We start from the raw sequence: 57,671 nt of genomic DNA, 5'->3' as shown, positions 1-57,671 counted from the left end.
GTGTAACCTTGGTCCGTAATGTACTGGTCAAACTGCTTAATCAATTCCTCCGGCATCGATACGCCGAACCGGGTTAAAACGTCTTTTTCCACCGGGATTCACCTCATCTCACATCACGCTTACCGCTATATTGTAACACAACTGTCCGACAAGATGAATTCCGGGGACTTTTCCCCCACCCATTCAAAGACCCTCAAGTCTCGAACCGGAGAAGGGTCCATTTTTAGGGTTGCTCTACTTCGTATTGCAAGTCGTTCAGCTCTTCCAATAGCTGCTGTTTCTCCGTTTCCGTGAGAATGGAGTGGGCATTGATTTCATCCATCAGAGCCTTAAGCTCGGCCTCATTGTTCGGGTGTATCGTAAATCTGACGAGATCCACAACAAAGCCTCCTTTCAAGTCTAAATTTTCTGTAAAAAAAGCATATCCGCTTTTCCCGTATTTTATTCCTTTCTTGCTGTCACCACCATTTTCAGGCCGTTCTTAGGTCGAAGTGTCACAAGGGGTTCCGGCCGCACCTCGTGGTGATCGGGCGCTAACCGCAGCTTGTAACGGCTCCCGATGGTTGCAAGAAGCAGCGTAGCTTCCATCAGAGCGAAATGATTGCCGATGCACACCCTTGGACCGCCGCCAAACGGAAAATAGCCAAACTGAGGAATTTGCTTGAGCAAGTCCCCTTCAAACCGCTCTGGAAGAAACCGGTCTGCCTCCTCATAATATTTGGGGTTCCGGTGCATGACGAATTGGCTCATCATCAAGGTGTCGCCCGGCTTGTAAAGGCGTCCGCCAATCTCAACCTCCTTGACCACTTGACGGTTCACGGCCCAGACGGCAGGGTACACCCTCATGGACTCCCAGACGATCTGCCGGGTGTACTTCAATTGGTCTATATCGTCATGTGTCGGCCTGCGGCCGCCCAGCACACGATCCAGCTCTTCATGAAACTTCTGCTCCGCTTCCGGATTCTGAGAAAGCAAATACCAGGTCCAGGACAGCGTGTTTGCCGTCGTTTCATGTCCAGCCAGAAAGATCGTCATCACCTCATCGCGAACCTGCTTATCACTCATCCCCGTTCCCGTTTCTTCGTCCCTGGCCTCCAACAGCATGGACAGCAAATCTTCTCTGTTGGCATCAGGCTTTTTGCGCCGCTCTTCAATAATACCGAGGATGACACGGTCCAGCGTTTGGGCCGACCGCTTAAACTCCACATTACTCTTGGTCGGAATGGATTCCGGAATATCCAAAAACGACGAGGCCTTATGGCTGACATATTTCATCCCGACTTCAATCGCACGGCCGATTTCGTTTATACCGCTTGTAATACCTGTTCCAAACATCGTATGGGTGATGATATCGAGCGTCAGCTGCATCATGTCCTCCGTTACGATGCGCGTCTCGCCGGGCCGCCAGGTCTGCAGCATGTGTTCCGTATAGTCCACCATCGCTTCCGCATACTGGCCGATCCGATCCTTGCGAAAGGAAGGCTGCAGCAGCCTTCGCTGCCGCATATGCTTTTCGCCTTCGCTCGTGAGAATCCCTTCGCCCACAACCGCTTTGGCCGTTTGCAAGCCCTTCGCCTTATGAAATGCGTGCTGCTTGGTAAGCAAAATGTCCTTGATCTGCTCCGGGTCACTGATCAAATAGACATGACGGGACGGCCCAAAGCGAATATACACTACATCTCCGTATTCGCGCTGCACTTTCGTAAGAAAACCCAAAGGGTCTTTTCGAAACGCAAACAAATTACCCGAAAAGGGCAGCCCCTTAGGACCCGGTATAGGATTCATCGTCGTTGACATTTTCGTACTCCTTCCACTTTTTTCTCAATAGTATCTATTTTCCGCTCCAATCATATACCAGACTCTGTAAAATAAAAAGACCGACATGCGCCCTATGACAATGCACAATCGGTCCTATAGTTACATCTTGGTTATATCTTAGTCACTGCAGGAGGAGCTGGTTACCGTTCCTTGCTCAACCGTAATCGTTTCTGAAATCGTATCTCGAATCACTGTCATTACAAGCTGAAGCAGATAGTTGATATCCTCCTGAGACTGCTTGAACTCACTTACGATCGGAATCGCGTCAAGCTCATTTTGCAGTTCCTCGATTTCCTTCTCGATTTTGTCCACCATTTTCTGATTCTGGAAAGTCTCGAAAGCTACGATTTCCTTCTGCTTTTTCTTAATGGCGCTGATCAGTGACTGGATATGATCGTTATTGGCGATCTGCTTCTCAGCCTTTTGAAAAAACTGAACCTCGTTGGAAGTAGACAAAAGTGCCGCAAGCTCCTTCGCTTTGGCCATAATATCCTCACGGACGATTAGATCCTTGTTGTGGTACAATTCCATGCCGCAATTCGTATATTTTTGCTCCGCCATATGCGTCACACGCCCCTAATCTTTAACTTAATGAACTATCGCTTCCTGCACCCATTCGCCTTTGATATAGAACGTCGGGGTTTCTGTAATTTTCACTTGCACAAACTTTCCGATCAACTCCTTCGGCCCTTCAAAATGCACCAGCTTGTTCGTACGCGTGCGGCCGGCCAATACGTTCGGATTGTTTTTGCTCTCGCCCTCAACCAACACTTCAAGCGTTTGGCCCTTCAGCTTCTCGTTGCTGGCCTTACTGAATTCATTAAGGACATTGTTGAGGCGGTATAATCGTTCTTTTTTCACTTGAAGAGGAACATTATCTTCCATATCCGCAGCGGGCGTGCCTTCCCGGGGAGAATAAATGAACGTAAACGCGCTGTCAAAGCCAACTTCACGCACAAGCGAAACGGTTTCCTCGAATTGCTCCTCGGTTTCGCCGGGAAAACCCACGATAATATCTGTCGTCAAGACGACATCGGGGATTGCTTTCTTGATTTTGCTCACCAGCTCCAAATAACGCTCACGCGTGTACTTGCGGCTCATTCGCTTTAAAATTTCGTTGCTTCCCGATTGCACCGGAAGGTGGATATGCTCCATCAGGTTGCCTTTCTTAGCCAGCACCTCGATCAGGTGATCGTCAAAATCGCGCGGATGCGAGGTAGTGAAGCGGACCCGCGGGATATCTATTTTACGGATATCGTCCATCAAATCCCCAAAACGGTAATTGGAATCTTCAAAATCCTTCCCGTATGCATTTACATTCTGGCCGAGCAGCATAATCTCCTTAAAGCCCTGCCGCGCCAAATCGCGTACCTCTGCAATAACATCTTCCGGACGGCGGCTTCGTTCCTTTCCGCGCGTATACGGCACGATACAGTAAGTACAGAACTTGTCGCAGCCGTACATAATGTTGACCCATGCTTTGATTCCTTCGCGCTTCTTAGGCAGGTTCTCGATGATGTCGCCTTCCTTGGACCATACCTCAACAACCATCTCTTTGCTGAACATCGCTTCTTTCACCAGAACAGGCAGGCGATGGATGTTGTGCGTACCGAAAATCAGATCAACGAACGGATGCTTCTTGAGAATGCGGTTCACCACCGCCTCTTCTTGAGACATACAGCCGCAAACGCCGAGCAGCAGCGACGGTTTCTCCGTCTTCAGGTGCTTCAAGTGGCCGAGCTCGCCGAATACCTTATCTTCCGCGTTCTCCCGAACGGCGCATGTATTCAGCAGAATAATATCCGCTTGCCGGCGGTCCTCGGTCGCTCGATAGCCCATCTGCTCAAGCAAGCCCTTGATCGTCTCCGTATCATGCTCGTTCATTTGACAGCCGTACGTTTGAATCAGATAATACTTGTCCTTCCCGAGCTCACGCAGCTCTTCGGGGATGTTGAAATCGTAATGAACCTCAATGTCTTCTTTCCCTCTTTTTTTGGCGTCTGTGAGAGAAGGAGGCTGAAAATATATCGAATAATCTTTCTCGGATTTTTGTTTTGTCGTCGTCATTCCTCGAATTCCTCCTGAACTGCAATTTGCCGCGAAGATCATACCCTTTATTATATCATTAATACGGCATGCATTTCAAAAGAATCCTCCGCATCCTACGACAATATAAAACCGATATCCCCGGTCTTCACGCCCGCGGCGTTGGCTTCATCGGTATCAATGTGCATATCAAGCGCAAATTGATCTGAAACACGGGCGATAACCTGCTCGAATGTAACCGCGCGTTCCCCCTCAATCCGAACGGTCAGCTTCTGTTTATCCGTAATGCCCCACTTGGCCGCATCGTCTGTATGAAAATGAATATGTCTTGCCGCTACAATAACCCCCTCCTCCAGTTCGACCTCCCCGGCAGGGCCAATAACTCTGATCCCCGGCGTTCCCTCAATATGCCCCGATTCTCTTACAGGCGGGTCGATCCCCAGTGTAAAGGCATCGGTTCGGGATATTTCCAGCTGCGATCGACTGCGCGCCGGACCAAGAATGCGGACCTTATCTATTTGCCCTTTGGGGGTAACGACAGTAACCGTTTCTTTTGCCGCAAACTGTCCGGGCTGCGACAGCTCTTTCAGCACTTGAAGTTCATAATCCGGACCGAACAGCAGCTTAATATGCTCCTTCGATAAATGAATATGTCTTGCGGACACACCGATAGGCACCTGCTTCATACCCTACACTCCTTTTTCTTCCGCCTGCACTTCTCTTCACATTATACCCAACCCAAGCGAAAAAAGCATACGGCCAGCGCCGTATGCTTTAATAAAGTTCGGAAAATTATTTAAATTCAGCCACCAATTTTTCAAAATCTTGTTCGCTGATCTTCAAGTCTTGCTTAGCAAGTCCTTCTGGCTTAAAGCCGGCGACCAAATTCTCATAGCTCTTTTTGGTTTTATCTTGATAGATCAAACCGGTAACCAGGCTGTTGGTTTCCATGATCTTGGTCATTGCTGCAATACGATTGGACGGATCGTAATCCGGCGTCTCCTCCAGATCAACGATATGCTCTTTGAACCACTCATAGGTATTCACTTTATTGAATGTAACACATGGGCTGAATACGTTGATAAAGGAGAAGCCTTCATGTTTAATTCCTTCTTCGATCAACGTAGTCAACTGCTTCAAGTTACTCGAGAACGATTGACCTACGAACGTTGCGCCTGCAGCCAGAGCCACTTCCAGCGGGGACAGTGCGGATTCGATCGAACCTGAAGGGGTCGATTTCGTCTTGAAGCCCTCAGCGCTGCGCGGAGAAGTCTGACCTTTGGTCAAGCCGTAAATTTGGTTGTCCATGACAATGTAGGTAATGTTAATGTTACGGCGGATCGCATGAACCGTATGACCCATACCGATGGCAAAACCGTCGCCGTCGCCGCCTGCCGCGATAACGGTCAATTCGCGGTTAGCCATTTTCAAGCCTTGTGCGATAGGAAGCGAACGTCCGTGAACACCATGGAACCCATAAGCATTAATGTAACCGGAAATCCGGCCGGAGCAGCCGATCCCTGAGACAACGGCAAGCTGTTCCGGTTCCAGACCGACATTGGCAGCCGCTCTTTGAATCGCCGCCTGTACGGAGAAGTCACCACAGCCCGGGCACCAGTTCGGTTTGATATTGTTGCGGAAATCTTTTAACGTTGCCATACAAGGTTCAACTCCTGACAGTATTTTGTGATTTCAGCCGGCAAGAATGGGTTACCGTCATATTTCAGCATGCTCTTGATTTTATCGGCATAGCCTACGTTAAGTTTGATCAGAGAAGCCAGTTGGGCCGTTGCGTTGTTCTCAATGACAATAACGTTTTTCGCTTTTTCAATATAAGGCTTCAGTTCCTCAGCCGGGAACGGATGAAGCAGGCGAACCGTGATGTGGTTCGAGGTGATGCCTCTGCCGTTCAAACGGCCTCTGGCTTCGTCGATCGTTCCGCCGGTGGATCCCATACCGATGATCAGGAGATCCGGATTTTCATGCTGAGCATCCACTTTGATCGGATCGGTTACTTTCACATGCTTCAACTTAGCCATCCGTTTGTCCATCATCTTTTTGCGGTTTACCGGGCTTTCGGACGGACGGCCGTCTTCAGCATGCTCTACCCCTGTCACGTGGTGAATGCCATACTTTTGACCAGGCAGCGAACGAGGGGAAATGCCGTTCTCAGTGAAAGCATAGCGCTTGAACATTTGATGCTCTGCAAGCTGCGGCAGATCGCCTGTTTGCAATTCTCCGCGGTTAATTTGAATTCTATTGTAGTCGAGCAGTTCGCTCGTTTGTTTGCCCAGCGACAATTGAAGGTCTGTAAGCAAAATGACAGGACATTGATAAATTTCAGCCAGGTTAAACGCCTCAATCGTATCGTAGAAGCATTCTTCAATGGTAGAAGGAGACAATACGATTTTCGGAATTTCACCATGTGTCCCGTGAATCATGGCCAACACGTCGGATTGCTCTTGTTTGGTAGGAAGTCCCGTACTCGGACCGCCGCGCTGCGTATCGACGATAACGACAGGCGTTTCCGTCATACCGGCAAGACCGATCGCTTCCATCATCAGAGACAAGCCGGGGCCAGCCGATGCCGTTAATGCGCGAACCCCGCCGTAATTGGCTCCAATCGCCATCGTACAGGCCGCAATTTCATCCTCGGTTTGAATGACCGTACCGCCAAATTTCGGCAGCGTCTTGATCAGATATTCCATGATCTCGGAAGCCGGGGTGATCGGATAAGCAGGCATGAATCGGCAGCCTGCGGCTACTGCGCCTAGACCAATAGCATCGTTACCGATCATGAACAGCTTCGTTTTGCCATCTGCAGGCTCCAATTGAAACTCCGGAAGAGGACCGCCCGTAAGTTCAAGCACAAATTCCGCCGCTTTACGAACCGCTTCTACGTTCTTTTCAACAACAGCCGCGCCCTTGCGTCCGAACTCTTCTTCCACCGCTTTATTAAATACTTCGAGAGGCAAACCGAGCAGTGCCCAGGATGCGCCCGAAGCAGCCATATTCTTAAACAAGGAAGTGCCCAATTCTTCAGCGATTGCCGTAATCGGAACCGGGAACAATCTGGCTTTCACGCCTTCAGGAACTACCGGATTTACTTTTGCATCGGCAATAATGACGCCGTTCTCACGCAGCTCGTGCGCATTCAAATCAATCGTCTCTTGGTCAAAAGCTACGAGTATGTCCAAATCGTCAGAAATGGCTCGAATCGGTTTTGTACTGATTCTGATTTTGTTGTTTGTGTGCCCGCCCTTAATCCGCGAGGAAAAATGACGGTAGCCGTACAAGTAGTACCCAAGTCTGGTCAATGCCGTGGAAAAAATTTTATCGGTACTTTCCACGCCTTCCCCCTGTTGTCCTCCGACCTTCCAAGATAATTGGCTAATCACCGTTGTCCACTCCTTTTAAATTCGCTGACGCTGCAGCTTGACACTAAAACGCTTGTGAAGCGAGATAAAAAATTTTTCTCACCTGTCAAACAAATTTTATGCCGTAAAGCATTAAAAAGCAAGGGTTTAGAGCATTTTTTAAAGATAGTTATTTTAGATTAAATCCATATCAATTTGAGAATGTATTAGTTGTCTTATATCTATAAAAAAGATGTTAAATTTCAGTGAATGGGAAGGTGTTGACTCAAAAATGTGTGCCAGTTCTTATAAAAGAATCCTTCTATTTGCTCTTTTGTGAACTTTTTGTAAAGCGCTTCAGCCAAACGGTCATATTGGCCAGTATGCTCCAGGCCCGGAATGTGACGGTCTATCCCGTCAAAATCCGAACCCAGCACAAGCTGGCGTTCACCGCCTAACGCACAAATATATTCCATATGCCTTACGACATCGTCAACGCTTGCCTTCCCGCTGCTTTCCACGAACCATGGTACAAATGTCACTCCGATCCGCCCGTCCACACGAATCAAAGCTCTGATCTGCTCATCGTCCAGATTTCTGGGATGTCCGCACAACCTCTTGACGTTGGAGTGCGTGGCTACGAACGGCTTGGCGGAAGCTGCCGCCAAATCCCAAAATGCCGCTTCCGACAAGTGGGACACATCCAATAGGATGCCCAGATCATTGCAATCTTTAATAAAGCTTTTTCCTTTGCGGGTAAACCCGCCTTGCCGGGGTTCCAGCACCCCGTCCGCCGCCCAATTCGCATAATTCCATGTCACTCCGATCATGCGAACCCCCAGGTGATAAAGAGTACGCGTATAAAGGGGGTTTCCGTAAAGGGCATCGGCACCTTCCAATGTCAGCAGCGCTCCGGGAACACGGCCGTTCATGACCAATTCCAGATCCCCGCGGGTTTTGACGGCCTGTATAAGACCGCTGCGAACGATCTTTTGATAAAAAATATTTATATACTCCAAATAATGGTCAAAATGAGGCTGAGTTATACGTTCAGGCAAATAAATTGCAAAACATTGCAGCTTTACATTGGAATGAAGCATTCTGGAATAGGTAACATCCATCGGCGAGGTATGAACGTCGTAAAAGTCGATTTCCGGATCCAAGTACATTTTTAACAGCACATCGCAGTGCCCGTCGATCACCTTCATCAGCTTTTCCTCCCTGGCTCAACATAGAATAAACTCCTGCACGGAGTCCGTTCAAAAGATGCCCAACCCTTTACAGACTCCGCCTTCTAGACAAAAAACACCTGTCTACAACGTAAACAGGTGTTCTGGCGCAACCGTATATGCACTTTTTATTTTACCTTGGTTCTACAATCAATTTAATGGCCGTCCGATCTTCCCCGTCAATTACAATATCTGTAAACGCTGGTATGCAGATCAAGTCAACCCCGCTGGGAGCCACAAATCCTCGAGCTATGGCTACGGCTTTGATCGCTTGGTTCAGAGCGCCCGCCCCGATGGCCTGGAGCTCAGCAGCCCCGCGTTCACGCAGCACTCCGGCGAGTGCGCCGGCAACGGAATTTGGGTTGGATTTTGCTGAAACTTTTAATACTTCCATGAAAAGTACCTCCTCGGGAATGATGATTGCTTCCAGTACTATTCATATTCTAGGAATTTCCCGATAATTCCTTCTCTCTGAAGATGGGCCGTCAATTCCTTCTTTTTCATAGCCTGGTTTATTCGAGGAGTACTCCGTCTTCATCCATCCGAATCAGTTGAATTTTTTTACCCAGCCCGCTTGCCGGATCCAAATCGATGCAAGCCGCGTGGAAATGCCATTTTCCTTCATCCACTACAAACCGGACTGGCAGCTGCGTTTTGAATTTTTGAAGCACGGCATTACGCTCCATACCAAGGATGCCGTCTCTCGGACCGACCATCCCTACATCCGTTACATAAGCCGTACCGAGCGGAAGTATACGTTCGTCGTTCGTCTGTACATGCGTGTGCGTACCTACAACAGCCGTCACTTTCCCGTCAAGATGCCAGCCCATAGCCAGTTTTTCCGACGTGGCTTCGGCATGAAAATCGACTAAAATATACTTGGTTCTTTTCTTTGCTTGCTCCACCAATTCGACGGCTTTTTCAAAAGGGCAGTCGAGCGGCGGCAAAAAGGTGCGTCCTTGCAGATTAATAATGGCAAGCTCCTGATCCTTCACCTTAATGAACGACATCCCCCGGCCCGGCGTTCCCTTTGGAAAATTGGCGGGACGAACCATTCGGTCTTCCTTGTCGATGAAATCGTATATTTCCTTTTGATCCCACGTATGGTTTCCCATCGTTATCCCTTGCACGCCAAGCTCAAGAAACTCTTTGGTAATTGCCGAAGTAATTCCCCGGCCGGCCGCGGCATTCTCTCCATTGGCAATAATCCAGTGAGGGTTGTATTTTGTTTTCAGCTTGGGCAAACATGTTTTGAGCGCCTTACGTCCGACGGAACCGACGATATCGCCAATAAATAAAATTCGAATGACTTTCTCCTCCTGCCTGATTTCGGTTCGTTATGTAATTAAAGAGAAGTGGCTTTTCAGCCACTTCTCCTCTAGTGTATGCAAATTATTTGGCATATTCTACAGCACGTGTTTCTCGGATAACCGTTACTTTGATATGACCCGGGTAATCCAACTCGCTTTCAATCTTCTTCGTGATGTCTCTGGCCAAACGGAACGCTTCTGTATCATCGATCTTCTCCGGCTGAACCATGACGCGAACCTCACGGCCTGCTTGAATCGCATACGATTTTTCTACGCCCTCGAACGACTCGGAAATTTCTTCAAGCTTCTCGAGACGCTTGATATACGTTTCGAGCGTTTCCCTGCGAGCTCCCGGTCTGGCGGCGGAAAGAGCGTCTGCCGCACCGACAAGCATGGCGATGACCGATGTGGCTTCACAGTCGCCGTGGTGCGATGCGATACTATTGATCACCACAGGATGTTCTTTGTATTTCTTTGCAATTTCGACACCGATTTCTACGTGAGAACCTTCGACCTCATGATCAAGCGCCTTGCCGATGTCATGAAGAAGTCCGGCACGCTTCGCCAATGTCACGTCTTCTCCCAGTTCTCCAGCCATCAGCCCGGTCAGATATGCAACTTCCATCGAGTGTTTCAGTACATTCTGGCCATAGCTTGTACGGAATTTCAGGCGTCCCAAAATTTTGATCAAATCCGGATGGAGTCCGTGGACGCCGGTTTCGAACGTAGCTTGCTCGCCGTATTCGCGAATGCGCTCGTCGACTTCCTTGCGGGACTTCTCCACCATTTCCTCAATACGGGCCGGATGGATTCGTCCGTCGGCTACCAGCTTTTCAAGCGATGTTCTGGCAATTTCCCTTCGGATCGGGTCAAAACCGGACAAAATAACCGCTTCCGGCGTATCATCGATGATTAAATCGATGCCCGTAAGTGTTTCCAGAGCCCGGATGTTACGACCTTCACGACCGATGATGCGGCCTTTCATCTCTTCATTCGGCAGAGCTACAACCGATACGGTAGTTTCAGCCACGTGATCGGCGGCGCATCTCTGGATGGCCAGCGTGATGATTTCTCTGGCTTTCTTGTCGCCTTCTTCTTTGGCCTGTTGTTCAATTTCTTTAATTAACTGTGCGGATTCGTGACGAACCTCCTGCTCAACGTTAGTCAAGATGATGTTCCTGGCTTCTTCCATCGTCAGTGTGGAAATCCGCTCTAGTTCGGCAACCTGATCTTTATAAATCTGATCAATTTGCACTTGGGTTTCTTCGATTCGCTTCTCCTTGTTGGCAATCTGCTCTTCTTTTTTCTCAAGAGATTCTAATTTTTTATCCAGCGATTCCTCTTTTTGCAACAATCGTCTCTCTTGTCGTTGAGTTTCATTCCGACGGTCACGAATGTCTTTTTCAGCTTCGGTTCTGAGCTTGTGAATCTCGTCTTTCGCTTCCAGAACCATTTCTTTCTTCAGTGCTTCCGCCTCTTTGCGAGCATTATCAATAATTTGTGCGGCAGCTTGTTCAGCACTGGAAATCTTCGCCTCTGCAAGGGACTTGCGGATAAAATAACCAATCCATAAGCATAGAGCACCAACAACGAGAACAATCAGGATCCAGATGACTGAGTCTTGCATCCAGTTCACCTCCTCGTTGTTTCTCCAAGGGGTAAGCTTGGGATAATCAGGTTTTTTATCCATTTTACAAGCGCTAGGAAAAAGTAAAAATTGGCGATTTTACTTTGTGAATATTCCCTTTGGCTGGTGGGGAAGATTCTTGTGTATAAAGTTTATACATAAACATTTTATCTTTTGAGAAAGAAGCTTGTCAAGAAGATTGTCGTTTTCTTGAATTTTGATATACCACATTAATTATTAAAGTCATTTAATAATTGGATGAAAACTTCATCCTAATCTTCGTCTATATCCGGTTCATTCCGCTCTTCTTCTTGCCCCTGGACAGGCAAACGGTTCAGTACTTTGCTCACTACCGCCCCCGGGTAACCTCTGCGTTGAAGAAATCCTGCAATTTTGCGCCGGGCTTTAAGGGCATCCTTCTCCAGCTCAGCACCGTACCGCTTCATCGTCAACTGATAGGCTATCCGGTACTCTGTCTCTTCATCTACCTGCTCCAAGGCCTCTGTGATATGTACTTTATCAATCCCTTTTTGCTGAAGCTCCTGTTTAATCCAGCGTCTCCCTTTTTTCTGCGACTCCAGCCGCTGCTTGGTCAACTGCTCCGCAAACAGCGAATCGTTCAGGTAACCTTCCTTCCGGAGACGTTCAACCGTCAGTTGATAGATTTCGGGCGAATACCCTTTTTGCTTGAGACGCGTCAGCAGCTCATGTTCGGAGCGCAGCCGGCTGGACAACAGCCGGATTGCGTCAAGATAGGCTTTGTGAACCTCTTCCTCGTACAATATGTGCTGCAGCCGGGAAGCATCGACGACTTCCCCTTTCAGAAGCCGATGCTTGACCAGGACATCTTCATGTACGGAAAAAGCAAACTTTTCGTCAATAAACAGGTTATAACGCTGTCTGGATCTCCGCTGCTGTTCAACTTTGGTGATGACTCCCGGTGCCAGACATTCGTCTGTATGATCCGTCACCTGTAACACGCTCCTTACAAACGGCAAGGACACCTTTCACTCATCGTAAAGGTGCCCTTGCCCTGGTTGGTGAAATCGCTATGTGCAATCTACCGGCGCATCGGAGTAGCTGATGTGACGTGGAGGTTATTCAAAAGGTACGGCGAAATCCTCTTCTTCCTCTTCATCCATGTTCGCTCCAACCGAAGTGACCAGATTGCTGTTATCCCGGATCTGCTTTTCGATCTCATCCGCAATGTTCTTGTTCTCCTTCAAGAACTGCTTCGCATTCTCCCGTCCTTGACCAAGCCGATCATTGTTATAAGAGTACCATGCACCGCTCTTCTGGATGATATCCATCTCGGTTGCAATATCTATGATGCTGCCCTCTCTGGATATGCCTTCGCCATACATGATATCAATCTCTGCCTGCTTGAACGGAGGGGCTACTTTGTTCTTGACCACTTTAATCCGCGTGCGGTTCCCGACCATATCATTTCCCTGCTTAATCGTCTCCACGCGGCGCACATCGAGGCGAATCGAAGAATAAAACTTCAGGGCTCGTCCGCCCGGTGTCGTCTCCGGGTTTCCGAACATTACGCCGACCTTCTCCCGCAGCTGGTTGATGAAGATGGCTATCGTCTTCGATTTGTTAATGGCTCCGGACAGCTTGCGCAGCGCCTGAGACATTAAGCGAGCCTGCAGCCCGACATGGGAATCCCCCATCTCTCCTTCGATCTCGGCCTTTGGTACAAGTGCCGCTACAGAGTCAATAACAATGATGTCGACCGCTCCGCTGCGCACGAGCGCTTCCGCGATCTCGAGCGCTTGTTCGCCTGTGTCCGGCTGGGACAGCAGCAGTTCATCAATGTTGATGCCAAGCTTGCTGGCATACAGCGGGTCCAAAGCATGCTCCGCATCGATGAAGGCAGCCGTCCCCCCTACCTTCTGCACCTCGGCAATGGCATGCAGTGCTACCGTTGTTTTACCGGAAGATTCCGGTCCGTATACCTCTATAATTCTACCTCGAGGAAAACCACCGATCCCCAGGGCTATATCCAATGCAAGCGAACCGCTAGGAATCGTCTCCACCTGCATATGGGCAGATTCACCCAATTTCATAATGGATCCTTTACCAAACTGTTTCTCAATTTGACGTAGTGCATTCTCCAAGGCTGCGCGCCGGTCTGTCAAGAGACTCACTTCCTTTTTCATATTCGTATAATTACATCATAGCGGGTTTTTCACCCGTTGCCAAGCTGTTTTTCGAACATACATTCGCATGTGGAACAAAAGAAAAACCGTAACAAAGGTTGTGGGCTTGTTACGGTACTTCCGCTATAATGTATTATACCTGATTTTCCGAATGGTGGCAACTATGACTTTAAAAGTTTCCAGAGATGGTAGAGCGAACTTTTGGATGCTCTCAGCTTTATCGTCTCCCGGTTGCCGGACTGCTGCAGCTTGACGACAGAGGCTTTCTCCCCCCGCCTGGCAATGCCTACGTAAACGAGTCCGATGGGTTTTCCCTCCGATTCGCCCGGGCCGGCAACGCCGGTAATAGAAACGCCATAGTCGGCTCCGGTCAGCTCCGCTACATTCTCGGCCATAGCGGCGGCGGTTTCTTCACTGATCGCGCCCGGCGCCCCGTCGCCCTCCAGCTGCTCCATAGGAATCTTCAAAAGCTTATGTTTCGCTGTATTCGAATAGCTGATGATACCTCCTACAAACGCATCCGAGCTGCCGGGAACGGAGGTCAGCATGTCGCTCAATTGCCCGCCCGAACAGCTCTCCGCTACGGCCAGCTTCTTGCCTTGCGAGGCCAGCGTCTGCAGGATATGCTGCTCCAAAGAAATATCCTCCGCCGCATAAATGTATTCGCCAAGCCTGCTGCGGATCTCCTGTTCCAGCGGCTTAAGCCTTCCGGCCGCTTCATCGGCCGACGCCGCCCGGGTCGTAAGACGAATGGCCACCTCCCCTTCTTTGGCGTAAGGAGCGATCGTCGGATCGGACTGGGCTTCAATCAGATCGATCAGCGCATGTTCAAGTGACGATTCACCGATTCCTGCAAATTTCAGCATCAAAGAATAAAGAGGCTGTACATGATCCATCTTGGACTCGATCCATGGGCGTGCATAACGATCAAACATCGGCTTCATTTCTTTTGGGGGGCCCGGCAGCAGAATATAATGCGTTCCCTCATGCGTCACGGCGTTGCCGACCGCAAGTCCCGTATCGTTGGCAAGAGGATCGCTATGCTCGAGCATGAGCGCCTGACGCATGTTGCTCTCAACCATGGGAATTCCCCGGCCTTCAAAGAGAGTCTTCATCTTGTCCAGCGACGGCTGATGAATCACCAGGCTTTGTCCGAGCACCTCGGCAAGGACGTCTTTTGTCAGATCATCCTGCGTTGGACCAAGCCCGCCTGTGCATATAATTAAATCCACGCGACTTTTGGCAAGGCGCAGCGCTTCTTTTATCCGTGAAGCGTTATCGCCTACTACCGTCTGAAAATAAACGCCGACACCGATATCCGCAAGTCCGCGTGCCAAATATTGTGCATTCGTATTCACAATCTGTCCCATCAGCAGTTCGGTTCCGACGGCAATAATTTCCGCTTTCATAATACGTTTCGCCTCCAAATAAAACAAAAACAATAGGAACACCTACTGTTTTTGTTCGTCAAAGTTGAGCACATGCTTATTTTTAACAAAGTAATCGATACCCGAATAAACGGTAATAATTGCGGCGATCCAGCTGGTGACAACGTCAAACGGGAAATCGATGAAAGCGAATGGAAAATTGTTCAGGAGCAGTGCGATAATCGCCGTTATTTGCGCCGCTGTTTTCCATTTTCCCCACTTGCTTGCCGCCATGACGATGCCTTCAAGCAGCGCAATTTGACGAAGGCCCGTGACGGCGAACTCGCGGCTGATGATGACAATGACAATCCACGCCCCAAGCTTATCCATCTCCACCAGGGAAACCAGAACGGCAGACACCAAAAGCTTATCCGCGAGCGGGTCCAGAAGCTTGCCGAGATTCGTGACAAGCTTCCGTTTCCTGGCAATGTAGCCGTCGAGACTATCCGTACTCGCAGCCACGATAAAGATCAGCGCCGCGATAATCTGGTTATACGTAATGCTGAACTGATCGATCCGGATGTGGGGAAATTTCACATTAACGAGCAAAAAGAACATAATGATCGGGACTAAAAATATTCTCGCCAACGTGATCCGGTTGGCCAAATTCATGCCACGACCTCCCCGGACAAGTCAAATTCGAATGAATGGGTAATTCTTACCTTCGCAATTTCGCCGATTTCAAGCTTCGTCCCGCGGGCAAATACCTCGCCGTCGATTTCCGGAGCATCGTACATGGAGCGGCCTACATAGACATCGCCCCTGCCGTCATATTTCTCAATCAAGACATCGATGACTTGACCGATCCGGCTGCTGTTTCTCTCGCTTGAGATTTCCCTCTGGATTTCCATCAGCACGTTCGCGCGGTATTCCTTCACCTCATCAGGGACTTGATCAGGCAGACGCGAAGCCGGCGTATCTTCTTCCTGCGAATACGTAAATACCCCAAGACGGTCAAATTGAACTTCGCGGATAAACGCCTTCAGATTCTCAAAATCCTCTTCGGTCTCACCCGGGAAGCCGACTATGATGGACGTACGAAGCGACACTCCTGGAATACGTTCACGGATTTTTCGAATCAATTCGCGAGCGTCACGCTGCCGGCCCGGCCGGCGCATCCGCTTCAGGATACGGTCCTCGCTGTGCTGCAAAGGCATATCCACGTATTTGCATACCTTTGGATTATTGGCAATCACGTCGATCAGTTCGTCCGTGAAAAAGCCGGGGTATGCGTAATGAAGCCTTACCCACTCGATGCCAGCAACCTCGCTTACCTTGTTCATTAGTGTAGGAAGCATGAACTTGTCATAAAGATCCGTACCGTAATTGGTGGAATCCTGAGCAATCAGACTGATCTCCTTTACACCTTGAGCGGCAAGCTGTTCCACTTCGGCAAGAATCGACTCCATACTGCGGCTTCGAAACTTTCCGCGCATGATCGGAATACTGCAGAATGTACAGGCGTTATCGCATCCCTCCGCAATCTTTACATAGGCTGTATAACGAGGCGTGGTTAAACGTCTCGGCAGTTTCTGCTCATAGTTGAATACCGGATTTCCTACCATAACCGGTTTTTTGCCTGACAACGCCTTATCGACAATATCGTTGATTTTGTCAAAATCACCGGTTCCGACAATCCCGTCGATCTCCGGCATCTCATTCATCAGCTCTTCCTTGTACCGCTGCGTCAAACAGCCCGATACGATCAACGCTTTCAATTTGCCGGTTTGCTTCAGTTCAGCCATATCCAATATCGTATTCACCGACTCCTCTTTCGCCGCATCGATGAATCCGCATGTATTGACAATAATGACCGTAGCTTCTTCCTTTTCCGATACCAAACTGTAACCACGTTCGTGAATAAGACCGGACATGATTTCGGAGTCAACCAAATTTTTCTCACAGCCCAGGGTTACTACTTTAACTTTCTCTGTCATGTAACATCCTCCACCTGTTCCTTCTCAACGACTAGTTACAAGTATAATATAACCGTTTAAAGAGTGTCAAAATCATAAAAAGCCTTACGAATGCTTTTGTCCGTAAGGCAATCCGCACGTCTTCGGCGCTTACCTGAAATTGATGAATTGCAATTCAAGCGGCAAATCGGCTTTCCGGAGCAGCTGCATGACCTGCTGCAAATCATCCTTGCTCTTCCCGCTTACCCGAATCTGATCTCCCTGAATCTGGCTTTTTACTTTCAGCTTGGAGTCGCGAATCAGCACATTGATTTTTTTAGCATTGTCCTGATCGATGCCTTGCTTCAACTTGATCTTCTGGCGGACCGTTCCCGATGCAGCCGGTTCCACCTTGCCATAGTCCAAATTTTTCAAAGAGATGCCCCGTTTGGCCATCTTGGAATGAAGAATGTCGAGTACATTCTGAAGCTTGAACTCATCGTCGGATATGACGACCAGTTCCTCCTTCTCGAGAGCTATACTGCTCTTGCTCCCCTTGAAATCGAATCGTGTGGCGATTTCTTTTTCCGCCTGATGAATGGCATTGTTCAGTTCCTGGATATCCAATTTGGATACGATGTCGAATGAATTTTCGCTGCTCATGCATGATCTCTTCCTTTCTTGACATTCTGTACCAAGAAAACCGCCGCTAATCACAGTCCGTCATCTTGGCAAAAGATTCCGACAGAAGCTTTTCTTAATCATAACAAAAAAGACACCTTCAGCACAAAGCCTACGAGTGTCTTCAGCTGTATAATATGTGCAAATCCAAACCATAAATAGCCAATGGCGTAATCCCCTTATGCTTACACTGCCGCAGAATCGCGGCTGCCTCTCCATGATAACCGTTCACGCTCAGGCGGCAATCCAGGCTAAGAAGGCTGCAGGTCGATCTGAATTCGTTTGACATTCGCTTCGTCCCCTACATTAATCGGGATGCCGTTGATCTTCAATTCCACAGCACTGGCTCTTCCCAAAACCAATCGCGCGGTATCCGGAACGGTCCACGTTTGCGTATTTCCGTTCAGGAAGTTTTGCGAAGCGAGCACTTTCTTCTCATGGCCCGCGGACTCCACCTCAACCCAGCACTTCTCGCCGGTCACCGTCATTTCGATATTCAGCTCCTGCACTCCCGCTACCGAGTAATAATCGGTGTTTTTCTCGCTTTTGACCAGCTTTACTTCGCTTTTTGGAGGTTCAGGCTGCACGGGCACCTGTGCAGGCGTTTGCTGCGCTGCAGCTCCCGTCTTGGCATTGGCGTCCCCATCGACTTCCGCCGTCTGGGGAGCGGGCGCTACCTTATCGGTAATCGTCTTGGGCAAATCGTCCGAGGCATCTTTGGAGCCGCCGCTATAATTAAGATTAACAAAATAATAGATAATCCCCAGGATCAGCACGACAAAGGAAATCACCATTAGGTTAGAGGCCCATTTGCCAATCCATTCCGTGTTACGGGTCGTCCGCTTGCTGCGGATCGGTTCAGTCATTGGCTCAGGCTCAAGAGACGGAATTACATTTTGATAAAGCTTCAGCACCTCGTTCGGATCCAGACCGACAGCTTCGGCGTAGCTTTTAATGAACGCCCGTACATAAAAATTCCCGGGCAGTACCTTATAGTTGCCATCTTCGATGGCTTCCAGATACCGCTTGCGAATCTTAGTCGTCTCTTGTAAATCATCGAGCGATATTTTATTTTCCAGTCTGGCTTTTTTTAACATCTGACCAAGATCGGACACGTTGTCACTCCTTTCAAGAACAGTGGAAGCAACCTTATGGACAGACGCCAGCTCGCGTCAACCATGCTTAATAATCGTCGATCCCTGATGTAAAGATCTCATATGAAATTTCTTCATCCGGCGTATTGCGAAGCTCGACGATACAGTCGAAATGATCATACGTATATTCGGACTCACGGATAAAAATATCCGGATGCTCAATGACTTTGGTGGACGGCATAGCCATAATTTCCTGCAGGAGAGCATAATGTTTCTCGTTGGAACGCAGGGTCGACACAATACCGTCAATAATAAACACGTTGTTCGGATTCATCTCTTCTTCGGACAGCTGGCTGCGCACGGTTTGGCGAAGCAAGGTAGAGGAAACAAAGGTCCACCTTTTGTTCGAGCATACGCTGCCCGCAATGATCGATTCCGTTTTGCCTACTCTCGGCATGCCTCGTAATCCTACGACATGGTTTCCCTCCCGCTTAAATACTTCGCCAAGGAAATCCACTAACAGTCCAAGTTCATCCCGAGTGAAACGGAACGTTTTGCGGTCGTCCGAATCCCGTTCAATATAACGGCCATGCCGTACCGCTAAAATATCAACCAGCTTCGGCGTGCGCAAAGCTGTTATAGTTATATTATCCACTTTTTTCAGCATTTTACCCATTAATTCTACTTTTTCTTCATCTTTTGTTTGCAACAGCATCCCGCGGGTCCGGTCTTCCACCCCGTTGATCGTAACGATATTGATATCAAGCATCCCCATTAAAGATGCGATATCTCCCAAAAGTCCCGGACGGTTTTTATGTATTTTGTACTCCATATACCATTGTTTAATCTCTTGATTTACTTCTATTGTCATGAGTTTATTCTCCGATCCGTAATTTTTGCAACTCGCACCACAAAAATATTCTACAAAATTCGATAAAATCCTCTCGAAAGGCACTAACTTATTCACGTTTCGTGATAAATTTTATTTCCGCATTGGTATAAGGCTGAATCCCCGGCTGCCACCGTCCTTGCTCCAACATATCCCTGACCGAGGTCAAAATGCCAGGCCACTGCAGTTCAATCCGGGTCGAAGCCAGATTCATCACCGGAACCCGAAGGGAGTTCAACCGCTGCAATTGTGCGGCTTCAAGCGGAGCATATACGGCAATCCATGAAGGCCTGTTCGCCTGAACCTGATATTGCAATTGCGAAAACCAGCCCTCCGCATCGGCCAAGCTGATGTATTCCGCTTCTTCGGAAGGCGCCCACTCCGAAGGAATCGGATAGGCCGAGGTGGTAACCCATTCGATATTTCGTCCGCTTACAAGCTGCTGGCGTACCCATTCGTCCCATTCAGCCTGAAGCTGTTCCTCTGTCACCAGCTTGAGCGAGATATTCTGCTCAGATACAGCGAATGCTTGCCGATCTATAACATCATCGAGCAGCAACCAGTTGCGCTCAGGTACTTTTCCGGCTTCCGGCAGGACATTGCGGACCAACTCATGTCCCGCTACTAAAATCATATCATAAGGCCGAGTTCTAACATGATCCAGCTGTTCTTCCGTCAGAGCCGACGCATTTTGCATCCATTCGAACGACGTTTGCTTTTGCTCGCGCCATTCAAGCAGCGTGCTTTGCAGCGTATTCTTGACTGGATCCGAAATTTCCGGTCCGGTTATGACAAGAATTGATTTTTTGGACTCCAGCAAGGCCGGATCAATCTCCGGGATTTGACTGGCGCATCCCGCCGCCATGACGGCCATACCAAGCAAAGATATTCCAATTATCCATCGTTTTAAAGTTTTCTTCAAAACGTATATCAACCTCTCTTCTGTCAACCCATGATCCCTTATCCAGTATAACAGAAAGGCTCTGTTAAAGGCTAATGTGATCTTTGTCCACACCCATGTTCGGATGTTGAAACAAGAACAAACAGGTATGGATAAGCTCAATAAAGCTGAAAGGAGTCTCGACCCTCCTGAATCATATCCGTAATGGCAGCATAAATGTTGGGTGGATATTCAGCGATTCTATGGCAATCGGATAAAGTTCGGTAGATTGTTGAACGTACTCCTTGATTTCCAAATTTCGAGCAATGGATTTCAACGCATCTGCAAATTGCTTTTCAACGGATGGAAGAGCCATAGGGTGTATCCCTCGTTTCATTAGAATTATCATAAAAATTATAATTCAAATGTCGAGACAAATACAGGCCGGATTACTCTCTAAATATCGCAACAATCTTTAACATGACCAATGGAAAAAGCAAGGAAAAGCCTCCCCGAGAGGAGGCTTTCAACAATACCGGTATGATTAATTATTCGCTTTGGCCAACTTGACCATGATCTGAGCCAACACTTTTCTTTCCTGTTCGTCACTGACATCCCAAAGCTCTTTCAGCACGCGCTCTTCCTTGTTCTCGGGATCAATCTTGTCGGCCAGAAACTCGCCGATTTGGAAGGCCAGATTCGAAATCGTCTCCTCTGTCATTCCGGCCTTTTCAGCCTGCTTTACGCGCTCACCCAAGAATTCTTTCCAACGCTCGAACACCTTCAGCACCGTAGCCATGTCGCAATTCCTCCTTGTAAGAATGAATGGTCGTTGCAACTATAATGTCTGCAATAACAAAGGGGATTATACGGCAGGCTTACGTCAGCCAACCGCCGTTGGGGCTGATGATTTGTCCGGTAATATAACCCGATTCCGGCAAAGCAAGAAAATAAACAAGCGAAGCGATTTCGTCCGGACGACCGAATCGGCCTGCCGGAATTTCATTTTCGATGGCAGCCTTCTCCGCAGCATCAAACCCGGCCATCATCAGTGTATCCACAGCGCCGGGAGCCACAGCATTGACGGTAACCCCCGATGGCGCCAGCTCCTTGGCCAGCGCTTTCGTAAAGGCATTAATGCCCCCTTTGGCGGTAGAATAAGCGACCTCGCAGGAAGCCCCGGAAATGCCCCATATGGAGGATACATTGATGATGCGGCCGTATTTTTGAGATACCATATAGGGCATAAACTGGCGGGTCATGAGAAAGGTTCCTTTCAGATTGATTCCCATCATTTCGTCCCACTGCTCTTCCGTTACGTCGGCGAGCATTCCGTAATGCGATACGCCTGCATTGTTTACAAGAATATCAGGTATCATTCCGTGATGCAGCAGCTTCTCCTTCATTCGCTCCACCTGCTCCTGCGACCGCAAATCGGCAGTCACCGTCAGCACGCGGGCTCCCTGGCTCATACAGCTACGAGCGGTTTCATTAGCCGCTTCATGAGACTGCAGATAATGAATGACTACATTCAAGCGCGCAGAGGCAAAACGGCGGGCGATCGCCGCGCCGATGCCCCGGCTCGCCCCCGTGATCAATACCGTTTGTTCCGTAAATGGTTTGTTCGCGTTATGCTCCATTGGAATCACTTGTCACGATGGATGCCGCAAGGCGGTTCCAATCAAAATGGCTGTGAAGCAGCTCGTTCACATCGGCGTGCTGCAGCTCCTCGTAAACGGGCAGAATATCAAACAGCTCAATACCTTTAAATCGGTACTTAGTAAATTCATTAGCGATCGCTTCCGGTGAATTGAGCTGTCTCAGGAATGCGCCGATCTTTTTCTTCTTGCTCCGGTCAAAATCCGAGACGGCGATGCCTTCCGATTTGACACGGTCGATTTCTTCTTGGACCCGGGAAATTAATTTCTCAGGATCCTTTGTGTCTCCGCCCATCACGGTAAAGGCATAGTTTTCCGCTATGTTGTATTCCGAACCGAAGCTGTCGGAAATCAGCTGCTCGTCGTACAGCTTTTGATAAATGGCCGAGCTTGGGCTCACAAGGATATCAAGCAGGACCTTCATCGCCAGCTCCCGCTTCAGCATCTCCCGTCCTCTGAGCGGCTGATCCGGCTCCTTGCAGCCGAAAAGGCATTTAGGCAAAGAAACGGGCAGCACGGCCACCTTGCGCGGCGCCTTTACCGCAGCCGGTTCCTCATCGAAATATCTGTGGATTTCCCCTTGAGCTTTGAACGATTTGGCCGCCTGGTTTTGCCTTACCAGTTCCATGATTTCCTCCGGTTCCACTCTGCCAACGACGAACAAGCTCATATTGCTCGGATGGTAAAAGGTATGGTAGCAATCATAAAGCATTTCTTTGGTAATTTTCCCGATCGATTCCACCGTACCGGCGATGTCTATATGCACGGGATGGACATGGTACATCGTCTCGATTAACCCGAAATACACGCGCCAGTCCGGATTGTCCTTATACATATTGATTTCCTGACCGATAATGCCCTTTTCCTTCTCCACGTTCTCATCCGTAAAATACGGATTTTGAACAAAATTCAGTAGCGTAGTCAAGTTTTCCTTGATATGTCCGGTGGCAGAAAATAAATAAACCGTCCGGTCAAAGCTGGTAAATGCATTTGCCGAGGCTCCTTGCGCCGCGAATACGGAAAAAATGTCGCCCGTCGGCTCTTCGAACATTTTATGCTCGAGAAAATGCGCAATGCCGTCAGGAACTTTTCGCCGCTCTCCGCCTTCTACCTGAAAGTGATTATCGATAGAACCGTATTTTGTGGAAAAGGTAGCATACGTTTTCTGAAAGCCTTCTTTCGGCAGGATGAAAACGGAAAGTCCGTTCGGAAGCTGCTCCGTATACAATGTTTCTTTCACATGTGGATAAGGGATGACCTGCATTTATTCTCCTCCCTTGCGGTCGCGCAGGAAATAAATCGTATCAAGCTGAACCTTCTGCGCTATATTCCGGATTTGCTCCGGGGTCGTCTGTTCGACTTGTTCGATCAGCTTGGGAACCGTACGCTCCGCACCTGACAGACGGTTGTTGAAATCAAAAGCAATCCATTCGAATGCGGAATCCTGCAGCTCGCGCAAATGGCCCGAAATCATCGCTTTGGTTTGCTGAAGCTCCAAGTCCGATATCTTTCCTTCTTCCATTGCTTTTAATTGCTCTCTGATGATCGTAACGGCTTTCTCATAGTTTGCAATCTCAATTCCCGATTGGATCGTCATGATTCCTTTATGGCCGTCCAGACGCGAGGAAGCGTAGTAAGCCAAGCTTGCTTTCTCCCTGACATTCGTAAACAGCTTGGAATGCGGATAACCGCCCAGAATACCATTGTACAGCAGCGCAGAAGGATAAGATTCGTCCGCGTAGGATGTCGGTATGCGAAGTCCCATGTTCAGTTTGCCCTGACTTACGTCAAGCCGCTCAACCACTTCTTTGACCTGCGCCGCATTTCTGTGTTCGATCCTGAGACTGTACGAAGGAGCCGCGGAACGCTGTACCGAGAAATAACGGTCAATCCATGGAAGCACTTGCTCCAGATTCGTATTTCCGACAACATAGACATCCATAGGTGCGCTCTGCAGCAGTTCGTGAAACCGCGCCGTCAACGGCTCGGCTTCGATGGATTCCAACACATCAAGCTTGCCCAGCGGATGCAGCCGGTAAGGCTCCTCGCTGCACATTTCTTCAATGCAGCGCTCAGCCGCATATTTGACTTTGTCGTTTACGATCGCCTGCAGCCGTTTCTCCAGCGTGGTTTTTTCCGATTCAATATACTTTCGGACCAGCGTGCGGCCTTCGAGCGCAGGCTCCGTTATGGCGCCGCCCATAAACTCGATCGCCTGCTCCAGCAGCGAGCGGCTGCTCGAAACGAATTCATCCTGGATTACATCCATTCGGAACTGCAGCATTTGATAATCACCGCGTTTATAGATGTCAAAACCAAAGCCCGCACCGTACATGTCGTCCAACCGTTCCCGGAACTGCTTTGTCTGCGGGTAAGCTTTGCTGCCGCGCCGAAGAACGAACGGTATCAAAGCTGTCGGGGTCACCGTCTCCTCGTCAAGCGGACTGCCGATATACACCGATAACGCGAATGTCTTGAACTGCTCCGTCGGGAGCACATGTACACGTACGTTACGCACCGTACCTCGCTGAAATTGGGTATCCTTCAATGGCGAAACAACTCCTCTCATGATCGCGTCCATCCGCCTTCCTTCACATGATCCATTATATTCCTCTATAAACAGAAGAAGCAACCGCAGCAGGGTTACTTCTACTTGATGCTTTATTTGCAGAAAATATGTTTTCCGATTTGTTTGACTTGAGGACGCGTCCAGATCCAGGCGGACGTCGCTGTCTCCGGATTGAAATAATACAGGCAGCCGTCGGTAGGATCCGAGCCATTCAACGCATCTTGAACGGCCTTGCGTGCCGTATCGTTTGGAGTCAGCCAGATTTGTCCATCGTCAACGGCGGTAAATGCTCTAGGTTGAAAAATGACTCCGGAAACGGTATTGGGGAAGCTTGGAGACTTCACGCGGTTTAAGATAACAGCCGCAACGGCGACTTGGCCGATATACGGCTCCCCGCGGGCTTCCCCGTACACAGCGTTAGCCATAATATTCAGATCCTGCTGTGACAATCCGAAACGCGTTGAGGGCGTCATTCCTGTCGGTGCCCCGGATGCCCGCTCCTGGCCGCCGCCTCCGCCCGAGGCTTGACCCTGCCGTCCCCCGGTAACCCAAGGAGGCAAGTCCTCGGCTTTGGGCTTCCAGGCCTTCGTCGCTTCCCAAAGCTTCAATTTGGTTTTACTTCCGGCGATACCGTCAACCTTTAACCCGAACTCGGATTGAAACCACTTGAGCGCCTTCAAGGTCTGATAGCCGAAATCGCCGTCCACCCTTCCTTTATAAAAGCCCAAAAACTTAAGCCTTCCTTGAAGCTCGTACACATCCGCAGTGGAGGAAGCTCCATAACGGATTTCGTTCTTGCTGAACGTTTGCTCCGTGCTATAGCGATGCTTAAGTTCAAAACCGGCAAACAAAACGAAAATTAAACAAACGGTAATAACAACCAATCGTTTATTCATTGTAATCATACTCACCTTTCCCACTTCATTTTGGCAACCTTTTTACGGTTATTATGAGAAAGGGAGTCAGCTTCTATTCAAGCAGAATTGGTAATATCTGGGTGTTATGTACGACCTTCATCACGAGCTCATGCGGTTGATCTGATACTGCTCGAGGGAAACAAGCACTTCGCGAGGCTTGCTGCCTTCATACGGACCGACAATCCCGCGGGCTTCCATCGTATCGATTAACCTCGCCGCACGCGTGTACCCGACGCGCATCCGGCGCTGCAGCAGGGAAACAGAGGCTTGCTTGGCTTCCAGGATGATCTGAACCGCCTGATCATACAGTTCATCCTCAAATTCATTCTGCTCTTCCTGCCTTTCTTCCACTTGAGGCACCATGTCCTCGACATATTCGGCTTTTCCCTGCGTCCGCACAAAGCTCACAACGGCCTCGACCTCGGCATCGGACAGGAAAGCCCCTTGCACACGCACGGGCTTGGAAGCGCCCATCGGCAAATACAGCATATCCCCGCGTCCCAGCAGCTTTTCAGCTCCGACCGAATCGAGTATCGTCCGGGAATCCACCTGGGATGAAACGCCAAAGGCAATCCGTGAAGGAATATTCGCTTTAATGACGCCCGTGATGACATCGACGGACGGCCGCTGGGTTGCGATGATCAAATGGATCCCTGCAGCCCGAGCCATCTGTGCAAGACGGCAGATCGAATCCTCTACGTCGTTGGCAGCGACCATCATCAGATCCGCGAGCTCGTCCACGATCACCACAATATACGGCAGCGGAGCTCCCGTTTGGGTTTCCGTCAGCATCGCATTATAGCCCTCAATGTTTCTCGTGCCGCTCTTGGAGAACAGTTCGTACCGCTTCTCCATCTCAACGACAACCTTCTTCAGCGCCAAGGAAGCCCGTTTCGGATCCGTAACGACCGGAGCCAGCAAATGCGGGATGCCATTGTACACATTCAACTCCACCATTTTCGGGTCAATCATCAAAAATTTAACTTCATCCGGCTTCGCTTTATACAATATACTCGTGATGATGCCGTTGATGCAGACTGATTTTCCCGAACCCGTAGCTCCGGCAACGAGCAAATGCGGCATGCGCGCGAGATTGCCTACAATCGGCTGTCCAGAAATATCCCGGCCCAGTGTTATAGACAATTTGGAAGCGGCATCCTGGAACGTAGGGCTCTCCATGACCTCGCGCATCGTAACGACGGACACCTCGGTATTCGGCACCTCGATCCCGATAGCGGATTTCCCCGGAATCGGCGCCTCCATCCGTATGTCCTTGGCAGCCAGGGCAAGCGCAATATCGTCCGTTAAGCTCACGATTCGGCTCACCTTCACACCGACATCAGGTTGAATTTCATACCGGGTCACGGCCGGACCACGGACCACCTCAAGCACTTTCGCTCTAACGCCGAAGCTTTCCAGCGTCGCCTCCAGCTTACGGGCAACGGCTTTGTAATCGAGCGCATCGCCGCCTTTGCCTGACGACGGCTTGGATAACAGCTGGAGGGACGGAAGCTCGTATGGAATCTCCAAAGGCTTGTTCTTCATATCGAAATCTTCCGTTCCGCCTTCGTGTTCGGCCGACTCTTGAGCTGCGGCTTTAGAGCCGGAGGAAGCGCCGCCTTCTCCCTTGGCTCCCGTGGCTAACACCGTCTCCTGCTGTACCTGCTCCTGGAAATCGCGGATAACCGGGATGGCAGGATCATTGAATTCAGCCACAGGAGGCTCATTTCCCGACAGAAGCGATCGTTCATCCTCTGCTCTGGTATACACGGTCACCATCTCTTCCTCGCTATCGGAAGAATGGTCGGAGTCCGGACCTCCTGACACCTTATCAGCCGATTTGCTGCCGCCTTTGGAGGGATTTAACAGCTCGAAGAAAAGCGCGCGCTTCTTTCCAGACCCGCGGTTTTTCTTTTCCGGCTTGTACGTTTCCTCGTCATATTCTTCATCCGGTTCCGGAATATAAGCAACAGCCGGTTTTCTTTTCTTCACCTTATTGACAGCTTGCCTCCGCTGATGACGTTCCAGCAGCTTCCGTTTGATATACTGACCTAACAGCGTATCGGCAAAAGGCTTCCGGCCTCTTACCCGGTTGAGTACATCGCCCAGCGAGATACCTGTCACCAACAGAAACCCGGCAATAAACAACGTATACTGGATCAGCCGCGCCCCCAAATTATCAAACAAATAGTACAGAACGGAGTAGATCAAGGCGCCGATCATCCCGCCCCCTACCCCGGCAGTCAAAATTTCCTGGCCCTGCATCGTCGGTTCAAGTCCGTCAATCATGCCGATCCATGTTTGCGACCAGATTTGACCTGCGGTAAACTCCGCTTTTTCATAAAGCTGGGCAAACAGACTGATATGGCTCATCAGCAGCAGGGAAAGAAGAATCAGCAGCAGACCCGTTTTACGGGATGTCCTCCAGACCGGCCACGACCGCTTCATCATCGCATACAAGGCAGCGTATATAAACACTAACGGTATAACAAAGTCCCACGTTCCGATCAGAAAGCGAAACAGATAAGTCAGGGCGCGGGCTACGGAGCCCTCACGGGATAAAGCGATGATTGACAATGTCAAAATCAATATGCCGTACAGTTCAAATTTCAAATTCGTTTTAAGTCCTTTGCCCCTCTTCCTCTTCTTGGACAAGACCGCTCACCCCCCGAGGATTCATTATACCATAAACTGGGGTGAAGCTGAATGTAAGGAATGTAAATTCGATCCTTAGCCCTGCAGAAATGGCTGAAATTCAATCATTCTTCCGGGTGCATACTGCGGGTTCAAATAGTCCTGCAGGTTGCAGCTGATTAAACGGACGATCCTCGCCTGCCGGGCATTGATAGGGTGCACCTGCATCGTGACTCCATTCATGACGATTTCAACCGGTCTTGGAAAGTCCTCATGATCAATGCCTTCCATCACTGCTTCAAGCGGAAGCACCGTATAATGAATCATTGGACCATTCCTCCCTGGGCTCTGCGCCGTTCTTCGATCATCTCGTTGAGCTTTTGAATCGCTTCCCCTACGCCGCCTAACGCGTCGATTAAACCATAGCGAACCGCATCCGATCCGATCACCGTCGTTCCGATATCCCGGGTCAGCTCCCCCGTTTTGAACATCAGCTCTTTGAATTTGTCTTCCTCGACTCTGGAGTGGCGTGTGACGAAACGAATAACCCTTTCCTGCATTTTGTCCAAATATTCAAACGTTTGCGGCACTCCGATAACCAATCCGTTCAGCCGGATGGGGTGAATGGTCATCGTAGCCGTCTCGGCAATGATGGAGTAATTGGCCGAAACGGCTATGGGAACGCCGATGCTGTGACCGCCGCCCAGAACCAGCGTCACCGTCGGTTTGGATAAGGTGGCGATCATCTCCGCGATGGCAAGCCCCGCTTCCACATCGCCGCCGACCGTGTTCAGAATGATCAATACGCCTTCGATTTTCGGATTTTGCTCCGCCGCTACCAGCTGCGGAATGATATGCTCATACTTTGTCGTTTTATTTTGCGGAGGAAGCACAAGATGGCCCTCTACCTGGCCAATTATCGTCATGCAGAAGATATTAGACTCGTTGGTTGGAACATTCGTTTGTCCTAACTGCTGAATAGCATCGACTGTAGCGTTCTTTCTCGCGTCTTCTGTCATGGGCTGCGTCTGCTCTTGATTATTTTCAAATGCCATGTCACATTCCCCCTAGAGTGTTAAAATCTCCCCTTAGTATGATACGGGAGCGCAAAAATATGCGCCGAACCGCATAAAGACCGCTCTGCGTCGATGATGGACACAGGCGGTCTTTTTTCATGTAAGTGACATTTATTAAGTTAACGGTGCTATGACTGGTGGACAGTTTCAGACTTCCATAATAATAGGGAGAATCATCGGTCTTCTTCTGGTTTGTTCATATAAAAATCGTCCGAGCGCGTCCTTCACATGAGTTTTGAGAGACGCCCACTCATTCACATTTTCATTCATCAAGCGATGCAGTGTGCTGGTCACAATGCGGTTCGCTTCTTCAAGCAGCCCTTCCGATTCCCGCACGTATACGAAACCTCGGGAAATGATATCCGGGCCGGACAAAATCGCCCCATCCTGCTTGCTGAGTGTCACCACGACAACGAGAATTCCGTCTTGTGAGAGCAGTTTGCGGTCGCGCAGTACGATGTTGCCTACATCGCCCACGCCCAGTCCGTCAATCAGAATGTTGCCGGCAGGAACTTTGGAGCCCTTGCGCGCCACGCCATCTTGAATCTCCACGGTATCCCCGTTGTCCACGATGAAAATATCTTCCCGCGGTATGCCCACAGACTCCGCCAACATCCCGTGCTGACGCAGCATGCGGTACTCCCCGTGAATCGGGATGAAATATTTAGGACGCATGATGTTGAGCATCAGCTTCAGCTCTTCCTGGCTTCCGTGTCCCGAGACGTGCACACCTGTGATGGAACCCGGTCCGTAAATCACATTTGCGCCGATCCGCATCAACTCGTCCACTGTACGTCCCACATAGCGCTCATTGCCCGGAATCGGTGTGGCCGCGATGATGACCGTGTCTCCCGGTAAAATGTCCACCTTCCGGTGGGTCGAACGCGCCATGCGTGTAAGGGCTGACATAGGTTCGCCCTGAGATCCTGTCGAGAGAATGGCAACACGGTCCGAAGCGAGTTTATTCACTTCTTCCGGCTCAATCAGCATGCCGTCCGGAATATGCAGATAGCCGAGCTCGCTCGCGATGCTTACTACATTCACCATACTGCGGCCGATCACAACGAGCTTGCGGCGAGTGCTCTCGCATGCGTCGATTACCTGCTGAATCCGGTGAATATTGGACGCGAAGGTTGCGATAATGACACGCTGCTTCGCTTTGCGGAACACCTCTTCAATCTCCGCCCCGACACTGCGTTCCGAACCGGTATAGCCCGGGCGTTCCGCATTCGTACTGTCCGATAACAGGGCCAGCACGCCTTTATGTCCGATGGCTGCCATCCGGTGGAGATCAGCATGCTGCTCGTTTACCGGTGTCTGATCGAACTTGAAGTCTCCGGTATGCACAACATTCCCTTCCGGAGTCTCCAAGCACACCCCGACCGAATCCGGAATACTATGATTCGTTTTGAAGAATGTTGCGGTCATGCAGCCCAGCTTCAATTCGGAATCGGCCGTAATGACGATTCGTTTGGTTTCGCCAAGCAGACTCGCTTCTTTTAATTTCGTTTCGATGAGTCCCATGGTCAATCTCGTACCGTAAACAGGTACATTCAAATGCTTCAGCACGTAAGGCAATCCGCCAATGTGATCCTCGTGTCCGTGGGTAATCAGAATGCCCCGGACTTTATCGCGATTTTCCGTCAGGTAGGAAATATCCGGAATGACGATATCGATTCCGAGCATGTCCTCTTCGGGAAATTTCAATCCGCAGTCAATCACTACAATATCGTTCGCGTATTGCACAACATACATGTTCTTTCCGATTTCACCTACGCCGCCCAAGGCGAAAATCGTTAATTTGTCTATATTTTTCTTGGACAAGTACATAAACCTCCTCAAATTAATTGACGACGATTCAGATATGAGCTAAAACCAAAAATATACCGCACCAGTCACTTGCCACCATTATACATGAACAAATTAACCATTTACAAGCTGATCAGCATCACGCCGTCCGCCGTTAGTTATTCGTATTGTATCCAAAAAAAAGAAAACCGATGCCGGAATGGCACCGATTCATTCGAAGACCTCATTCAAACAGGGATGCAATGAATTGTCCTTCTTGTTCGGTAACATTCACGAGAGGCAAACGCACGCCTCCCGTCGATACTCCTTTGAGTTGAAGCGCATGCTTCACCGGCGCAGGATTCGGCACGCGATGCGGACAGAAGAACAATCCTCTGAATATCGGAAGCAATTGACCGTGAAGTCTTGCCGCACCCTGTACATCTCCCTGTACATAACATCTTATCATATTTTGCATTTCTTTTCCAACTACATGGCTCGCTACGCTCACGATGCCATGTGCTCCAACCGACATGGCCGGAAGCGCAGCACTGTCGTCACCGCTGTAGACCAGAAAACCCGGAGCAGCTCCGCTTACGATCTGGGTCAGCTGATCCGTATCCGCACAGTCCTTCGTGGCAACGATATTCGGGATATGAGACAAGCGGATCGTCGTATCGGCGTCGATGTTCACACCTGTACGTCCGGGAACGTTATACAAAATGACCGGAATGTTTACCGACTCGGCAATCGCTTTAAAATGCTGATACAGACCTTCTTGAGAAGGACGGTTATAATAAGGAGCCACCAACAGCAGAGCATCTACACCGAGTTTTTCCGCTTCCCTGGATAAATGGATGGAGTGGGCGGTATCATTGCTGCCTGTGCCTGCGATAACAGGGCAACGACCATTGACATGCTTCACCGCGGTCCGGAAAAGCTCCAGTTTTTCTTCCTCCGTCAACGTCGGAGATTCCCCCGTTGTACCGCTAACCACGAGGCTATCGCTTTGCTGTTCGTCGATAAGGTAGTCGATCAATTTCTCAAACCCAGCGATATCTACTTTCAGGTCGGTATCAAAAGGCGTTACCATTGCCGTTATAAGTCTTCCAAAATCCACGACAAAACTCCTCCTACTTCATTGTTCTGTATAGTTTGAACTGCTTATGCAGCGCTCTTACGGCTCTGGCCATGTCTTCCTCCTGAACCAGCACCCAGATGGTGGTATTGGAGTCCGCGGACTGCAAAATTTGCACATCTGCCTCCGTCAGCGCTTCAACAATATGTGCCATGATGCCCGGAACGCCGTTCATGCCCCCGCCGATGATCGACACCTTGGCGCAATTCGGCGTAATTTGGGGACTGAGCCCCATTTCCACCAACGTATCGGCCGCCCGGTTGGCCTCATGATCAAAGACCGTATACACTACTCCCGAAGGATTCACATTGATGAAATCCACGCTGATTCGTTGACGGGCCATCGCTTTAAATACATTCAGCTGAAGGTCATAGCTGCCTTCCTTTGCCGATACGCGGATCTGTGAAATACCCGGCACATGGGCTATCCCTGTAACGAATCGGTCTTGAACGGTTCCCGTTGCAGCCTTGATCGCGTCAGGATGCGTGACAAGCGTACCCGGATCCTTCGAGAACGTGGAACGCACACGAACCGGAATACCGGCATGCATGGCTACTTCCACCGCTCGGGGATGAATGACTTTGGCGCCGAGATGCGCCATATTGCATATTTCCATATACGAGACGACCGACAGGGGCTGTGCGTCGTCAACGATTCGCGGATCAGCCGTCAATATGCCGCTCACATCGGTAAAGATATCGACAATCTCCGCGTTCAACGCAGCGCCCAGAGCGGTTGCAGACGTATCGCTTCCGCCTCGTCCCAGCGTCGTAAAATCGCCGTCAGCCGTTTCGCCTTGAAAACCGGCAACGATGACAACGTTTCCTTGGTCGAGCAGTTCAAGTATACGCCCCGGCTGCAAGGATGTGATTTGAGCGTTGCCAAACGTATCGTTGGTTCGTATTCCGGCTTGCGCGCCGGTCAACACCGTCGATGGAATGCCCGCCGCGTTCAACAGGCTGCATAAGGTCGCCGCCGAGATCAGCTCTCCGCAGCAGAGCAGCATATCCTGTTCCCTGTCAGGCAGCCGGTCTCCGTTCTGACGGATCCATTCCAGTAAAGTATCCGTTGCATAAGGTTCGCCCTTGCGTCCCATAGCCGATACGACAACTACTAGTTTGTATTCTTGCTTCAATGCGTCCTGGATATGCTCGATAACGTGTGCTCTGGCTTCAGCTGTGGAAAGGGACGTGCCTCCGAATTTCTGCACTAGGATCTTCATCAAGATCTCCCCTTCTTGAGTAGCCTTTCAAAGATTGAGCAAAAACCAAGCTTCCCGCATCATGCAGGAAGCCGATTTGGTAGCCGAAGTTGTCCGTGATTATTTTTCGATCGCGATATATTCCGCGATTTGGACCGCATTCCAAGCAGCGCCCTTCAATAAATTATCGGAAACAATCCACATGTTCAGCGCCCGAGGGTTGCTCAGATCGCGGCGTACACGTCCAACGAATGTCTCCAGCTTGCCTGCCGCCTCCGTAGCGAGCGGATACAGCTGCTCCGCCGGATTGTCCTGCAGAACGATTCCCGGCGCTTCAGCGAGGATATTCTTCACTTCCTCCACGTCAAAGTCGCTTTTCAATTCGACATATACGGACTCCGAATGTCCATAAACGACCGGAATGCGCACGCAGGTGGCGGTAACCTCCAGAGATTCGTCGCCCATAATTTTTTTGGTTTCGTTGATCATTTTCATTTCTTCATACGTAAATCCGTTATCTACGAATTTATCGATTTGCGGAATGGCGTTAAACGCAATTTGATGCTTGACCGGAAGCGATCCGACCGGCAAAATTTGCGGTTCCACCGGCTGGCCGTCGAGTACGGCACGGGATTGGCGCAGCGTTTCCCTGATCGCGCTTGCCCCTGCACCCGATACAGCCTGATATGTGGAAACGATAATGCGCGAAATCCCGTAACGATCGTACAACGGCTTTAGGGCCTGCACCATTTGGATTGTCGAGCAGTTCGGGTTCGCGATGACTCCCTTGTTTTCATTAATCTTATCAATGTTCACTTCCGGCACCACTAGCGGTGTATCCGGGTCCATCCGGAAGGCGCTGGTGTTATCCACGCAGATCGTTCCGTGCTTGATCGCTTCCGGCACGAGCGCGCGGCTTACGTCGCCACCGGCGCTGAACAAAGCGATATCCACATTCCGGAAGCTTTCCGGCTTGGCTTCTTCAATGGTAATTTCTTGACCCTTGAAATTGATTTTCTTGCCCGCTGACCGTGCGGATGAGAGAAGCTTGAGTTCACCAATAGGGAAATTCCGTTCGGCCAGCAAACGGATAATTTGTTCTCCTACAGCACCTGTTGCACCTACTACAGCGACATTAAACAATTTTTGATTCGACATGTGTACGTCTCTCCCCTATGATGATATAAGTAAAATGTATGATCAGTAATTAAACCGTTCAATCAGCATCGGCTGCAGCTGCTTGCCTTGAAGCGCCGCTTCGCACGTTTCCATAATCAAGTCCATCCGGGCCACAAGCGAATTCGGTTTGGCTTGCGGATTGTCCTGACCGAAAGGGACAAAATAAATATTCTTCGTAATGAGCAGCTTGCCCACATTCATCGCGTTCAGGCCCAACCCGTCATTCGTCGATATCGCCAGCACCAGCGGCCGGCCGTTGCGCATTTGCGCCTTCGCCGCCATCAGTACCGGGCTCTCTGTCATGGCATTGGCCAATTTACTTGTCGTATTGCCTGTACATGGAGCGATAACCAGTACATCCAGCAGCTTCGAAGGTCCGAGCGGTTCTGCATCTACAATTGAAGAAATAATATCATTTCCTGTGATCTGTTTCAACTGTTTTTGCCAACTTTCCGACGTTCCGAATCGCGTATCCGTCGTCATGATCGTATTGGATACAATAGGAATCACCTTGGCTCCCGCATCCACAAAACGCCGGATTTGCGGCATAACTTCTTCAAAAGTGCAGTGAGAGCCCGTCATAGCGTAACCTACCGTAAGACCCTGCCAATTCATTTTACCTATTCCTCCTTGAATTTGCATCCTCCATAATAATCCGCGTAATGGTGTCGCCAATGATGCGTCCTGCCGTTTTCGGCGCAACGATGCCCGGAAGCCCGGGGGCAAGGATCGCCTTGATTCCCCGTTTTTCGGCAAAACGGAAATCCGTTCCCCCCGGCTTCGAGGCCAGATCGATAATGACGGCTCGATGAGGAATGTTGGCTATAATCTGGGCCGTAATAATCATCGACGGAATGGTATTGAAAAGCAAGTCGACATGAGATACATTGGTGATCAGGTCCTTGGTATAAAAAGGGTTCATCCCCATTTCCAAGGCCCTGGCATAATATTCCGGTTTATTCACGCCAACCCTCACTCTGGCGCCCATGCCCTGCAGTGTTCTGGCTACCGTTATCCCTGTCCGGCCAAAACCAAGCACCATCGATTCGGAACCGTGCAGCGTAATATCCGTATTTTGAATCGCCATCATGATGGCGCCTTCGGCGGTGGGTATCGAATTGTATATGGCCACATCATCCCGGTCAAATAGCTCTATCAGCTCTATACCCTCCTTGGTACACAGTTCACGCAAGTAAGTCTTCGCCATGCCGGCAAATACCTTTGCCTTCTTCGGCAGCGCCGCTATATGTTTACCCTCTATACGCAATTCCTTTGACGCAAAGAGACTTTCTACATGTCCATAGTCGTCCGTACCTACAGCAGGCAAAATGACGGCATCCATTCCCTCAAGAACCTCGGGCGTCAGTTCTGCCTTGGTGATTCCGCTGAACCCGTTTTGCAAATTGTCGAATCCGATCAGCACTACGGTAGCATCCAGCTCGGAGCATTTGTGTATGACTTCGAGCTGACGGGCATCGCCGCCGATCAGCGCCACATGAATCCCGGTCAGCATCAATCTCACCTCTTTCTATGTCGCTTTCGATAAAACATCTTATGCGTAAGCCCAAAGATGGGTTCCAAGGGGCCGGCCGGGAATACAGCGGAACTCTGAAAAAATCCGGCTAATGCCCCTGCCGCATCTTCTCCTGAACAAAAAAAACGTTCTCCCGTTCCGAGCCGTGGCTTGGAATGGGAGAACGCCTTCTTCCGGGATATGATATTATTTTGTGCCCGTATGCCCGAAGCCTCCTGCTCCGCGCACCGTATCGTCCAGTTCTTCAACTTCCGTAAGCCGGATTTGCGGCACCAGTTGGAAAACCATCTGCGCAATCCGTTCCTTCCGCTCGATGATGAAGGGCTCCTGACCGTGATTGATCAGCAGCACCTTCACTTCTCCCCGGTAATCCGCATCAATCGTCCCGGGGCTGTTGAGGGAGGTAATGCCGTGTTTGAATGCCAGCCCGCTGCGAGGCCGGATTTGCGCCTCCAGCTCGTCAGGCATGGCAAGCGCAAAACCGGTAGGAATCAGTGCCCGGGCGCCCGGCTCAAGCGTCACAGGCTCGGTTACCGCGGCATACAGATCGAACCCGCTTGCCAGCTGAGACATTTTCTGTGGAAGCGGGATATCCTCATTGCCCGGGAGACGCTTGATTCTAACTTCAAATGCATTAAACAAGGCGATCCCTCCCGAACCCGGCGATGGCTTCATCCGTTTGCCCTACCATTGCCAAAGCGAACGGCTCGGAAAGCAGCCTTGCCGTCAGCTGTTGAATGTGCTCCATCTCTACCCTTTCAATCCGCTCGATCATCTCATCCAAGCTGTAATGCTTACCCAGCATCAGTTCGTTCTTGCCGAGACGGTTCATACGGCTGCTGGTGCTTTCGAGACTTAGAATGAGACTGCCCTTCATTTGTTCCTTGCCTTTTTTCAGCTCCGCCGGCGTTAAGCCGTTTGCTTTCAAATCAGCGAGGAGCTCCATTGTAATCTTAAGCACCTCTTCTGTTTGCTTTGGAGCCGTTCCGGTGTAAATCGTGAACAAGCCGCCATCCTGATAAGCCGTATGATAAGAGTACACGGAATAGGCAAGTCCGCGCTTTTCGCGAATTTCCTGGAACAACCGGGAGCTCATCCCTCCGCCGATCGCATTATTCAGCAGAATCATCGCATACAGTTGATCATCCTTGGCTGAAAAACCCGGGAACGAAAGGCAGATATGGTTTTGTTCCGTCTTTTTCTGAAAATACTGAAGGTCGCTGCGAAATCCTGGCGGAGGCGTGATGCGGTCCCCGCCTTGAACGGAAAATTCACCGAAATGACGTTCAATCAGTTCAACGACGTTGTCATCTACATTACCGGCAATACTGACCACCGTATTCTCTATCGTATAACGGGATTTCATATAATTCTTGAGCGTATCGGAACTCATGGCCGCCAAGTTGTCCTGCGTGCCGATGATCGTATATCCGAGCGAGTGGTTGCCGAAAGCCGCTTTGGCAATCAAATCGTGAACCATATCGTCCGGCGTATCTTCATACATGGAGATTTCTTCATAGATTACATTTTTTTCCTTCTCCAGCTCCACGGGGTCAAACGTGGAACGGAAGAACATATCGGCTAATACTTCCACCGCCATCGGCAGATGCTCATCAAGCACTTTGCAATAATAGCAGGTATATTCCTTGGACGTGAATGCATTCACGTTGCCGCCGATACCGTCGAAAATTTCGGCAATATCCTTTGCCGAATATTTATCCGTACCTTTGAAGAGCATGTGCTCAATCAAGTGCGAGATACCGTTGTTCGTTTCATTTTCATCGCGAGATCCGGTTTTGACCCAAATGCCGAAAGCCACCGAGCGGCCTGTCGGTATTTTCTCTACCACGACTCTCAGCCCATTGTTAAGCGTATATTTGTCCAAGCCATCGAGCCTCCTTAAGTCCTGCTATGAATGATACGCTTGCGCATAATATTTAGATATTAACATTAATATTCAGCCGACTCAACCTTGGGCACCCGCTGCGGGGAAATGACTTCACTGACGGTGCCAAGCTGGAGCCCCTTGGATTTGATCACGCGAATCATTCCCGGGAGCGCTTTACTGCTGGAGGAGGTCGGATGCATGAGAATAAGCGAGCCGGGTTCTATTCTTGTCTCAATTTTACGGACGATGCTGGAAGGTTCAGGGTTTTTCCAGTCTACGGTATCGAGCGTCCAAAGGATGGTTCTCAGCTTCATGCTGTGCGCGATCTCCACCGTAGTCTGATTGAAGTCCCCGGAAGGCGGTGCAAAAAGCTTATTGTCTACACCGAGTTCCCGCTTTAACAGTTCTTCGGTTTTACTGATCTCGGCGAATGCCTGCGCCCGGCTTAATTTACTCATATCCTTATGGGAATACGCGTGATTGGACATCTCATGCCCCTGCTCCATGATGGTCCGGGCCATGGGAATATTTTTACGAAGCCACGATCCGTCAAAAAAGAACGTTGCGCGCACATTTTCTTTCTTCAACGTCTCCAGGATGACCGGTAAATATTCTTCCCCCCAAGCGACGTTGATCATAAAAGCAGCCATCGGCTTATTCGGATTCCCCTTGTAGACCGGATGAGGCCCGAGCTGCTCCAAGCCGACTTGAGGAGGAACCTCCCTGAAAAGAAGCTTGGGCGGATCTGGAAACGACTCCCGCTCGGCAAGCTCCAACGTTTTCTCCACATCGATTTCAAGTCCGTTATATCCGGGTATCGCCTTCCAAACCCGGTCGACCTTCGCGTTAATCGGTGCAACGTTCAGCCGCTTCGCCTCCGCTTGAATATGCTCGAGCAGCTTCGCTTTACGGGTATCCGGGTCTTCTCGCCATACCTGCCTGGCTAATTGGCCCAGAGGAGATCCGATCAGATTCGTTGAGGCACTGCTTTGTATCGCATGCTGCACAAATCGTTCCACTTGAGGCGATTGCTGCACCAAGACAAGCACCGCACCGAAGCAAGCTGCTGTGAACAACAACTGGTAGCGTTTCATTTCGCATTCTCCTGTCGTTCCTCATTTGTCCCATTCATATGCCTTTTGGGACAAGGTTAGAACCGGAGAACCAACAGGCCAAACAAAAAAGAGACAGACTGCTCTGACTCTTTCTTCATTCCCGCTTTATTAAGACTATGAGATTTAGTTTTGTGCCGGAACTTGTGCCGTCAATACCGCTTTGCGCGATAAATTCACGCGGCCCTGGGCATCAATTTCAGTGACTTTAACCGTAATCGCGTCACCGATCTTCACTACATCCTCTACCTTGCCAACGCGTTCGGTAGACAGCTGCGAGATGTGCACCAATCCTTCTTTGCCCGGTAAAATTTCAACAAAGCAACCGAATTTCTCGATGCGCTTGACCGTGCCAAGATAGGTTTCTCCTACAACGACTTCGCGGACGATGCCTTCGATGATTTGACGAGCCTTCTCGTTCATCTCCTCGTTCGACGAGGCAATGTACACACGGCCATCCTGCTCGATATCGATTTTCACGCCGGTTTCCTCAATGATTTTGTTGATGATCTTACCGCCTGCTCCAATGACATCGCGGATTTTGTCCGGATTGATCTGCATCGTGACAATTTTCGGCGCATATTGCGACAACTGGGATTTCGGCTGATCGATGCGCTCGAGCATTTTGTTCAGGATGAACATTCGGCCTTTCTTGGCCTGCTCCAGCGACTGCGACAAGATAGCCCGGTCAATGCCGTCAATTTTGATGTCCATTTGCAGTGCCGTAACGCCTTTGGCCGTACCGGCCACTTTAAAGTCCATATCGCCGAGGTGGTCTTCCATCCCTTGAATATCTGTCAAAATGGAGAAGTGATCTCCATCTTTAATCAGTCCCATGGCAATACCTGCCACCGGCGCCTTGATCGGAACGCCTGCGTCCATCAAAGCCAGTGTACTGGCGCAAATACTTGCTTGCGACGTCGAACCGTTGGATTCCAATACCTCCGAAACAAGCCGAATGGTATAAGGAAATTCGGATTCCGAAGGAATAATCGGCTCAAGCGCACGTTCGCCAAGCGCTCCGTGACCGATCTCACGACGACCCGGAGGACGCAACGGCCTCGCCTCGCCCACACTGAACGGAGGGAAGTTGTAATGATGCATAAACCGTTTCGATTCTTCCAAATCCAGCCCGTCAAGAATTTGCACATCGCCCAGTGCCCCAAGCGTACAAACGCTGAGCGCCTGTGTTTGGCCGCGGGTGAAGAGTCCTGATCCATGCGTACGAGGCAGCAGATTGATGTCGCACTCGATCGGGCGGATTTCCTCCAATCCGCGTCCGTCCGGACGCACCTTGTCGTGCGTAATCAAACGGCGCACTTCTTCTTTTACGATATCGTAAAGCGTTTCTTTCACATCCGCCATCTTTTCCGGAGTTTCTGCATAGACCGCGGCAAAGTGCTCTATAGCATCGTTGTTTACCGCATCGATCGCATCTTGTCTGGCGTGCTTTTCTGGAACCTTCACCGCTTCGATCAGACGGGCAGTTGCAAACTCGCGAACCGCCTGGCTCACTTCCGCGTCCACGCTATGTAGCTTGACTTCCATCTTCGGTTTGCCGACTTCTGCAGCAAATTGCTCTTGTATGGCAACGATTTTACGGATTTCGTCATGCCCGAACATGATCGCTTCGAGCATCACTTCCTCGGGAACTTCTTCCGCACCGGCTTCCACCATCATAATGGCATCCTTGGTCCCGGCCACTACCAGATGAATGTCGCTTTTCTCGGCCTGTTCCACTGTCGGATTGATGACGAACTGTCCATCTACCCTTCCGACAATCACACCGCCGATCGGACCGTGAAACGGCACGTCCGAAATGCTGAGCGCCGCGGATACGCCGATCATCGCCGTAATCTCCGGCGCGCATTCCTGATCCACGCTCATGACCATCGCTACGACCTGCACATCGTTACGGAAGCCTTCCGGGAACAACGGCCGAATCGGACGATCCGTTAAACGGCTGGCGAGTATGGCTTTCTCGCTCGGACGTCCTTCCCGCTTGATGAATCCCCCCGGAATTTTCCCTACAGAATAAAGCCGTTCCTCATAGTTTACCGTCAGCGGGAAAAAATCCAAATCTTTCGGTTCAGCCGATGCCGTAACCGTGCAAAGCACGACCGTCTCACCGTAGCGGGCTAAAACAGCTCCGTTGGCCTGCTTGGCCAAACGTCCGGTTTCAAGAATCAGCGGACGCCCCCCGAGATCCATTTGCACCTTCTTCTCCATAAACAACCTCCTAAAAATTTGCGTTCGCTCCATGAAAAAACATATACACGAGAAATCGCTTATGTAGTGTTAGCGACCGTCTTCGGAGAAAATTACCGCGGCGGCCGGATCGAGTTTATCTATAATGCATTCTGCATAATGATTAGTATTTCCTTCTTTTGCGAAAATAGTAGCCGAAAAAAAGCAACCCCGCAAGCCTATGCATCCATCGCCATAGGCCTGGCGTGCACAAAGGACAAGCGTGGTTGCTTTTGTTATGACCGTAAATTAACGGCGCAAGCCGAGCTTTTCGATCAAGGCGCTGTAACGCTGAACGTCTTTGTTTTTGAGGTACGTCAGCAGCTTACGGCGCTGGCCTACCATCTTGAGCAAGCCGCGACGAGAGTGATGGTCCTTCTTGTGCGTCTTCAGATGGTTGGTCAAATTGACGATGTTTTCCGTAAGAATTGCGATTTGCACTTCAGGAGATCCTGTATCGTTCTCATGCGTCTTATGAGTTTGGATTAATTCCTGCTTGCGTTCTTGAGTCAATGCCATTCCAATTCACCTCCATAAATAATCTAATCTCCTTTGGCCCAGAGATCGTTGGAGTGTTCGATTCTCCACGCCAAGGTTTCTCTATTGTCCCGCTTGTTATCCCCAGAGATATGCACTCGGGCAACGTTACAAAGTATATCATATTCCATCTGTAAAAGTAAAATCATATTATAAGTTTTGCATGGATCTGCGTTCTGCTATGATGAAACGCGCTTGGTCCGCATCCTGGCGGATTTGGGAAATCAGCTCCTGAACGGAGCCAAATTTCCTTTCATGTCGAATAAATCCGAGCAGCTCCACCTCTATGGTCTCACCATAAACCATATCGGAGAAGTCAAACAAATGCGCTTCCAATACCGGCTGCAGCAGGCCGGTATCGAATGTCGGCTTGACTCCGACATTCATAACGCCGCCTACTTTACGTCCCCGAACGGTTGCAACAACGGCATACACGCCATTGGCCGGAATCACATAGTCTTCCGACACCTCAATGTTAGCCGTGGGAAACCCGATCGTGCGGCCGCGGCCGTCTCCGTGAACTACTCTCCCTTGAAGCTTGTACGGGCGGCCCAAAAGAAGACCGGCTTCTTGAACGTCGCCGCTTAGAAGCAGGTTGCGGATTTGCGTACTGCTCACCTTTTCTCCGCGAAGCTCGAACGGACGTACCACCTCTACGGCAAAGCGCCCTCCAGCGAGATTGCAAAGCGTGTCCGATGTGCCCGCGCCCTTAAAGCCGAAGGTAAAGTCAAACCCGACAAATACGGTATTCACCCTCAAAGGAATAAGCATTTGTTCAACAAACTGCTCAGGGGATACCCGCATCAAAGTTTCGTTAAAATCGACGATGTACGTCGTATGAACTCCAAGTGCTTCAAGCTGCTCCTTTTTGGCAGCAAGCGGTGTCAGCAGTTGAGTGTATTTATCTATCCCCAGCACTTGACGGGGATGCGGATGAAACGTCATAATGGCAGCCGGAAGGCGCAATTCGGCCCCACGCTCGACCGCACGACGGATCACTTCCCGATGACCGAGATGTACGCCGTCAAATTCGCCGATAGCCAGCACCCGGGAGTCTGCAACACACGCCTCAGGGAGCGGAAACGTTAGCTGTACCGTATGCATCGTATTTTATTTCACCTACATTTCTTATAGGGCACGCTTTGCCGCCCATCTTCAAGAAAAGATTTTGTTTGGTAATAAAAGTCCGCGCCGCGGATCCCATTCAAAAATACCGATCAACCGGCCTTCGCCGGAGAATCCGGCAATAGGTTTGCCGGAATCCGCTTGTGAATTGTCCGTCTGCGGCCAATGAGCCGGCTCCAAACGAATTTTTTGTCCTGACAGCGCTCTTCGGGCTGATTCATCATCCAAACGGACCGATGGCAAACAGCTCAGCACATGTTCCATCGGTATCAGCTTATCCGACAGCGCCCCCCGTTCGTGAAGCTCTTCCACCTGCTCCAAGGTCAAGCACTGCTCCGGACCGATGTTGCCCGAAGACGTTCGCACCAACTCTCCCATCACCGCAGGGATTCCGAGCGCTGCACCAATGTCGGCGCACAGCGTCCGGATGTACGTACCCTTGGAACATTTCACGCGGAACCGGACTTCGGGAAATTCTCCCGACCAATCCGTTTTCAGCACTTCTATACTATAGATCGTAACGGTGCGTGCCTTGCGCTCGATTTCAACGCCTTGCCGCGCCAACTCGTATAAGCGCTTGCCCTCCACTTTCACAGCGGAATACATAGGCGGCACTTGTTCCATCGTTCCAACGAACTGTGCTATCGTCTCGGTCACCTGCTGAGGAGTCACCCTTCCTCCAGGATTCTCCAATCTTTGAAGCACTTGTCCGCTCATATCTTGCGTATCCGTACAAAGACCCAGACGGAGTACGGCTTCGTATGCCTTGGGCATTTCCTGCACGTACTCGACCAACCGGGTCGCACGCCCGATACAAAGCGGCAGCACGCCGGTCACTTGAGGATCCAGTGTGCCCGTATGGCCGATTCGTTTAATTCGTATGATCCGGCGAACCTTTGCCACCACATCATGAGAAGTAAAGCCTTTCGGCTTCCAAATCGGTAAAATGCCTTCGAGCGTCATGAGAGCTCCTTCCCTACTTCCTTGACTACTTGCTCAATCGCTTCCTCGAGACTGCCGCTGATCGTACAGCCCGCGGCACGAACGTGCCCGCCGCCCCCGAACCGCTTGGCAATGGCAGCCACATCCGCTTGGCCCGCTGACCTCAGACTTACTTTTACAGATCCGGGCTGCTTCTCCTTGAACAGCATACCGACCTCCACGCCCTCCACATTACGGGCATAGTTCACCAGCCCGTCCATATCCTCAGAGGTCGCTTCGGTGGACGACAAATCGTCCAGTGTCACATACAGCCAGGCCGCCCGATTATTATGGGCGAAAGACAATGTACTCAAGCTCCGCTTGAGCAGCGAAACCTGACCGTAAGTCATCGTTTCGAGCAGCCTTTCGGCGAGCTTGTGTCCTTGCACGCCGCGCGCCAGCATGTCGGCGGCAATTTGCAGCACTTTGGGAGTGGTATTGGCGTAACGGAAGCCGCCCGTATCGGTAAGAAGACCGGAATAAATGCAAATACTCAGCTCACGGGTCAGCTCGACGCCAAGCTCCAGTGCCAGATCGTACAGCACCTCGACTGTAGCTGCAGCATCGGCCCGGACCAGATTGACTTGCCCGAAGTTATCGTTTGTCGCATGATGATCGATATTTAAGAGCTGCCATTGCGGGGCAAAGCAGCTCCGTACTTGGCCGATACGCTCAAAATCAGCACAATCGACCGAAATAATCGTCCTGAACGTCCGTTCGGGACGTTCCAATTCGTAAGGTATGACAGAAAACGAGCCGGCCATGTACATGAACTTCTCCGGAATCCGGCCCTCATTGATCAACGTGGCCTTTTTATTAAGGGACTTCAGCAGCCATGCCATAGCGAACGTGGAACCGGAGGCATCCCCGTCAGGCTGGACATGGGATACCACCAGGAAATCATCGTTATTGCGGATAAACTCAGCCGCTGATCGGAGCTGAGCTTCGTAACCGGCGGTCATATATTCGGGTTCTCCTGTTTAATTTGCTGAAGAAGCCCTTGAATCTTAGAACCGTAATCAATCGACTCATCGAATTTGAACAGGAGTTCCGGTATCTTGCGCATCCGAATTCGCTTGCCGAGCTCCGAACGGATAAAACCGGTGCTGCGGGTCAGTCCCTTCAACGTTTCTTCCTTCTGCTCATCGGTGCCGAGAACGCTCAAAAAGACCTTCGCCTGAGAAAAATCATTCGTTACATCCACGCCCGTCACCGTAATAAAACCGATCCGAGGGTCTTTTAACTCCGACTGGATGATTTGGCTCAGCTCTTTTTTGATTTGTTCTCCGACTCTGCCCACGCGAATTTTAGCCATATGCGGATCACCTCTCTACAGTTTCCATTACGAAGGCTTCAATCGTATCTCCTTCTTTAATATCATTGAATTTGTCTAGAGATATACCACATTCGTATCCTTGAGCAACCTCTTTGGCGTCATCTTTGAAACGTTTGAGTGAATCGATTTTTCCTTGGTAGACGACAATGCCGTCGCGAACCAGGCGCACTTCCGCATTGCGTGTAATTTTGCCGTCGATCACCATACAACCGGCGATCACGCCGACTTTGGACACTTTAAAGGTATTGCGCACTTCCGCATGGCCGATAACCACTTCTTTATATTCAGGATCAAGAAGCCCTTTCATAGCGTGCTCAATTTCTTCCATCACTTTGTAAATAATGCTGTGCATACGAATATCGACTTTTTCCTGCTCAGCCGTATTCTTCGCCTGCGGCTCGGGACGAACGTTAAATCCGATGATGATCGCATTGGAGGCCGATGCCAAAATAACGTCGGATTCCGTAACCGCGCCTACACCGCTGTGTATGATTTTAACCCGTGCGCCTTCAACATCGATTTTTTCGAGCGAGCCTTTGAGCGCCTCGGCAGAACCTTGTACGTCCGCCTTAATGATGACGTTGAGATCCTTGATTTCGCCTTCTTTGATTTGCTTGTACAAATCATCGAGCGTTACACGGGCATTCGCCCCCATTTCGGATTGACGCAGCGTCACCGCACGCTTCTCGGCAATGGCTCTTGCCTTACGTTCGTCTTCAAAGACAAGGAACGGATCGCCAGCCTGTGGAACTTCGGTCAAGCCGGTAATCTCAACCGGTGTAGAAGGTCCCGCTTCTTTAAGCTTACGGCCCCTGTCGTTGACCATCGCCCGTACGCGGCCAAAGCAAACGCCGGCTACGAAACTGTCGCCCACCTTCAGCGTACCGTGCTGAATCAGAATGCGGGCAACCGGCCCTTTACCCTTATCCAGCTCTGCCTCGATGACCGTGCCTCTTGCCCGTTTATTCGGATTGGCTTTTAATTCCTGAACCTCGGCGACAAGCAAAATCATATCGAGCAGGTTCTCAAGACCGATGCGCTGTTTAGCGGAAATGTTGCAGAAGATCGTATCCCCGCCCCACTCTTCAGGTACCAGTTCGTATTCTGTCAGCTCCTGCTTGATGCGGTCCGGATTAGCATCCGGCTTATCAATTTTGTTGACAGCGACAATGATCGGTACTTTTGCCGCTTTGGCATGGTTGATCGCCTCGACGGTTTGCGGCATGACGCCGTCATCCGCAGCTACAACGATAATCGTAATATCCGTCACCTGAGCTCCGCGGGCACGCATCGACGTAAATGCTTCGTGGCCCGGAGTATCCAGGAACGTGATTTTTTTGCCGTGAGCTTCCACTTGATACGCACCGATATGCTGAGTGATGCCTCCGGCTTCGCCTTCCGTTACGTTGGTCTTGCGGATCGCATCCAGCAGTGTCGTTTTACCATGGTCAACGTGACCCATAATGGTAACGACCGGCGGACGCTCGAGCAGATCGGCTTCGTCGTCAATTTCTTCAAACTGCTCGAACTTGTCTTCCTCAACCGGAATCTTCAGTTCCACTTCGACTCCGTAATCAGAAGCCAGCAATTGAATCGCATCCAAATCAAGCTCCTGGTTGATTGTAGCCATCACGCCCAGGAACAACAGCTTCTTAATCACCTCGGAAGCGTCCTTGTGAAGCGCCTTGGCCAACTCGCCTACCGTCATGGTACCGCGAACGATAATTTTCTTGGGCGTATTGTCGATCTTCGGCTTCGGAGGCTCGGAGTGATTTTTACCGCCCTTGCCTTGATTCTTTTGATTGCCGCGGTTTTGAAGCCCTTTGCCGCCCGATTTAAAATCGTCAAAACGTTTTTGTCCCAGTTTTGTTTTCTTGTTGGCTGCGCCTTTAGCTGCTACATTATCGTCGACATCCACCTGAAGCACGCTCCCCAGCGATCGGGACTCTCCAGACCCGGGAGTCCGATTACTGCCTCCGCGCTGGTCCAATCCGTTTCTGCGGGCATCCGGTCTTTGCCCCTGCTGACCTCCGCCTTGCTGACCTTGCGGACGCTGCCCGGGACCCCGGCCGCCTTGGCCGCCGCCGCGGTTAAAGCCGCCTCCCTGACCTTGTCCTTGACCGGAGCCCGCCGGGCCACGGCGTTCGCCTTGAGGGCGTCCGCCGCCTTGGTTTCCTTGACCGCTTTGACGATGCTGGCCCTGACCTTGTCTGCTGTCGCCCTGCGGTCTGTTGGAGGAGGATGGCCCCCCTTGACCTTGACCTTGACCGCCCTGCGGTCTGCCTGACTGTCCGCCGCCTTGGCCTTGCGGTCTGCCCGATGAAGGCGCGTTGCTTGGTCGGGTTGCCGCCGATTGCACTTGCGCCGCCGACTTTCTTTGCTCCGGCTTGGATTGAACTGCAACCGTCTGCTGCTTAGGTTCCTGTCGTCCTGCCGGTTTGTCGGCCGATTTGGCGGCCGCCGCTCCATCATTTCTCTTTGCCGCTGCATTTGCCTTTACATCTTTGAAAAATTTCTCCACACTTTCCACCGCATCATTCTCCATTACGCTCATATGATTGTTCACCGGCTTGCCCAGTCGTTTTAAAATCGTAATAATCTCTTTACTGCTCATGTTCAAGGATTTCGCATACTCATACACTCTAATTTTATCTTTATTGTTATCTTGTTTTGTCAATACAGTCCACCTCCGTGCGTTCTCCTACTGCTTCAACATGCGCGCAAACCCCGCGTCCGTTACCGCAATAACGACCCGCGTTTCCTTACCGATGCTTGCCCCCAGCTGATCCCGACGGCCGTACTGATAAATAGGAACCCCATAATAACTGCATTTATCGTTAACTTTTTTGAATGTACCTTCGGAAGCGTCTTCGGCTATGATCACCAGCTTCGCCTGGCCGCCTCGTATTGCTTCAATGACCATATCTTCTCCGGTGACCAGTTTTCCTGCCCTCATAGCCAGCCCCAAATTCGAAAAAAATTTATCATTCTTCATCTTCGTCGTCCACCGCATCTTTTCCGGCAATAAACTCGTCTTCCACCTTAATGAAATCCTGTTCAAGCGCATCGTAAATGTCCGGAAGGACCGCAGTCTTCAGTGCGCGGTCCAAGGCACGCGACTTTTTGGCCAGCCTGAAGCAGGACTGCTTTCCGCACAAATAAGCTCCTCGCCCCGCTCTCTTTCCCTTCAGATCGATATGGAGCTCGCCGTCGGGAGTCTTTACCACTCGGATGAGTTCTTTCTTTGGCATCATTTGCTGGCAGGCCACGCATTTGCGTAGAGGTATTTTTCGCTGCTTCATCGTTTCATTCCCTCCCGTATGCTAATCCACCGACCCGCCTGATTTAGTCGATGCTGACCGAATCCTGATGCATTTCTTCGGAGTTGGCTTTAGGACGCCCATACTCCTGCTCCGCTTGCGTTTCGCTCTTGATATCGATCTTCCAACCGGTCAGCTTTGCGGCAAGCCGGGCGTTCTGCCCTTTAATTCCGATAGCAAGAGACAACTGGTAGTCGGGAACGATGACTCGTGCCATTTTTTCCGCTTCGAACACCTGTACCTCCAGAACCTTGGAAGGGCTCAAGGCATTGGCCACATATTCTTCAATGTTTTCCATCCAGCGGACAATGTCGATCTTCTCGCCTTTCAGTTCGTTGACGATCGTTTGTACGCGCATGCCCTTGGGACCTACGCAGGAGCCGACCGGATCAACCTCCTCGTTGCGGGAATGCACGGCGATTTTGGAACGGTACCCGGCTTCTCGCGCTACCGAGCGGATTTCCACCACGCCTTGGAAAATTTCCGGAACTTCCAGCTCGAACAAACGTTTAAGCAGACCCGGATGGGTACGTGACAGCACAATTTGCGGACCTTTGGTCGTATTTTCCACTTTTGTGATATATGCTTTCACACGGTCGCCCTGTTTGAATTTGTCCGTAGGCATCAACTCGCCAAGCGGCATCACCGCCTCAATCTTGCCGAGATCAATGTACAGGTTGCGTTGGTCCTGACGCTGTACAATCCCGTTGACGATGTCTTCTTCCTTGTCCACATAAGCGTTATATATCAAACCGCGTTCCGCTTCACGGATCCGCTGCGTGACGACCTGCTTTGCGGTCTGCGCCGCAATACGCCCGAAATCCCGCGGCGTCACTTCGATTTCGACGATATCGTTTAATTGATAGTTTTGATTTATCTCCCGTGCGGCGTGAAGTGAAATCTCCAGGCGAGGGTCGAGCACTTCATCCACAACCGTCTTGCGCGCATAAACTTTAATCAGACCCGTATGGCGGTTGATATCGACGCGCACGTTCTGCGCTGTATTGAAGTTGCGCTTATAACTGGAAATTAGAGCCGCCTCGATGGCATCGATGAGCACTTCTTTGGAAATGCCCTTTTCTCTTTCAATTTCATTTAACGCTTCAATAAAATCCATGTTCATTTGAACGGAGTTCCCCCTCTCGTATAATTGAGAAATGTGACTAACGACAATTCAATGCTTTATCAGAACACAATGGCAAGCCGTGCGCTTGCCACTTTCGCAAAAGGTATAACATGCTGTTTCTTGCCGACTTCAATCACTACCGTCTGCTCGTCGAACGACAGGAGCTTGCCCTCGAACTCTTTTAAACCGTCAACCGGTTCATAAGTCGTAACGAAAACATGCTCCCCTACCGCCTTGTGATAATCCTGGGTTTTCTTTAAGGGGCGCTCTGCTCCCGGGGACGACACCTCAAGGAAATAGGCGTTTGGTATCGGGTCCTTTTCGTCCAGCCTTGCGCTCAAATATTCGCTGATGCGCCCGCAGTCGTCAATGTCGATGCCGCCTTCCTTGTCGACGTACACCCTTAGAAACCAGTTGCCGCCTTCCTTGACATATTCAATGTCGATCAGTTCAAATCCGTTCTCGTCCAAAAAAGGCCGGACCAGCTCTTCCACTGTGGATTTGATGTGTGTGCTCAACCTGCTTCCTCCTATTCACTCGCTTGAATGCCTTATACAAAATGTAAAGAGTGGGTTTCCCCACTCTCTGGTTACGAGATATAACATTACTACCGTAGAAGATTATACCATAAGTGCCGTTCAATTTGCAATAATGATGAAAACGACAACCTCTTCCGTTTAAAACAGCGAAAGCTGGTTTGTCTCCGGCAAACCTCGGAAGCAGCCCATGCCGGCCAAAATTTCTACAATCGTTTTCGACGCTTTACTGCGCGTTTGGAAATCCTCGATGGACAAGAACGGACCATCGTTTCGGGCCGCTGCGATATTTTTGGCCGCATTCTCGCCGATTCCGCCAACAGCCGAAAACGGCGGTATAAGGGAGTCTCCGTCAATCAGAAACTTGGTAGCGTCCGATTTGTACAAATCGATGCTTTTGAATGTAAACCCGCGCGCAGTCATCTCCAGCGCCATCTCAAGGATCGATATCATATTTTTTTCTTTCGGGGAGGCTTGAAAGCCCTTTTCCTCGATCTCGATCAGCCTGCTGAGAATCGCGTCGTAGCCCTGGCACAGGAGCTCAATCTCAAAGTCCGTCGCCCGAACGGAGAAGTAGGTCGCATAGTAAGCAATCGGATGGTACAGCTTAAAGTAAGCGGTACGTACGGCGGAAATGACATAGGCAGAGGCGTGCGCCTTCGGGAACATGTACTCGATCTTCTCGCAGGAGTCGATGTACCACTGCGGGACATTATGCTTCTTCATCTCTTCTTTCCACTCTTCGGTAAGCCCTTTACCCTTACGCACGCTCTCGGTAATTTTAAAGGCGAGTCCCGCGTCCATTCCCGCTTTATAAATCAAATACAGCATGATATCGTCGCGGCAGCCAATTACCGTTTTGATCGTACATATGCCTTTTCTTATCAGCTCTTGCGCGTTGCCGAGCCACACTCCGGTGCCATGAGACAGCCCGGATATTTGCAGCAGATCCGCGAAGCTGCTGGGCTTTGCCTCTTCCAGCATCTGACGCACGAACTTCGTCCCCATCTCCGGAACGCCGTACGTCGCTACGGGTGTCCGAATCTGTTCCGGCGTGACGCCAAGCGCTTCTACGGAGTTGAACATGCTCATGACCTTCGGATCGTTCATAGGGATCGTTGTCGGATCGACCCCCGTCAAATCCTGCAGCATCCGCATCATCGTTGGATCATCGTGTCCCAGTATATCAAGCTTGAGCAGATTGGCATCGAACGCGTGATAATCAAAATGCGTCGTCTTCCATTCCGCGCTTGTGTCGTCGGCCGGGTACTGGACCGGCGTAATATCATTAACATCGATATAATCCGGAACGACCACGATCCCCCCGGGATGCTGTCCTGTGCTTCGCTTAACCCCCGTACAACCCATAGCCAAACGGTTCAGCTCCGCTCCGCGCCACTTTTTGCCGTGCTCCTCTTCATATTTTTTCACGAATCCGTAAGCCGTCTTTTCGGCAACCGTACCGATCGTTCCGGCCCGGAATACGTTTTTCTCGCCAAACAGCACCTTCGTGTAGTTGTGAGCATGCGGCTGGTATTCGCCGGAGAAGTTCAGATCGATATCGGGGACCTTATCCCCTTTAAAGCCAAGGAACGTTTCAAACGGAATGTCCTGACCGTCACCTTTCAACTTCTCGCCGCAATTCGGGCAATTTTTATCCGGAAGATCGAAGCCGCTCGGAATCGACCCGTCGAGAATCCACTCGCTGTGTTTGCACGATTTGCATACATAATGAGGCGGCAGGGGGTTGACCTCGGAAATCCCCAGAAACGTAGCCACGACGGAGGAGCCGACGGACCCCCGGGAGCCGACGAGATAGCCGTCTTGGTTGGATTTTTTCACAAGCCGCTCGGATATCAAATAGTTCGCAGAGAAGCCATACTTGATGATCGGCACCAATTCCTTCTCCAGCCGCGCCGTCACCACTTCCGGAAGCGGATCCCCATAAATCTGCCGCGCGGTTTCGTAGCAAGTGTTGCGGATTTCTTCGTCCGCACCCTCGATGATCGGTGTGAACAGCTTCGTCGGGAACAGCTCCAGCTCCTCGAACTGGTCGGCAAGCTCGGAGGTGTTTTTGACAACGACCTCATAAGCCGTCTCTTTACCCAAATATTCGAATTCGGCCAGCATTTCCTTCGTAGTCCTGAAATGAACGTCCGGCTTGCGGATGTCTTTCAAAGGACTAAAGCCCGTAATCCCGTGAATCGTAATGTCGCGCGATATTTTTTCACGCGGATGCAGGTAGTGCACATTGCCGGTTGCAATGACCGGTTTGCCGAGCTTGCGCCCGATCTCAATGATTTTACGGTTCGCATCCTCCAACTGTGCAGGGCTTCCAACCAGGCCTTTTTCCACCAAATGCATATTGATGCCGGTCGGTTGAATTTCCAGCACATCGTAGAACGCTGCAACGTTCTCCGCTTCTTCCAACGATTTATTGAGCACCGTTTCAAAAAACTCGCCCTTTTCGCATCCGGAAGCGATGATCAGGCCCTCGCGCATTTCCTGCAGCTTACTCTTGGGAATGCACGCCACCCGGTGGAAATATTCCGTATGCGATAAGGATACCAGGGTGAACAGGTTCTTTTTGCCTATCATGTTCTTGGCATAAATACAACAGTGGAACGGCCGTTGGGTAGCCAGGTTCTTGCCCACCTGATCGTTAAGCCGATCCAGCTGCGTGTATCCCCTGTCCGCCGCTTCCTTTAACAGATGGAAGAGCACGAAGCCAAGCGCAATCGAATCGTCGATGGCCCGGTGATGGTTGTCCAGACTCACCTTGAACTTATCCGCCAGTGTATTGAGACGGTGGTTCTTCATCGTCGGGAACAATAAACGCGCCAGCTCCAGCGTGTCCAGCACCGGATTGCTCACTTCCGGCAGGCCAAGCCGCTTGCAGTTGGCCTGAATAAATCCGATATCGAACCTGGCGTTGTGCGCGACCAGAACGCTATCCCCGACAAACTCGATGAATTTAGGAAGCACATCCTCCAGTTCCGGAGCGCCCTTTACCATATCATCGGTGATGTTGGTCAATTGCTGGATATTGTACGGAATCCGTTCGTGCGGATCGATGAATGTAGCAAAACGGTCAATCTCCTTGCCTTCCTTCATTTTGACGCCGGCGATTTCAATGATTTTGTTGCTGGTCACGGACAAACCGGTCGTCTCGATGTCGAAAATAACGTACTCCGCGTCGGCAATCGCGATGTCGGTCGCATTCATGACCACTTGGACCGAATCGTCAATCACATTGGCCTCCAGTCCGTATATGACCTTAATGCCGTGTTTCTTCGAAGCTTTATAAGCCTCGGGAAAACTCTGAACGCCGCTGTGATCGGTGACGGCGATCGCCTTGTGCCCCCATTTGGCCGCTGTTTTAATATACTGATCCACAGGAGTAATCCCGTCCATCGTACTCATCGTCGTATGTAAATGAAACTCTACGCGCTTCTCCTCGGCATCATCCATACGATCCGGCGGCGCCACGATTTCGTTTATATCCGATGGAATCATGACCAACTCGGGTGTTTGCATAAACCGGTCGTACTCCACCCGTCCACGCAGCTTCAGCCATTTGCCGTTGGTGATGAGGTTGTAGATTTTTACGTCTTCCTTCGTTTTGGCGAATGCCTTCACCATAATGGAATCGGTAAAATCCGTGATGTTAAACATATATAAAGTGCTTCCGTTTTTCAGCTCCTTGACTTCCATGCCGAATACGGTTCCCTGCACCGTAATTTTCTTTTCCTCGTCCTGTACCTCTTGCAGCGGTACGGCCGGTTCCTTGATGTCATAGCCGACCATCAGCTTAAGTTCTTCATTTGACTGCGATGCCGCTTCGTTCTCCGCTTCCACCGCCGTCATGATGACACTTGCGACCTCTTTTTCTTCCTGAGCGATCTGCTTCGCGAATTTCTCCATTTCTTGCTCCCGTGACCCGCTCACGGCATACTTCACATAAAAATCAACGCCGAAGAATTGGCTGAAATAGTTCTGAATCAAGCCGCCGATATTTTTCTTCTTCGCCAGCTCAAGCCCGATGGAATCCAGCAGATGAAGCGTCAGCACGTTATCCTTCACTTCAATGTGCGCCTTGGTCATCCATCCGTTGATGGACGCCGCCTCCCGCTGCACCCACTCGATAAACATGCTCCAATACTCATGCGCGACCGCTTCCGGTTTGACCTCCGCCGTGTACTGCAGCACGAAACGTATCGCGGCAATATGTGAAAATTTATCGCGTATCATCTTGCAGAAGGAACGATAGATGTCAGAAGGGACGATTTGGCTTTTCACGATAAAGAAGACCCATTCTTTATTTTTACGACTCGTCTCTACCTTATCAATATATCCGTCCGAAAAAAAAGACTGAACTACATCCGTCGGAACGCCCGCCTGATGCATCAGCATCTCAAACCTGTCGCGTTTATGCGCCGTACTGCTGCTGCTCATCTTGACCTCCTATCTAAAGAAAAGCTCCTGATCAAAGCCCTTTCGTTAAAGAACCGTTCGTGGTTTAACTGCAGCTTTTCTTGCGATTATAGAATCCTCCGGCTCCGTTGAAACTTTCAGATGATGTATTCTTAAAAAATAAGGGGCTTGTATGGACAAACCCCTAAATTGGTTTCGTATTTTAGTACGCTCGTCCGAATACAACGGTATGCTTGGCATCCGAACCGCAAACAAGACATTTGGTTTTGTTCGTTCCCGGCTCAAACGGGATATTGCGGCTTGTAGCGCCTGTCTCTTCCTTCACGTGCGCTTCGCAAGTCTCCGATCCGCACCAGCCCGATAGCGCGAACCCCCGTTTCTGTTCGAAAAACGACTTCAGCTCGTCCACGGAGTCCGCCTCTGTCATATGCTCGTCGCGGAAACGCTTGGCCCGATCATACATTTCCTGCTGCGTTTCCGTCAGCAGCTTTTGCACTTCTTCCGTAAATTGATCCTGGGCCACGATGCGCTTCTCGCCGGTAATCCGGGAAACCAATACCACCTGACCGTTCTCCATATCGCGCGGTCCGAGCTCGACGCGAACCGGAACGCCGCGCATTTCGTATTCATTGAATTTCCAACCCGGGCTTTGGTCCGGACGGTCATCCACTTTCACGCGCACACCGGCCTTCTTCAACTGATCATAAAGCTCGTTAACCCGGCCGACCACCTGTTCGCGTGTTTTGGGCGGTCCAATCGGGATCATAACCACCTGCGTCGGAGCCACTTTCGGCGGCAATGCAAGCCCGCGGTCATCTCCATGGACCATAATCAGGGCCCCGATTAACCGGGTGCTGACGCCCCATGAAGTGGTGTGGCAGTATTGATGCTGGTTTTCCCGATCCAAATATTTGATGTCGAACGCTACGGCAAAGTTCGTGCCCATATAATGGGAAGTTCCGGCTTGTACCGCTTTTCCGTCCTTCATCATCGCTTCGATAGAATATGTATCAACGGCTCCGGCGAACTTCTCGGAAGGTGTTTTTTGTCCCATGATGACAGGAATCGCAAGGAAATTTTCCACAAAATCACGGTAAATCTCCAGCATCTGCATCGTTTCTTTGCGTGCGTCCTCCTCATTCTCATGGGCCGTATGGCCTTCCTGCCACAGGAATTCGCTTGTACGCAGGAACGGCTGGGTACGCTTCTCCCACCGGACAACGTTTGCCCACTGGTTAATGAGCAGCGGCAGGTCCCGATAAGAGTTAATCCACTCGGAATACATATGACCGATCATGGTTTCGGACGTCGGGCGAATGGCAAGCCGCTCCTCCAGCTTCTCTCCGCCCGCTTCGGTTACCCAAGGCAGTTCCGGATTGAAGCCTTCGACGTGTTCTTTTTCTTTCTGAAAAAAGCTCTCAGGGATAAACATCGGAAAATAGGCGTTGCGGTGTCCGGTTTCTTTAAACCGCGCATCCAGTTCCTTCTGTATATGCTCCCATATTTCATATCCGTCCGGTTTAAACACGATACAGCCGCGGACCGGAGAGTAGCTCATCAGATCCGCTTTTTTGATCGTGTCAATGTACCAGCGCGAGAAATCTTCGCTTTGCGGCGTGATTTCCTTTACAAATTGTTTTTCCTGTTTTGAATTCGACATCACTCTGATTCTCCCCCTACAGAAGGCAGTTCTTACCCGTTCATCAAACGCAAAATATCGTTATACGTTACGGCAATCATAAGCAGCATCAGCATGGCGAAGCCGACAAAATGGACCATGCTCTCACGGCTGGGATCGACCGGTTTGCCCCGCACCGCTTCAAGTCCCAAAAAGACTAGGCGGCTTCCGTCCAAAGCCGGAATCGGCAGAAGATTGAAAAGCCCCAAATACAGACTCATAATGGCAGTCCACGAAATATACTGCGCCCATCCTGCGCTGGCCTGCTCGCTTGTAAACTCGACGATCCTCACAGGTCCTCCCAAATCGTCAAGTTTAAACTGCAGTGTCGCGAGCTTGCCGAATCCATCCAATATCAGCATGGTAGCGGAAGAAAGGCTGTTCCAGCCGCTTTTCAGTCCTTCCATTACGGTAGCCGGTCTCGTCTCGGCAACGAGCGTAACGCCGACGCGAATCACCCCGTCCTGGTCGACAGCCGGCGTCACATTCTTCCTGATGATCTCCCCGTTACGTTCAATCGTCCAATCCATGGGTTTATTGACGGAGCTTTGAATAAGGGAGGTCAGCTTGTTTCGATCCGCTCCGATGTCCACTCCGTTTACGTTCAAAATCAAATCCCCGGATTGAAGCCCCGCAAGCTGAGCGGCGGAACCCGGCACCGTACCGGCAATTTTCACTTTATGCGGCACGCCGGCAATAAACACAACGGTCACGAACAGAATGAACGCCAAAATAAAGTTCATCAAAGGGCCGGCAAATATCGATAGAGCCCTCTGGCCTACCGTTTTGCTGCCAAATTGGCGGTCCCAGGGAGCGATTTGAATTTCCTTGTCTTTGCTGATCATCATCGCTTTGGGATGGACGGAAAACCGTTGGATGTCGCCGTCGACGTCCAGGCGGACAAACAACTTTTTCTCCAAATCGATCTGTTCAACCACACCTTCCAAGCTGCCTGTACGACTGTCAAAGTCGTTTAAATAAATGTGGGTAACTTGATCGTCGGTCAGCTTAACGGCGATGCGTTGTCCCGGATTGATTTGAACGATTTCCGGATCTTCTCCGGCCATTCTTACAAAACCGCCGATCGGAAGAAGACGCAGTGTATATCGGGTTTCATCCTGTTTGAAGGACAGCAGCTTCGGTCCAAATCCAATGGCAAACTCTCTGACCAAAATGCCTGCACGTTTAGCAAAATAAAAATGTCCCCACTCATGAATCGATACGAGAACAAAAAACAAGA

Annotated in this window: 52 protein-coding genes (2 of these 52 cut by a window edge); all 52 read right to left on the bottom strand. The window is 50.4% G+C overall.

Annotation, left to right across the window (positions count from 1 at the left end; translation table 11 throughout):
- On the bottom strand, positions 1-92 hold the 5' end (the start) of the coding sequence (gene nikR, locus BLT35_RS13940; protein WP_074728475.1) for a nickel-responsive transcriptional regulator NikR. The gene continues 358 nt to the left of window position 1, outside the view; the window shows 92 of its 450 coding nt (coding positions 1-92); its start codon is at positions 90-92; its stop codon lies off the left edge, out of view.
- A gap of 131 nt (positions 93-223) precedes the next feature.
- On the bottom strand, positions 224-379 hold the full coding sequence (locus BLT35_RS26975; RefSeq protein ID WP_162492396.1) for a hypothetical protein: 156 nt from the start codon (positions 377-379) through the stop codon (positions 224-226).
- Between the two features lie 62 nt (positions 380-441).
- A complete protein-coding gene (locus BLT35_RS13935) occupies positions 442-1,797 on the bottom strand; it encodes a cytochrome P450 (RefSeq protein ID WP_139170816.1) in 1,356 nt (451 codons plus the stop codon).
- A 138-nt stretch (positions 1,798-1,935) separates the two neighbouring features.
- A complete protein-coding gene (locus BLT35_RS13930; protein WP_054818157.1) occupies positions 1,936-2,379 on the bottom strand; it encodes a YlbF/YmcA family competence regulator in 444 nt (147 codons plus the stop codon).
- Positions 2,380-2,406: 27 nt separating this feature from the next.
- Positions 2,407-3,885 (bottom strand): tRNA (N6-isopentenyl adenosine(37)-C2)-methylthiotransferase MiaB, encoded by a 1,479-nt coding sequence (gene miaB / locus BLT35_RS13925; RefSeq protein WP_062408044.1) that lies wholly within the window; start codon positions 3,883-3,885, stop codon positions 2,407-2,409.
- Between the two features lie 95 nt (positions 3,886-3,980).
- Positions 3,981-4,550, bottom strand: a complete 570-nt coding sequence (gene pduL / locus BLT35_RS13920) for a phosphate propanoyltransferase (protein ID WP_062408042.1) — start codon at positions 4,548-4,550, stop codon at positions 3,981-3,983.
- A gap of 106 nt (positions 4,551-4,656) precedes the next feature.
- A complete protein-coding gene (locus BLT35_RS13915; RefSeq protein ID WP_054818122.1) occupies positions 4,657-5,523 on the bottom strand; it encodes a 2-oxoacid:ferredoxin oxidoreductase subunit beta in 867 nt (288 codons plus the stop codon).
- Positions 5,511-7,262 carry a 2-oxoacid:acceptor oxidoreductase subunit alpha gene (locus BLT35_RS13910; RefSeq protein WP_074728473.1) on the bottom strand — a complete coding sequence of 584 codons (1,752 nt, stop codon included), beginning with the start codon at positions 7,260-7,262 and terminating at the stop codon, positions 5,511-5,513. The genes BLT35_RS13915 and BLT35_RS13910 overlap by 13 nt, the downstream gene beginning before the upstream one ends.
- A 221-nt stretch (positions 7,263-7,483) precedes the next feature.
- Positions 7,484-8,428: a dipeptidase gene (locus tag BLT35_RS13905; RefSeq protein ID WP_074728471.1), complete on the bottom strand. Its 945-nt coding sequence runs from the start codon at positions 8,426-8,428 to the stop codon at positions 7,484-7,486.
- A gap of 154 nt (positions 8,429-8,582) precedes the next feature.
- Positions 8,583-8,843 carry a stage V sporulation protein S gene (locus BLT35_RS13900; RefSeq protein WP_006286829.1) on the bottom strand — a complete coding sequence of 87 codons (261 nt, stop codon included), beginning with the start codon at positions 8,841-8,843 and terminating at the stop codon, positions 8,583-8,585.
- A 118-nt stretch (positions 8,844-8,961) separates the two neighbouring features.
- Positions 8,962-9,756 carry a TIGR00282 family metallophosphoesterase gene (locus BLT35_RS13895; protein ID WP_074728469.1) on the bottom strand — a complete coding sequence of 265 codons (795 nt, stop codon included), beginning with the start codon at positions 9,754-9,756 and terminating at the stop codon, positions 8,962-8,964.
- 85 nt (positions 9,757-9,841) lie between these two features.
- Positions 9,842-11,386 (bottom strand): ribonuclease Y, encoded by a 1,545-nt coding sequence (gene rny / locus BLT35_RS13890; RefSeq protein WP_062408038.1) that lies wholly within the window; start codon positions 11,384-11,386, stop codon positions 9,842-9,844.
- Positions 11,387-11,658: 272 nt separating this feature from the next.
- Positions 11,659-12,357 carry a RecX family transcriptional regulator gene (locus BLT35_RS13885; RefSeq protein WP_171005860.1) on the bottom strand — a complete coding sequence of 233 codons (699 nt, stop codon included), beginning with the start codon at positions 12,355-12,357 and terminating at the stop codon, positions 11,659-11,661.
- 126 nt (positions 12,358-12,483) lie between these two features.
- Entirely contained in the window at positions 12,484-13,530 is a 1,047-nt protein-coding gene (gene recA / locus BLT35_RS13880) for a recombinase RecA (RefSeq protein WP_062408036.1), read from the bottom strand.
- A 182-nt stretch (positions 13,531-13,712) separates the two neighbouring features.
- On the bottom strand, positions 13,713-14,960 hold the full coding sequence (locus tag BLT35_RS13875) for a competence/damage-inducible protein A (protein WP_062408034.1): 1,248 nt from the start codon (positions 14,958-14,960) through the stop codon (positions 13,713-13,715).
- 42 nt (positions 14,961-15,002) lie between these two features.
- The gene (gene pgsA, locus BLT35_RS13870) at positions 15,003-15,590 is read right to left on the bottom strand and encodes a CDP-diacylglycerol--glycerol-3-phosphate 3-phosphatidyltransferase (RefSeq protein WP_054818118.1); all 588 of its coding nucleotides are present in this window, start codon (positions 15,588-15,590) and stop codon (positions 15,003-15,005) included.
- The gene (gene rimO, locus BLT35_RS13865; protein ID WP_062408032.1) at positions 15,587-16,915 is read right to left on the bottom strand and encodes a 30S ribosomal protein S12 methylthiotransferase RimO; all 1,329 of its coding nucleotides are present in this window, start codon (positions 16,913-16,915) and stop codon (positions 15,587-15,589) included. The genes pgsA and rimO overlap by 4 nt, the downstream gene beginning before the upstream one ends.
- A 129-nt stretch (positions 16,916-17,044) precedes the next feature.
- Positions 17,045-17,536, bottom strand: a complete 492-nt coding sequence (locus BLT35_RS13860; protein WP_054818117.1) for a YajQ family cyclic di-GMP-binding protein — start codon at positions 17,534-17,536, stop codon at positions 17,045-17,047.
- Between the two features lie 269 nt (positions 17,537-17,805).
- Positions 17,806-18,669 carry a helix-turn-helix domain-containing protein gene (locus tag BLT35_RS13855; protein WP_074728465.1) on the bottom strand — a complete coding sequence of 288 codons (864 nt, stop codon included), beginning with the start codon at positions 18,667-18,669 and terminating at the stop codon, positions 17,806-17,808.
- A 67-nt stretch (positions 18,670-18,736) separates the two neighbouring features.
- Positions 18,737-19,519 carry a DUF3388 domain-containing protein gene (locus tag BLT35_RS13850; RefSeq protein ID WP_062408029.1) on the bottom strand — a complete coding sequence of 261 codons (783 nt, stop codon included), beginning with the start codon at positions 19,517-19,519 and terminating at the stop codon, positions 18,737-18,739.
- An 88-nt stretch (positions 19,520-19,607) separates the two neighbouring features.
- Positions 19,608-20,459: a hypothetical protein gene (locus BLT35_RS13845; RefSeq protein WP_254777564.1), complete on the bottom strand. Its 852-nt coding sequence runs from the start codon at positions 20,457-20,459 to the stop codon at positions 19,608-19,610.
- 502 nt (positions 20,460-20,961) lie between these two features.
- The gene (locus tag BLT35_RS13840; RefSeq protein ID WP_054818115.1) at positions 20,962-21,216 is read right to left on the bottom strand and encodes a DUF3243 domain-containing protein; all 255 of its coding nucleotides are present in this window, start codon (positions 21,214-21,216) and stop codon (positions 20,962-20,964) included.
- A 79-nt stretch (positions 21,217-21,295) separates the two neighbouring features.
- Positions 21,296-22,057, bottom strand: coding sequence for an elongation factor P 5-aminopentanone reductase (ymfI, locus tag BLT35_RS13835; protein ID WP_054818114.1), 762 nt, complete (start codon positions 22,055-22,057; stop codon positions 21,296-21,298).
- Positions 22,047-23,339, bottom strand: a complete 1,293-nt coding sequence (gene yfmH, locus BLT35_RS13830) for an EF-P 5-aminopentanol modification-associated protein YfmH (RefSeq protein ID WP_062408024.1) — start codon at positions 23,337-23,339, stop codon at positions 22,047-22,049. Before yfmH ends, ymfI begins: the two co-directional genes overlap by 11 nt.
- On the bottom strand, positions 23,340-24,644 hold the full coding sequence (gene yfmF / locus BLT35_RS13825) for an EF-P 5-aminopentanol modification-associated protein YfmF (protein ID WP_054818156.1): 1,305 nt from the start codon (positions 24,642-24,644) through the stop codon (positions 23,340-23,342).
- A gap of 92 nt (positions 24,645-24,736) precedes the next feature.
- Positions 24,737-25,540, bottom strand: a complete 804-nt coding sequence (gene sleB, locus BLT35_RS13820) for a spore cortex-lytic enzyme (protein WP_074728463.1) — start codon at positions 25,538-25,540, stop codon at positions 24,737-24,739.
- A gap of 120 nt (positions 25,541-25,660) precedes the next feature.
- Positions 25,661-28,216 carry an FtsK/SpoIIIE family DNA translocase gene (locus tag BLT35_RS13815; protein ID WP_062408022.1) on the bottom strand — a complete coding sequence of 852 codons (2,556 nt, stop codon included), beginning with the start codon at positions 28,214-28,216 and terminating at the stop codon, positions 25,661-25,663.
- A 75-nt stretch (positions 28,217-28,291) separates the two neighbouring features.
- A complete protein-coding gene (locus BLT35_RS13810; RefSeq protein WP_054818113.1) occupies positions 28,292-28,522 on the bottom strand; it encodes a YlzJ-like family protein in 231 nt (76 codons plus the stop codon).
- Positions 28,519-29,250, bottom strand: a complete 732-nt coding sequence (locus BLT35_RS13805) for a ClpP family protease (RefSeq protein WP_062408020.1) — start codon at positions 29,248-29,250, stop codon at positions 28,519-28,521. The genes BLT35_RS13810 and BLT35_RS13805 overlap by 4 nt, the downstream gene beginning before the upstream one ends.
- A 168-nt stretch (positions 29,251-29,418) precedes the next feature.
- The gene (locus tag BLT35_RS13800) at positions 29,419-31,095 is read right to left on the bottom strand and encodes a ribonuclease J (protein WP_054818112.1); all 1,677 of its coding nucleotides are present in this window, start codon (positions 31,093-31,095) and stop codon (positions 29,419-29,421) included.
- A 208-nt stretch (positions 31,096-31,303) separates the two neighbouring features.
- Complete coding sequence (dapA, locus tag BLT35_RS13795) at positions 31,304-32,179, bottom strand: 4-hydroxy-tetrahydrodipicolinate synthase (RefSeq protein ID WP_054818111.1); 876 nt, start codon at positions 32,177-32,179, stop codon at positions 31,304-31,306.
- A 13-nt stretch (positions 32,180-32,192) separates the two neighbouring features.
- Entirely contained in the window at positions 32,193-33,419 is a 1,227-nt protein-coding gene (dapG, locus tag BLT35_RS13790) for an aspartate kinase (protein WP_074728461.1), read from the bottom strand.
- A gap of 99 nt (positions 33,420-33,518) precedes the next feature.
- Positions 33,519-34,556 carry an aspartate-semialdehyde dehydrogenase gene (locus BLT35_RS13785; protein WP_062408016.1) on the bottom strand — a complete coding sequence of 346 codons (1,038 nt, stop codon included), beginning with the start codon at positions 34,554-34,556 and terminating at the stop codon, positions 33,519-33,521.
- A gap of 42 nt (positions 34,557-34,598) precedes the next feature.
- Positions 34,599-35,192 (bottom strand): dipicolinate synthase subunit B, encoded by a 594-nt coding sequence (locus BLT35_RS13780; protein WP_054818110.1) that lies wholly within the window; start codon positions 35,190-35,192, stop codon positions 34,599-34,601.
- A gap of 1 nt (position 35,193) precedes the next feature.
- Entirely contained in the window at positions 35,194-36,090 is an 897-nt protein-coding gene (dpsA, locus tag BLT35_RS13775; protein WP_062408012.1) for a dipicolinate synthase subunit DpsA, read from the bottom strand.
- A 207-nt stretch (positions 36,091-36,297) separates the two neighbouring features.
- A complete protein-coding gene (dut, locus tag BLT35_RS13770; RefSeq protein WP_256830222.1) occupies positions 36,298-36,753 on the bottom strand; it encodes a dUTP diphosphatase in 456 nt (151 codons plus the stop codon).
- Positions 36,746-37,996, bottom strand: a complete 1,251-nt coding sequence (locus tag BLT35_RS13765; protein WP_074728459.1) for a M16 family metallopeptidase — start codon at positions 37,994-37,996, stop codon at positions 36,746-36,748. The genes dut and BLT35_RS13765 overlap by 8 nt, the downstream gene beginning before the upstream one ends.
- Before the next feature lie 65 nt (positions 37,997-38,061).
- Positions 38,062-39,093, bottom strand: coding sequence for a polysaccharide deacetylase family protein (locus tag BLT35_RS13760; protein WP_054818108.1), 1,032 nt, complete (start codon positions 39,091-39,093; stop codon positions 38,062-38,064).
- Positions 39,094-39,237: 144 nt separating this feature from the next.
- Positions 39,238-41,340, bottom strand: a complete 2,103-nt coding sequence (gene pnp, locus BLT35_RS13755; protein WP_074728457.1) for a polyribonucleotide nucleotidyltransferase — start codon at positions 41,338-41,340, stop codon at positions 39,238-39,240.
- A gap of 267 nt (positions 41,341-41,607) precedes the next feature.
- The gene (gene rpsO, locus BLT35_RS13750) at positions 41,608-41,877 is read right to left on the bottom strand and encodes a 30S ribosomal protein S15 (protein ID WP_062408008.1); all 270 of its coding nucleotides are present in this window, start codon (positions 41,875-41,877) and stop codon (positions 41,608-41,610) included.
- 168 nt (positions 41,878-42,045) lie between these two features.
- The gene (locus BLT35_RS13745; RefSeq protein ID WP_054818106.1) at positions 42,046-42,999 is read right to left on the bottom strand and encodes a bifunctional riboflavin kinase/FAD synthetase; all 954 of its coding nucleotides are present in this window, start codon (positions 42,997-42,999) and stop codon (positions 42,046-42,048) included.
- 51 nt (positions 43,000-43,050) lie between these two features.
- On the bottom strand, positions 43,051-43,983 hold the full coding sequence (gene truB / locus BLT35_RS13740; RefSeq protein WP_054818105.1) for a tRNA pseudouridine(55) synthase TruB: 933 nt from the start codon (positions 43,981-43,983) through the stop codon (positions 43,051-43,053).
- On the bottom strand, positions 43,980-44,963 hold the full coding sequence (locus BLT35_RS13735; protein WP_062408005.1) for a DHH family phosphoesterase: 984 nt from the start codon (positions 44,961-44,963) through the stop codon (positions 43,980-43,982). The genes truB and BLT35_RS13735 overlap by 4 nt, the downstream gene beginning before the upstream one ends.
- Complete coding sequence (gene rbfA / locus BLT35_RS13730) at positions 44,960-45,316, bottom strand: 30S ribosome-binding factor RbfA (protein WP_062408003.1); 357 nt, start codon at positions 45,314-45,316, stop codon at positions 44,960-44,962. The genes BLT35_RS13735 and rbfA overlap by 4 nt, the downstream gene beginning before the upstream one ends.
- Positions 45,317-45,323: 7 nt before the next feature.
- On the bottom strand, positions 45,324-48,014 hold the full coding sequence (gene infB, locus BLT35_RS13725) for a translation initiation factor IF-2 (RefSeq protein ID WP_074728455.1): 2,691 nt from the start codon (positions 48,012-48,014) through the stop codon (positions 45,324-45,326).
- Between the two features lie 24 nt (positions 48,015-48,038).
- Positions 48,039-48,332 (bottom strand): YlxQ family RNA-binding protein, encoded by a 294-nt coding sequence (locus BLT35_RS13720; protein WP_074728453.1) that lies wholly within the window; start codon positions 48,330-48,332, stop codon positions 48,039-48,041.
- Positions 48,322-48,639, bottom strand: a complete 318-nt coding sequence (gene rnpM, locus BLT35_RS13715; RefSeq protein WP_054818902.1) for an RNase P modulator RnpM — start codon at positions 48,637-48,639, stop codon at positions 48,322-48,324. Before rnpM ends, BLT35_RS13720 begins: the two co-directional genes overlap by 11 nt.
- Positions 48,640-48,682: 43 nt before the next feature.
- The gene (nusA, locus tag BLT35_RS13710; protein ID WP_062408000.1) at positions 48,683-49,780 is read right to left on the bottom strand and encodes a transcription termination factor NusA; all 1,098 of its coding nucleotides are present in this window, start codon (positions 49,778-49,780) and stop codon (positions 48,683-48,685) included.
- A gap of 62 nt (positions 49,781-49,842) precedes the next feature.
- The gene (rimP, locus tag BLT35_RS13705) at positions 49,843-50,301 is read right to left on the bottom strand and encodes a ribosome maturation factor RimP (protein ID WP_054818901.1); all 459 of its coding nucleotides are present in this window, start codon (positions 50,299-50,301) and stop codon (positions 49,843-49,845) included.
- Between the two features lie 159 nt (positions 50,302-50,460).
- Positions 50,461-54,774 carry a PolC-type DNA polymerase III gene (locus BLT35_RS13700; protein ID WP_062407999.1) on the bottom strand — a complete coding sequence of 1,438 codons (4,314 nt, stop codon included), beginning with the start codon at positions 54,772-54,774 and terminating at the stop codon, positions 50,461-50,463.
- 181 nt (positions 54,775-54,955) lie between these two features.
- Positions 54,956-56,413: a proline--tRNA ligase gene (gene proS / locus BLT35_RS13695; RefSeq protein ID WP_074728451.1), complete on the bottom strand. Its 1,458-nt coding sequence runs from the start codon at positions 56,411-56,413 to the stop codon at positions 54,956-54,958.
- Between the two features lie 32 nt (positions 56,414-56,445).
- On the bottom strand, positions 56,446-57,671 hold the 3' portion of the coding sequence (rseP, locus tag BLT35_RS13690) for an RIP metalloprotease RseP (protein WP_062407997.1). 34 nt of this gene lie beyond the right edge of the window; the window shows 1,226 of its 1,260 coding nt (coding positions 35-1,260); the start codon falls outside the window, past its right edge — the gene reads right to left on this strand; it ends in the stop codon at positions 56,446-56,448.

Origin of the sequence: Paenibacillus naphthalenovorans, from assembly GCF_900099895.1 — a bacterium.
In the GTDB taxonomy this organism is placed as follows: Bacteria; Bacillota; Bacilli; order Paenibacillales; family NBRC-103111; genus Paenibacillus_G; species Paenibacillus_G naphthalenovorans.
The sequence above is the reverse complement of the archived record's forward strand: the minus strand, read 5'-3'. Positions and strand labels throughout refer to the sequence as shown.

Coding starts and splice junctions, on each gene's coding strand:
- yfmF (WP_054818156.1), bottom strand. CDS start 24,644: ATGAGAGGAGTTGTTTCGCCATTGAAGGATACCCAATTTCAGCGAGGT.
- BLT35_RS13745 (WP_054818106.1), bottom strand. CDS start 42,999: ATGCATACGGTACAGCTAACGTTTCCGCTCCCTGAGGCGTGTGTTGCA.
- yfmH (WP_062408024.1), bottom strand. CDS start 23,339: ATGCAGGTCATCCCTTATCCACATGTGAAAGAAACATTGTATACGGAG.
- sleB (WP_074728463.1), bottom strand. CDS start 25,540: ATGAATAAACGATTGGTTGTTATTACCGTTTGTTTAATTTTCGTTTTG.
- BLT35_RS13760 (WP_054818108.1), bottom strand. CDS start 39,093: ATGAAACGCTACCAGTTGTTGTTCACAGCAGCTTGCTTCGGTGCGGTG.
- rbfA (WP_062408003.1), bottom strand. CDS start 45,316: ATGGCTAAAATTCGCGTGGGCAGAGTCGGAGAACAAATCAAAAAAGAG.
- BLT35_RS13915 (WP_054818122.1), bottom strand. CDS start 5,523: ATGGCAACGTTAAAAGATTTCCGCAACAATATCAAACCGAACTGGTGC.
- rnpM (WP_054818902.1), bottom strand. CDS start 48,639: ATGAAGCAGCGAAAAATACCTCTACGCAAATGCGTGGCCTGCCAGCAA.
- BLT35_RS13930 (WP_054818157.1), bottom strand. CDS start 2,379: ATGGCGGAGCAAAAATATACGAATTGCGGCATGGAATTGTACCACAAC.
- rimO (WP_062408032.1), bottom strand. CDS start 16,915: ATGACAGAGAAAGTTAAAGTAGTAACCCTGGGCTGTGAGAAAAATTTG.
- BLT35_RS13780 (WP_054818110.1), bottom strand. CDS start 35,192: ATGAATTGGCAGGGTCTTACGGTAGGTTACGCTATGACGGGCTCTCAC.
- BLT35_RS13810 (WP_054818113.1), bottom strand. CDS start 28,522: ATGATTCATTATACGGTGCTTCCGCTTGAAGCAGTGATGGAAGGCATT.
- pduL (WP_062408042.1), bottom strand. CDS start 4,550: ATGAAGCAGGTGCCTATCGGTGTGTCCGCAAGACATATTCATTTATCG.
- BLT35_RS13735 (WP_062408005.1), bottom strand. CDS start 44,963: ATGACCGCCGGTTACGAAGCTCAGCTCCGATCAGCGGCTGAGTTTATC.
- pnp (WP_074728457.1), bottom strand. CDS start 41,340: ATGGAGAAGAAGGTGCAAATGGATCTCGGGGGGCGTCCGCTGATTCTT.
- BLT35_RS13860 (WP_054818117.1), bottom strand. CDS start 17,536: ATGAGCAGCGAAAATTCATTCGACATCGTATCCAAATTGGATATCCAG.
- ymfI (WP_054818114.1), bottom strand. CDS start 22,057: ATGGAGCATAACGCGAACAAACCATTTACGGAACAAACGGTATTGATC.
- BLT35_RS13850 (WP_062408029.1), bottom strand. CDS start 19,519: ATGACAATAGAAGTAAATCAAGAGATTAAACAATGGTATATGGAGTAC.
- rpsO (WP_062408008.1), bottom strand. CDS start 41,877: ATGGCATTGACTCAAGAACGCAAGCAGGAATTAATCCAAACTCATAAG.
- truB (WP_054818105.1), bottom strand. CDS start 43,983: ATGACGCTCGAAGGCATTTTACCGATTTGGAAGCCGAAAGGCTTTACT.
- BLT35_RS13875 (WP_062408034.1), bottom strand. CDS start 14,960: ATGAAAGCGGAAATTATTGCCGTCGGAACCGAACTGCTGATGGGACAG.
- BLT35_RS13785 (WP_062408016.1), bottom strand. CDS start 34,556: ATGTCGAATCAAAAATTGTTTAATGTCGCTGTAGTAGGTGCAACAGGT.
- BLT35_RS13935 (WP_139170816.1), bottom strand. CDS start 1,797: ATGTCAACGACGATGAATCCTATACCGGGTCCTAAGGGGCTGCCCTTT.
- dpsA (WP_062408012.1), bottom strand. CDS start 36,090: ATGCTGACCGGGATTCATGTGGCGCTGATCGGCGGCGATGCCCGTCAG.
- rny (WP_062408038.1), bottom strand. CDS start 11,386: ATGCAAGACTCAGTCATCTGGATCCTGATTGTTCTCGTTGTTGGTGCT.
- BLT35_RS13805 (WP_062408020.1), bottom strand. CDS start 29,250: ATGGCATTTGAAAATAATCAAGAGCAGACGCAGCCCATGACAGAAGAC.
- BLT35_RS13720 (WP_074728453.1), bottom strand. CDS start 48,332: ATGAAGAATGATAAATTTTTTTCGAATTTGGGGCTGGCTATGAGGGCA.
- BLT35_RS13840 (WP_054818115.1), bottom strand. CDS start 21,216: ATGGCTACGGTGCTGAAGGTGTTCGAGCGTTGGAAAGAATTCTTGGGT.
- miaB (WP_062408044.1), bottom strand. CDS start 3,885: ATGACGACGACAAAACAAAAATCCGAGAAAGATTATTCGATATATTTT.
- BLT35_RS13900 (WP_006286829.1), bottom strand. CDS start 8,843: ATGGAAGTATTAAAAGTTTCAGCAAAATCCAACCCAAATTCCGTTGCC.
- BLT35_RS13905 (WP_074728471.1), bottom strand. CDS start 8,428: ATGAAGGTGATCGACGGGCACTGCGATGTGCTGTTAAAAATGTACTTG.
- dapG (WP_074728461.1), bottom strand. CDS start 33,419: ATGAAGATCCTAGTGCAGAAATTCGGAGGCACGTCCCTTTCCACAGCT.
- pgsA (WP_054818118.1), bottom strand. CDS start 15,590: ATGAATTTGGCCAACCGGATCACGTTGGCGAGAATATTTTTAGTCCCG.
- proS (WP_074728451.1), bottom strand. CDS start 56,413: ATGTCGAATTCAAAACAGGAAAAACAATTTGTAAAGGAAATCACGCCG.
- BLT35_RS13700 (WP_062407999.1), bottom strand. CDS start 54,774: ATGAGCAGCAGCAGTACGGCGCATAAACGCGACAGGTTTGAGATGCTG.
- nusA (WP_062408000.1), bottom strand. CDS start 49,780: ATGAACATGGATTTTATTGAAGCGTTAAATGAAATTGAAAGAGAAAAG.